This window comes from Paenibacillus sp. N22P23, from assembly GCF_059383735.1.
In genome coordinates, this window is sequence record NZ_JBXENT010000004.1 from 461,369 (window position 1) to 519,039 (window position 57,671).

At 51.0% G+C, this 57,671-nt stretch carries 41 protein-coding genes and 1 pseudogene (2 of these 42 running past the window's edge); 10 read left to right on the forward strand and 32 right to left on the reverse strand.

Features of this window, described 5'->3' with window-relative positions; all coding sequences use genetic code 11:
- Window positions 1-532: the 3' portion of a glycosyltransferase family 4 protein gene (locus AC506A_RS20115; RefSeq protein WP_495462842.1), read on the forward strand. It extends 557 nt beyond the left edge of the window; 532 of the gene's 1,089 nt are visible here — the last part of the coding sequence; its start codon lies off the left edge, out of view; the stop codon is at window positions 530-532.
- Between the two features lie 98 nt (window positions 533-630).
- On the forward strand, window positions 631-1,347 hold the full coding sequence (locus AC506A_RS20120) for a glycosyltransferase (protein ID WP_495462784.1): 717 nt from the start codon (window positions 631-633) through the stop codon (window positions 1,345-1,347).
- A 79-nt stretch (window positions 1,348-1,426) separates the two neighbouring features.
- On the opposite strand, the gene AC506A_RS20125 is transcribed toward AC506A_RS20120, so the two are convergent.
- The gene (locus AC506A_RS20125; protein WP_495462785.1) at window positions 1,427-2,395 is read right to left on the reverse strand and encodes a phosphotransferase enzyme family protein; all 969 of its coding nucleotides are present in this window, start codon (window positions 2,393-2,395) and stop codon (window positions 1,427-1,429) included.
- Between the two features lie 15 nt (window positions 2,396-2,410).
- A complete protein-coding gene (locus tag AC506A_RS20130; RefSeq protein WP_495462786.1) occupies window positions 2,411-3,142 on the reverse strand; it encodes a Stf0 family sulfotransferase in 732 nt (243 codons plus the stop codon).
- A gap of 462 nt (window positions 3,143-3,604) precedes the next feature.
- Here AC506A_RS20130 and AC506A_RS20135 point away from each other — a divergent pair, with 462 nt between their 5' ends.
- A complete protein-coding gene (locus AC506A_RS20135; protein ID WP_495462787.1) occupies window positions 3,605-4,492 on the forward strand; it encodes a helix-turn-helix domain-containing protein in 888 nt (295 codons plus the stop codon).
- A 191-nt stretch (window positions 4,493-4,683) separates the two neighbouring features.
- Here AC506A_RS20135 and AC506A_RS20140 read toward each other — a convergent pair whose 3' ends face one another.
- Complete coding sequence (locus AC506A_RS20140; RefSeq protein ID WP_495462788.1) at window positions 4,684-7,314, reverse strand: GH116 family glycosyl-hydrolase; 2,631 nt, start codon at window positions 7,312-7,314, stop codon at window positions 4,684-4,686.
- 186 nt (window positions 7,315-7,500) lie between these two features.
- Between AC506A_RS20140 and AC506A_RS20145 the strand changes: the two genes are divergently transcribed.
- Window positions 7,501-7,950 carry a hypothetical protein gene (locus tag AC506A_RS20145; protein ID WP_495462789.1) on the forward strand — a complete coding sequence of 150 codons (450 nt, stop codon included), beginning with the start codon at window positions 7,501-7,503 and terminating at the stop codon, window positions 7,948-7,950.
- Window positions 7,951-8,028: 78 nt separating this feature from the next.
- Here AC506A_RS20145 and AC506A_RS20150 read toward each other — a convergent pair whose 3' ends face one another.
- The 12 genes from AC506A_RS20150 to AC506A_RS20205 all read right to left on the reverse strand — a co-directional run bounded on the left by AC506A_RS20150 (window position 8,029) and on the right by AC506A_RS20205 (window position 29,652).
- Complete coding sequence (locus AC506A_RS20150; RefSeq protein WP_495462790.1) at window positions 8,029-10,023, reverse strand: D-apionate lactonase family protein; 1,995 nt, start codon at window positions 10,021-10,023, stop codon at window positions 8,029-8,031.
- A gap of 20 nt (window positions 10,024-10,043) precedes the next feature.
- On the reverse strand, window positions 10,044-11,675 hold the full coding sequence (locus AC506A_RS20155) for an apiosidase-like domain-containing protein (RefSeq protein WP_495462791.1): 1,632 nt from the start codon (window positions 11,673-11,675) through the stop codon (window positions 10,044-10,046).
- A gap of 94 nt (window positions 11,676-11,769) precedes the next feature.
- Window positions 11,770-13,341 (reverse strand): ABC transporter substrate-binding protein, encoded by a 1,572-nt coding sequence (locus tag AC506A_RS20160; RefSeq protein ID WP_495462792.1) that lies wholly within the window; start codon window positions 13,339-13,341, stop codon window positions 11,770-11,772.
- A 13-nt stretch (window positions 13,342-13,354) separates the two neighbouring features.
- Window positions 13,355-14,296, reverse strand: coding sequence for a carbohydrate ABC transporter permease (locus AC506A_RS20165; RefSeq protein WP_495462793.1), 942 nt, complete (start codon window positions 14,294-14,296; stop codon window positions 13,355-13,357).
- A 13-nt stretch (window positions 14,297-14,309) separates the two neighbouring features.
- Window positions 14,310-15,260 (reverse strand): ABC transporter permease, encoded by a 951-nt coding sequence (locus AC506A_RS20170; protein ID WP_495462794.1) that lies wholly within the window; start codon window positions 15,258-15,260, stop codon window positions 14,310-14,312.
- Window positions 15,261-15,534: 274 nt separating this feature from the next.
- Complete coding sequence (locus AC506A_RS20175) at window positions 15,535-17,130, reverse strand: response regulator (protein WP_495462795.1); 1,596 nt, start codon at window positions 17,128-17,130, stop codon at window positions 15,535-15,537.
- Window position 17,131: 1 nt separating this feature from the next.
- Window positions 17,132-18,847, reverse strand: a complete 1,716-nt coding sequence (locus tag AC506A_RS20180; protein ID WP_495462796.1) for a sensor histidine kinase — start codon at window positions 18,845-18,847, stop codon at window positions 17,132-17,134.
- A gap of 99 nt (window positions 18,848-18,946) precedes the next feature.
- Window positions 18,947-24,670 carry an S-layer homology domain-containing protein gene (locus AC506A_RS20185; protein WP_495462797.1) on the reverse strand — a complete coding sequence of 1,908 codons (5,724 nt, stop codon included), beginning with the start codon at window positions 24,668-24,670 and terminating at the stop codon, window positions 18,947-18,949.
- A gap of 123 nt (window positions 24,671-24,793) precedes the next feature.
- Complete coding sequence (locus AC506A_RS20190; protein ID WP_495462798.1) at window positions 24,794-25,945, reverse strand: SurA N-terminal domain-containing protein; 1,152 nt, start codon at window positions 25,943-25,945, stop codon at window positions 24,794-24,796.
- A 117-nt stretch (window positions 25,946-26,062) separates the two neighbouring features.
- Entirely contained in the window at window positions 26,063-28,510 is a 2,448-nt protein-coding gene (locus AC506A_RS20195; protein WP_495462799.1) for a beta strand repeat-containing protein, read from the reverse strand.
- A 176-nt stretch (window positions 28,511-28,686) separates the two neighbouring features.
- Complete coding sequence (gene pcp / locus AC506A_RS20200) at window positions 28,687-29,334, reverse strand: pyroglutamyl-peptidase I (RefSeq protein ID WP_495462800.1); 648 nt, start codon at window positions 29,332-29,334, stop codon at window positions 28,687-28,689.
- A gap of 18 nt (window positions 29,335-29,352) precedes the next feature.
- Window positions 29,353-29,652: a hypothetical protein gene (locus AC506A_RS20205; RefSeq protein WP_495462801.1), complete on the reverse strand. Its 300-nt coding sequence runs from the start codon at window positions 29,650-29,652 to the stop codon at window positions 29,353-29,355.
- 192 nt (window positions 29,653-29,844) lie between these two features.
- On the opposite strand from AC506A_RS20205, the gene AC506A_RS20210 reads away from it, so the two are divergent.
- A complete protein-coding gene (locus AC506A_RS20210; protein ID WP_495462802.1) occupies window positions 29,845-30,327 on the forward strand; it encodes a hypothetical protein in 483 nt (160 codons plus the stop codon).
- Window positions 30,328-31,262: 935 nt separating this feature from the next.
- On the opposite strand, the gene AC506A_RS20215 is transcribed toward AC506A_RS20210, so the two are convergent.
- From AC506A_RS20215 to AC506A_RS20245, 7 genes are all read right to left on the reverse strand, one after another.
- Window positions 31,263-32,774: an ABC transporter substrate-binding protein gene (locus tag AC506A_RS20215; RefSeq protein ID WP_495462803.1), complete on the reverse strand. Its 1,512-nt coding sequence runs from the start codon at window positions 32,772-32,774 to the stop codon at window positions 31,263-31,265.
- 160 nt (window positions 32,775-32,934) lie between these two features.
- Entirely contained in the window at window positions 32,935-33,864 is a 930-nt protein-coding gene (locus AC506A_RS20220) for a carbohydrate ABC transporter permease (RefSeq protein WP_495462804.1), read from the reverse strand.
- A 15-nt stretch (window positions 33,865-33,879) separates the two neighbouring features.
- Window positions 33,880-34,872 carry an ABC transporter permease gene (locus AC506A_RS20225; RefSeq protein WP_495462805.1) on the reverse strand — a complete coding sequence of 331 codons (993 nt, stop codon included), beginning with the start codon at window positions 34,870-34,872 and terminating at the stop codon, window positions 33,880-33,882.
- A 126-nt stretch (window positions 34,873-34,998) separates the two neighbouring features.
- Window positions 34,999-36,615 carry a response regulator gene (locus AC506A_RS20230; protein WP_495462806.1) on the reverse strand — a complete coding sequence of 539 codons (1,617 nt, stop codon included), beginning with the start codon at window positions 36,613-36,615 and terminating at the stop codon, window positions 34,999-35,001.
- A gap of 30 nt (window positions 36,616-36,645) precedes the next feature.
- Window positions 36,646-38,418: a cache domain-containing sensor histidine kinase gene (locus tag AC506A_RS20235; RefSeq protein WP_495462807.1), complete on the reverse strand. Its 1,773-nt coding sequence runs from the start codon at window positions 38,416-38,418 to the stop codon at window positions 36,646-36,648.
- 132 nt (window positions 38,419-38,550) lie between these two features.
- Window positions 38,551-38,952: an NUDIX hydrolase gene (locus AC506A_RS20240; RefSeq protein ID WP_495462808.1), complete on the reverse strand. Its 402-nt coding sequence runs from the start codon at window positions 38,950-38,952 to the stop codon at window positions 38,551-38,553.
- 16 nt (window positions 38,953-38,968) lie between these two features.
- Entirely contained in the window at window positions 38,969-39,466 is a 498-nt protein-coding gene (locus AC506A_RS20245) for a YfiT family bacillithiol transferase (RefSeq protein WP_495462809.1), read from the reverse strand.
- Window positions 39,467-39,635: 169 nt separating this feature from the next.
- On the opposite strand from AC506A_RS20245, the gene AC506A_RS20250 reads away from it, so the two are divergent.
- Together AC506A_RS20250 and AC506A_RS20255 are read left to right on the forward strand one after the other, a co-directional pair.
- Entirely contained in the window at window positions 39,636-40,064 is a 429-nt protein-coding gene (locus AC506A_RS20250) for a hypothetical protein (protein WP_495462810.1), read from the forward strand.
- A gap of 307 nt (window positions 40,065-40,371) precedes the next feature.
- Window positions 40,372-40,584 (forward strand): annotated as a pseudogene (locus AC506A_RS20255) (transposase); the annotation flags it as partial.
- Window positions 40,585-40,695: 111 nt separating this feature from the next.
- On the opposite strand, the gene AC506A_RS20260 reads toward AC506A_RS20255, so the two are convergent.
- Window positions 40,696-43,176 (reverse strand): carbohydrate-binding protein, encoded by a 2,481-nt coding sequence (locus AC506A_RS20260; protein ID WP_495462811.1) that lies wholly within the window; start codon window positions 43,174-43,176, stop codon window positions 40,696-40,698.
- Between the two features lie 409 nt (window positions 43,177-43,585).
- Here AC506A_RS20260 and AC506A_RS20265 point away from each other — a divergent pair, with 409 nt between their 5' ends.
- From AC506A_RS20265 to AC506A_RS20275, 3 genes are read left to right on the forward strand one after another with little or no spacing between them, the layout of a single operon-like run.
- On the forward strand, window positions 43,586-45,655 hold the full coding sequence (locus tag AC506A_RS20265; RefSeq protein ID WP_495462812.1) for a cell division protein FtsA: 2,070 nt from the start codon (window positions 43,586-43,588) through the stop codon (window positions 45,653-45,655).
- Entirely contained in the window at window positions 45,627-46,442 is an 816-nt protein-coding gene (locus AC506A_RS20270; RefSeq protein ID WP_495462813.1) for an alpha/beta fold hydrolase, read from the forward strand. Before AC506A_RS20265 ends, AC506A_RS20270 begins: the two co-directional genes overlap by 29 nt.
- 15 nt (window positions 46,443-46,457) lie before the next feature.
- The gene (locus AC506A_RS20275; RefSeq protein ID WP_495462814.1) at window positions 46,458-47,447 is read left to right on the forward strand and encodes a sensor domain-containing diguanylate cyclase; all 990 of its coding nucleotides are present in this window, start codon (window positions 46,458-46,460) and stop codon (window positions 47,445-47,447) included.
- 68 nt (window positions 47,448-47,515) lie between these two features.
- Here AC506A_RS20275 and AC506A_RS20280 read toward each other — a convergent pair whose 3' ends face one another.
- The 9 genes from AC506A_RS20280 to AC506A_RS20320 all read right to left on the reverse strand — a co-directional run.
- Complete coding sequence (locus AC506A_RS20280) at window positions 47,516-49,087, reverse strand: ABC-F family ATP-binding cassette domain-containing protein (RefSeq protein WP_495462815.1); 1,572 nt, start codon at window positions 49,085-49,087, stop codon at window positions 47,516-47,518.
- 360 nt (window positions 49,088-49,447) lie between these two features.
- Window positions 49,448-50,257 carry a glycosyltransferase family 2 protein gene (locus tag AC506A_RS20285; RefSeq protein WP_495462816.1) on the reverse strand — a complete coding sequence of 270 codons (810 nt, stop codon included), beginning with the start codon at window positions 50,255-50,257 and terminating at the stop codon, window positions 49,448-49,450.
- A 36-nt stretch (window positions 50,258-50,293) separates the two neighbouring features.
- Complete coding sequence (locus AC506A_RS20290; protein ID WP_495462817.1) at window positions 50,294-51,247, reverse strand: NAD-dependent epimerase/dehydratase family protein; 954 nt, start codon at window positions 51,245-51,247, stop codon at window positions 50,294-50,296.
- Complete coding sequence (locus tag AC506A_RS20295; RefSeq protein WP_495462818.1) at window positions 51,244-52,086, reverse strand: dTDP-4-dehydrorhamnose reductase family protein; 843 nt, start codon at window positions 52,084-52,086, stop codon at window positions 51,244-51,246. The genes AC506A_RS20290 and AC506A_RS20295 overlap by 4 nt, the downstream gene beginning before the upstream one ends.
- Window positions 52,083-53,066, reverse strand: coding sequence for a polysaccharide biosynthesis protein (locus tag AC506A_RS20300; protein WP_495462819.1), 984 nt, complete (start codon window positions 53,064-53,066; stop codon window positions 52,083-52,085). The genes AC506A_RS20295 and AC506A_RS20300 overlap by 4 nt, the downstream gene beginning before the upstream one ends.
- Window positions 53,056-54,153: a non-hydrolyzing UDP-N-acetylglucosamine 2-epimerase gene (gene wecB, locus AC506A_RS20305; protein ID WP_495462820.1), complete on the reverse strand. Its 1,098-nt coding sequence runs from the start codon at window positions 54,151-54,153 to the stop codon at window positions 53,056-53,058. The genes AC506A_RS20300 and wecB overlap by 11 nt, the downstream gene beginning before the upstream one ends.
- Window positions 54,154-54,193: 40 nt before the next feature.
- Window positions 54,194-55,717 (reverse strand): glycosyltransferase family 4 protein, encoded by a 1,524-nt coding sequence (locus tag AC506A_RS20310; protein WP_495462821.1) that lies wholly within the window; start codon window positions 55,715-55,717, stop codon window positions 54,194-54,196.
- A gap of 164 nt (window positions 55,718-55,881) precedes the next feature.
- Complete coding sequence (locus AC506A_RS20315) at window positions 55,882-57,021, reverse strand: CgeB family protein (RefSeq protein ID WP_495462822.1); 1,140 nt, start codon at window positions 57,019-57,021, stop codon at window positions 55,882-55,884.
- Window positions 57,022-57,065: 44 nt separating this feature from the next.
- A protein-coding gene (locus tag AC506A_RS20320) for a CgeB family protein (protein WP_495462823.1) crosses the window boundary here: on the reverse strand, window positions 57,066-57,671 show its 3' portion. The gene runs 489 nt beyond the window's last position; 606 of the gene's 1,095 nt are visible here — the last part of the coding sequence; its start codon lies off the right edge, out of view; its stop codon occupies window positions 57,066-57,068.

The following is a 57,671-nucleotide window of genomic DNA, read 5'->3' on the forward strand; positions in this document are numbered from 1 at the left end:
GCTCTACCTGTCGATCTGCGGTCAATTGGTCAAGGAACGCCCGAATGTACAGCTATGGATGTTTGAGGATGCCACGATTTCGGAGCCCGGCGAGCGGGATAAATTCTATGCCAAACTGTATGAGCACGGTCTTCAGAACAATATTACGATACGCTCCAACATGCCGCACAGCCATATGCCCCATTACTTATCCGCAATCGGAGATTCCGGCGGCATGCTGCTTTCCACCTCGACTACCGAGGGTTTTGGTTATGCTGTCGCAGAGGCAATGAGCTGCCGCTGTCCGGTGCTTTCCACCGATTCCGATGGTGTGCGCTGCTTCATCATGCACAATCAGACCGGGAAATTTTTCACAAGTCACACGGCTGAAGAAGCTGTTCGCGAAGCAAGGGATTTGATGGACAATCGGCCGCTTAGAGAGCTAATCATTCGAAATGCTAAGGGACACATTCAAACCGCCTTCTCCCCAAGCAGATATGCCGCGGATATGATCAACATCTTCGTCGCACTTCGGTTAATGCTGCATGCCTGATTCAAAAATGGTCCTCTACCTAAGAACAACTGCTGTGTCTGCATTTGCCCTGTCCCCATATAGTAAGGATAGATATGAAACTATAGAGGTGAAAGACCATGCTGCCAAAAGTGTCGATCGTCATCCCTTTCTATAACGATCCTTATGTTGATCAAGCCATCGTCAGTGCGCTCTATCAAACCTATCCAAATATTGAAATCATCGTCGTCGATGACGGCTCGACTCGGCATCAGAACATGATAGCCCCGTATCGCAGCCGCATTCATTATCTTGGCAAAGGAAACGGCGGAACAGGCAGCGCGCTGAACCACGGCATTACGATGGCCACCGGCAAATATGTCGCCTGGCTCAGTTCTGACGATCGGTTCACACCTGATAAGGTGGAGCGGCAAGTCACCTATATGGAACAAACGCAGGCGCGCATCTGCCATACGGATTACCATGTCATCAATGAACATGGGGCCATTACGGAATATACGGCAGCAGCCAAATATGGATCAGCAAAGGCCTTCATTAACGGCATTCGGCACGGCTGTCCGGTAAACGGATGCACCATTATGATGACCAAGGAGCTGTTTCACGGCCTCGGAGGCTTCAACGAGTCGCTGCCTTATACGCATGACTACGACATGTGGATCCGCGTGCTGCTCTCCCGCGTTGATTTTCATTATTTGAATGAGCCGCTTACGTTGTATCGCCGCCATTCCCAGATGGGAACGGTCCGAAACTTCAACACGGTCATGCATGAAGCCAATGGCGTCAATGCCAGATATGCCCACCTGCTTGATCAACTGCTCGCCACACTGCCTGGATAACCGAATGCTGCTATCACCAAAGAGAATGCCTGCTGAAAACACTTCAGCGGGCATTCTCTTTTTCTGTCTTATCATCCTGCTAGATTGCCTCAAGCACTTCGTTCCCGGCAAGAAAATCGCTGCATAGCGTGTCGCAAACTCTAGCCGCATGCGCTTTGATCCAACCGTTACGCTCTGCATCACGAATGAAGAAAGCGTAACTGATAAAGGTATCATAGAAGATTTGACCTTCGATAAAACGGATATCCTCCTTGGGAAGGTTGGATTTCGATGCATAGCCTTGCAGGAACGTTCTGCGCCCCTCGCCTTTAAACAGTGTGACCGCACTGCCTACATCAAATAGGAAGTAGCCATTCCCCGATAAACAGAAATCAATGAATACCGGGTTCCCTTCTGCAAGAATGACGTTATTCCGCTGAAAATCAGCATGGATAAGCCCCCGCGCATCGCCTCTCTCGTCAAGCTCTTCCATTTGCTTCTTGACTACTTGCAGTACCTTCTTGATGATCTCAAAATGCTCACTGCTGTACACGCCTGCCTCGACACCAAAATGCAGTTCAACTAATATAGCATCCAGCCTCTCCGAACCATAACTTGGACGAGTGTCCGCAGGAACGTGATACTGCCGCGTGAAATGATGGAAATCTGCCAATTGTTCACCCATTCGGAATTCGAGTTGACCGATATTCGTATCATCCAAAATCGAGCCTTCAATCCAAGCCAGCAATGTCGCATATACGGTACCAAGTTCGTCGGATCGATACGTCGTAACCCATTCACCTTTCGTATTTGCAATAGGCTTCTGCACACGCATGACCTCTTGCCGATCCAGCTCGTGAAGCAGCTCCATCTCGGTTTGCAGCCCTGCCGGTGAATGCTGAATCCCTGACAGCCCTTCAGTAACGGACGTATGAATGCGCAGCAGATAACTCATACCGCTAGCTGAATCTGTTACTTGATAGGTCATATTTTCGTTATGTCTGATGAAGTCGACGACCGGTTCGTGAAGCGGATAATGCGTTAATACTTCTTCAGCGTGTTTGTACACTGTACTTCCCCCTCATTACCAAGCTCGATTCGTCCAGTCAACCTGTCTTTCCTCTCGGAAGCGCTGCACCCATTGCTCGGCAATGTCGTCTGCAATCTTATCAAACTGTGGCGCCGCTACAACAACACCTTCTGTCTCAATGCCCAAATAGGTCAATATAGCCAGCACCGTTTCCTCGTAATTCCGGATAAAATCCTCATAGACGATAGTCATCGGCGTGATTCCGCCTTCTTCGAAGAACGCTTCCATCGCAGCCTCGCGCAATACCGATTCCGCCATCAAATGATTGATCGCATCGAAGGAGTACTGATCTGAAATATCGACATCACTTGGCTTCTGCCCATGCCCACGGTGCCATTCATCCGAAACGATCGCGCGCCACCAGGAAACGGCAAGACGCACTTTGTTCCGCCTGGTCATGAAGATGTATTTGCAGTTTGGAAAAGCAGTCTCCCAAACTGCCGGCCGCGGGACATCGTCTGCCAGATCATAGGCCCTCCTGATCGACGCTATCCACTTGTCCATGTAAGTGGCGTTCAACGAATCTTTGAGTCCGAAAACACCGTTCGAGGTGGTCCCTTCCTTCAATATCTGCTCGATCTCTCGTAATCCGGTTGTTTCGGGATCGTTATGCTGCAGCCATTCTCTTGGAGCTCCCGCTACACCGGTCGATTCTAACGCAAGTGCGAGCAACGTGCTTCCGGTTCGTTGTGAGAAAAAGATCGTATACGACTGAGATGGTTTCATAAAAGTTTCCTGCTTTCGTGATGAAATTTTTGTAGGGAGGGAGTAAAATGAACGCAAAAAAGCCGTAGATGAACAAATGTCCATCTACGGCTTCAGGCAGCACGATTACGCAGCATAAGCTGCGTGACCGATTAGGCCTAACGTTAGTGATGAATGTTCATGACAGTGTGCATGGTAGCCGGCAACGCAAACAGACCGCTTCTGAGCAGCTGTTCTTTCGCGCAATGGTGCTATCATGCCTATTCAGATATCGATTAACCGATAACTGCTGTCAAGAACTGGTTCATCTTTGCACGCTCCATCCTCTTCCAAATTTACCCTAGTGTAATCGCTTCCACGTACGATCGTCAAGTATAATTTTACTTATCATGAAATCTCATCCAACTTAGGGACTCCCCGTGCTAGACCTGTTATGATAGAGCAGACGGACTATTTTACACTATGCAGGTAGGCAGGTTACCTATGAATCATACTCAGCTTGATCTTGTTCCTTATATACGCTCCGCAGCGAATGCCATTCGCAAACCCTTCCTCATCAGCGAGCGCACCTTACTCGATTACGTGGTTCTTTATGTGCAAGAAGGAACGATGCGCGTGACACTTACTCGTGAGAACAAGGTATATACCCTAACCAAGGGTCAATTTTGCATGCTGCAGCCCGGTGATCTTCACATTCTGGAAGGGACGACGGATACCATTTCCCCCTACGTCCATATGGATCTGTTCTATAACCCGCATCGCGAGCGCAGTTTTGTAACGCTGCCCGGACAAATTCAGCTGGCTGGGCAAGAGGAACTCATCCAACCTCGGATTTCGGAATTGGAAGGCTTTCAACAGGTACCGACCCTTTTCACTCCCAAAAATAAATCGGCGTTTGTCGAAACGCTACTCGCTCTCATTCAAGCGTGGAATGACGGAGCATGCGGCTTGCACAACAGGATGAAGGCGCACGGTGCTGCCCTTCAATTGATTTTCCAGCTGCTTGATCCTTATGTCGAGGAGGAGAAGACGCCGAACAAGAGCCATTCGCTGCTCGGGTGGGTGACGTCATACTTTGCTTTGCACATTTCAGAGCCGCTGCGAGTAGCCGATATGGCAAAGAGGGCGAACCTGTCCGTGCCGCGCTTCAACGTTGTGTTCCGCGAGACATTCGGCGTTTCGCCCTATCAGTATTTTCTAACGCTTCGGCTCAAGCATGCGAAGGAGCTGCTTCGCACCAGCCTATTGACCATAAACGAAATCGCCGATTATTGCGGCTTTACGGACAATCATCATTTTGCCAATACATTCAAGCGCGTAACGGGCATAACTCCCGGCCAATACCGGGCTGGGGTGAACGAAAGCGAGTGAAGCAGTGTGGCCCCATTTGAAGTAAATAGTACCTCTCTTGGGGTCACGCTAACTCAATCTGCAACTCAAAGTAGATCACTGGGGGATCTTCTTTTGCGTTTTCCGCCGAATTTCCGCTCATGTAGATCACTGGGGGATCTTCTTTTGCCGAATCCACCCGTTTCCCACCAATGTGTTGCTCCAGGGACTACTCATTCCACCTTGCTCAATACCACCCGGATCGAGTGATCTGGCGAGAGAACTGCGCTGCCGCTTAGCAAGCTAAGCTGATTACCACTTCGCTCGATTTGCAGCTCATCGTCGCCGAGGCGAACGGTTTGAACTCGGCCTATGAGCGCCTCGCCGAGCTGAAGGCGCTGCAGCGCAAATTCCCCGTAGAGTACATCTATCTCAAGCGCATCATAGCCGAGTTTTACTGTTCCCCATGCGCCGTCGAGCGCCCAGAATGCTTGATAGCTCTCCGCGCCTGTTCCCGCTCCCGCTTCAAGCTTCGGCTCAAAACCGAGCAGTCCCTGCCCTTTATGATACTGGAATCCGCTGTACGCATGGAGCAGCGAGTAGCTGGCCATCGAGCGGGCGTAGTTGCTGCCGCATTCGATTTCGTTCCACGGATTACGGCGATTCCCATCATAACGGCGGCGAATGGATTCCACAATCGTTAAACCTTCCTCGTACAAGCCCTCCTGAATCATGTGCACCGCAGCTTGATATTCGAAGCCGGTCATCGTCTCCGAATTATAAGTAAGCGGAACGGCTGGCTTCGTCCGACCTTCCGGCCAGGTGCAAATGAGCAGTCCTCCTTCATCGCCCAGCGAATACAGCCGCCACGGATTGGCTTCCTTTCTCATCTCGCTTTTGAAATTATAGCGATAGAGCGATTGCAGCGCTGTTCGTGTCTGCGCCACATCAAAGATCTCGCCTAACCCGCACAAATTAGCGTGCCATTGCGCGACGACCTGATCGATGCTGCAGCCTTCGCCGATTTGGTATTTGATCTCGCCCGCTTCCGCATTCCAGTACGCATTCTCTACGGCATCGCCGAACAGCGATTTCCCCTCCGAATAGCGGGTAAGCAGCGACAAATCTTGTAATTGAACTTGCTGCGTATAATATTCCCCGTTGAACAGCTCACGGTCGGTATACGCTTTTCCACGTTCGAACAGCCCGCGGTAGAGCTCCGCCGTTTCGGACTCGCCTAGATAATCCGCGATCTCCGCTCCCGCCTTCAAAGCGGCGAGATAGAATCCATTTAGCCATGAATTCGGTCCGAACAGCTCCATATCGAGCGTATGATGCTGCCGTCCTTCGAGTACGCCATCTTGATTCGCATCCCATTTGTCCTCATTGGTCTCGGCCCAGGCATAGGAAATCATCGATTTTGCCGCTTCCCAATGCCCCTTCAGCCACTCGTCATCCCCACTAATCCGCCAATCCCGGTACAGCTTAATGATCCCGCCGAATTGACCATCCGCACAGGCATGAAAATTCGAACGTTCACGGCCCACCGGCAGTGCGAGTCGGAACTGCATCCGGCCGTCTTCGCGGCGATTATACATAAAATCCAGATCGCGCATGCTTCGCTCCAGCTGCGGGAACAAATACGGCAACGCATAGGCATAATTCCAAACATGCGTGCAGGATCCTTCGCAGCAGCCGACATCCTCGATGCAGCCCTCGAAACCGTAGAAAGAACCGTCCTCAAGCCGCAGGCAGGTCGGAGATTTCAGTACGGATAAATTAGCGGCGACCGCATCAAGCACAGCAGCCGGCAGCGTCGATCCATATAGCGCATCACGGAATAGCCGCGTTTCCCGCTCCAGTCGATCCCACTCCGCGAACGCGTAAGCGCTGCTGGCCAGCGAGTCTTCGAATCGAACCGCATAGTGATTTTTCCAAATGGTGCGTTTATCGTCTTTCTCCGGATTCCAGTGGTTGTACATGAACGGGCTGCTCCAAGCGAGCATGAACCTGACACTGCGAGACTCGCCCGGGGGAACGATGATTGAAGCTGCCAGCGAAGCCATATCTTGATTGCGGAATTTTGCATCCGGCTCATATTCACGATTATTCAATGGTCCAAAGGCAGTGAAATCCCGCCAATACATCTCCAGCGAGTCGCACCAGCCGCCGCGGTACCAGTAGGTTTGATAACTTCCGTCCGCCTGATCCGTCGCCAGCGTCAACTCGCCGTATTCTGGATTATCGCTCTGCTCCGTTTGCGTTGCCATATGGATACGTCTCAGCCCGTTATCGTTCACATAGCGATGTCGACTTGGAGAAGTCTTCATCATATTGGCTGAAGATAAGTTGACGGTATAGGTTAATGACTGCTCAGTCGTATTCTTCACGGTAATCGTAAAGAACGCTGCAGGCAGACTAGAATCATCTTCATTCGAGGGAATGAACGGATTAAACGCGCTCATTCGCACCTGTCCCGGGAAAGCAGCATCTTGAAACTCGATATCAGCCATCGGAAACGTCCCTGTGAAGACCGTCTTCTCAAAATGGGGCATTCCCCCCAGCGTCCCAGCATGTGGACCAAATCCATATCCGGAATGCAGCGCGCCTCCTCGGACTGGTTCACCCATATAGGGAGGGTGCAGCTCTCCTTGTAAAATCCGAGCGTCAAGTACACGCTCGCCATCCTCCGCTTTGATTGCAAAATGGCTAAGCGCATTCATACTCCGCTTATTCGGACGGTTCAAAATCTCCCAATCCATTAATCTCCCATTACCTGCTAAGCCGATGCAGCCTGTGCCAATGCCACCTATCGGAAACGAGATCGCATGTAATCGCTCGTCCTCATATACAAATTGATTCACTGTTATCGCTCCCTTCTACTCCACATTGTAGTACGAAGCCGGAGAGGAAGCATTGTAAAAGGGCTTTCTTTTGTTGTAAATTCCGATTGTTTATTTGTATATCAAAACGACTCATCAACCAACAAGTCAATGATATAATGGTTATAACTGGAAACAAAGGGAGTGAGGGAGATCGCACGATGGTTCATGAGCGCACTCATCATTGTATGCAGCATCGTTGTGCTTAGCGGATGTACGAAGCCTTCAGATGTTTATGGCGGCATTAGCAAAACAGACTTCCCCGAATTCACCGATTCCAATATCGAATACGTCTATGAATATCGAGGGCATGCCGATCATTGGAGTGCTGTTCTGTTCGTTTACAAGCTGAAAGGCGCAGATAAATTCAGGATGAAAGAAGTTCTCGTGTACAGTGGAGAGGATCCGAAGCCTACCGGCCAGCTTTCTACTGAATATACATTCGGTGACGCTGTTGGCGGTTCTGGGACAATAATTGCCGAAGCACCAGAGAAGGGAATTTATGTGATGATTCCATCCATGGGGACAACGGAGCCAGCCCTTCAATCATCCGTGAAACTGATGGTCAAATGGAGCACTCATTCCGAGTACTTCGAACTAAAGCCTGTGCCCGAGTAGCACGCGAGCATTCATCCACATAACATAACAAAAACAAGGATGCGGGGCGAGGACCGCATCCTTGTTCACGTTCCAATCTTATCGCACTGCTACTACTGCGAAAGGAAGCAGCTCAAGCTCAAATGAGCCGTCATCCTGCACCAACGGTGCCGGATACGCAACCGGAGCAAGCGGCTGGTTAGCTCGCTCATCCAGCGCGAGCAGCTCCGCCGGCTGAAACGCTGCCGACTGCGACTGAACACGTACGCGTATAAGTTCGTTCGTGTAATTCGCTGCGAGCAACGTCACAGCGCCGTCGTTACCTCTTACAGCAAGCACGTCGCAAGCCAATCGGTCGGAAACCGAGCAATCCAGCACTTCTGCACCTTGCAGCTTGGCCACAGCCGACAATGCGTGATAGAGCGGATACTTCTCTTCCCCGCCATCACGCATAACACCAAGCTGGCCTGCCGTCTCTAAGTAGCAGACCCGCTCCGCTCCTGCCTCCGATAAGCTTCGCAAACTGCCGAGCGTCCACGCTGCGCCGAACAACGACCATTGGCGCGCATCGGTATGATTAGCGCGGTCCTCGGACTTGCGCCTGCCTTCTTCACTAGTCGTGTTTGGATTCAAACGCGGCTTGAACGTAATTGGGCCGATGCTTAGCGGCAAATCGGGTACGATGTTTCGCGCACTGCGAACCGTATCCGCCTGCGCGGAAACCGTTTCGACGAGCGATGCAATATCAAAGGCATGCACCTGCGGATTAATGGTGTACATGGCTGCCTCCATCGGAGCGAGCGGCAGCGCCGCACGATTAAGCTCCGTGAAGTAAGCACGAGTGCCTCCGCCCACGCGGAAGGAAAGCTGTGCCGTATCTCGCAGCTGTATAAGCTCGGACGAAAGCTCATGAATGCTCACGAAGCCGTCTTCCGGGAATACAAACACCGTCTCCAAGACAGCTTCCGCTTCGGCGATAACTTGAACAAGCGTCTCAAGCAAACGCTGCCCTTGGCTTTGGCTTTGGCCTTCGCCCTTCACTTCCCTTTCCTCCGGGACAATCACTTCAAGCTCTATACCTGCACCGAGCGCACTTGCGGCAGCAGCCGTATTCGCAAACTCCTGCTCCCAGCCCAAGTCAGCCAATCGAATAACCGCTCGTAGGAAAGTAAGCGCTAGTGGACGAAGCGCTTCAATCTCGGACATCGCAAGCGGTCGGCCCGGCGTCATCCCTAATCCAATACCTGGGATCTTCCCGGCCACTTGGTCACGTAACTCAACTCTAATCACTTGTATGCCAGAGAAGTCCGCCGAGACCTCCACCACGTCTCCGCCAACCTCGCCTAAACCCGAACCCGCATCCACGATCTCGTCAACTTCGCCAATCAGCCTAAGCGTCACAGATTGCTTAACTCGCTCCCCGCTCGAAACTTTCACCGGGTAAGGAATGCTGAGCGGCGTACAATATGTTTTGTAGGAGGCATCCGTCCAATTGCGCTGGTCCTCCATCTCGAACAAATCACCGCTAAATTGCAGTTCTGCAACCAGCTTCGACGTTATCTCATGGCGGATAGCAGTCATGCCGAAGAATGGCTGATGCGGCGAAATCCGATCAGGGAATACGCCCGCAATTGCCCGGTTCTCCGTCCCCTCCTCGGTCTCTACCTCCACCTTACAGCCCGCCAACTCGGAAGGGTGCAAGATACAGAAGCCAATCCGATTGCGAAGAAAGTCCGAACGCGCTTCCCCGTCGAACGTAAAGCTAATGGTTCCATCCTCCGAGCCGGTGATGGCCCCTTCCCACACAAAATCGATCTCGCCCTGCCGATGCTCAGCTACAAAACGCACCTCAAACTCATTCCTGCGCTCCATTACATGAAACTCCCGAAATACCGGTTTAATCGTTCCCCAGTTCTGATCCCGGACAGCGGCATAAATGCCCCGTACAACCTCCTGCCCGCCATAGCGAATATATCGAAGTCCGCCTTCTTCAAGGACCGCTGTCAGCGGACCTGCCGTCAGCAGCAGCCGCTCCGGAAGCGGCTCGGCAGAGCCGTACCGCAATGTTGATATCTCCCCTGCCTGACTTACCATAACATGCGCTCTCCCCTTTGTTAGGCTTGCTTCTTCAGACACAGCACCCAATCACTATCATGCACATCACTCTCATGCTCCGTATCCACAACAGCAGGCGTTGCAAAATGAAATGATACACAGCTCGCCCGCTCCGAGCGTTCACCTGTGCGAGGATTTAACCAGTAGAAGCTGTAGCGGCTTGGTTCATCAAGCGCCAGCTCACAGCTGCCCGCCACCGGAAAGTAAACGGCAGCTACAGAATGCTCCCGATTGACCATGCTGAGCGGTGCTGTACCCAGATTGTCATCACCTGAACAACTCCGCAGCAGCTCCGGCGTCCGAACCATATCCGTAAACCGGACATCCTCCGTCATAAACGTACGATAAATCGGCAAGTATGCCGAACCGATCGAATCCGTCTCCAGCGTCATATTAGGACCCCATGTGTTGTTGAAGCCATGCACAACCGGGAAGCCGCTGAACCCGGCCCTCCATTGCCCGCGCCGCGTATGATGGTGGTCGAACAGCTCATGAACGTCAATCGTGAATGCGCTTCCTGATTTCTCATAGCCAAACTCGCTGCACATGACCGCCTTCTTCGACGAGCCGGCGTGGAATCGAACCTGTTGATCGATCCACATGCAGAGGGCCGGATTGTGATTGAATTTCTGTACTTCCAAGATCCAATCTGACTGAACAAGATACACATCCAGCTCATCGCAATCGCCAAGCCGCTCATGGAGTGCAACCTTCTGGTACCATTGATGCGCACCGATCGGATGCTTATAGGGGTCACATGATTTGATCAGCTTCGCCAGCCTTTTGAACCAGCGATCCGCTTCTTTGTGATAAGCGGCTTTGCCCGGATAGAACTCATATTCATTGGACGGACACCATACATAGAGCGACGGATATGCCGCATAGCGGGCGATGAGATATCTTACCCACAGCTCCTCGTGCTCCGGCAGAAACTGCCCGCGGTTGTTAAACGGAAACTCCAGCATCCACGCTTCCAGAATAAACTCAGCACCCATTTCCCGCTCTGCAAGCATCGCCATGACCTCATCGACCGCTTGAAAATAGTCCACATTGAGCTTAGTAAAATCCGGCCACTGCGAACTGCCGCCCCAAGGCCAGCAGTCTCGTGTCTGCCACGTATTGCGAATATCGGGATGATGAGGGCTGACCTGCGCACGTGCGCGAATATAGTTCACGCCCTGCGCTTGTCTGTGATCCAATATCGCCGCCACATCGACACCGTTATAATGGGCACCGAACAAGTTATATTGGGTATCCCCAAGAAGGAAGGCAGGCTCGTCGTTGTCGTATACAAACTTCCAGTCGCGTTCCGGCGCCGTACGCAGAAATCCGCGACCTGTCTCCGAAGATGCTTCGATTTGCACATCGAACTTCTGATTCAGTCCTTCTAACCGAGGGTGCGAGCTTGCCTCACATGTCCATATACCGGCAAGCTGCGGCATCCATCGAACCTTGTAACGCATCTGCCCTTGATCACTACGTCCATCATAGAAGCCTTCCACGATTTGCTCCGATTGCCCGCTTTCATGTACGAAACGGGCAGAAACACTGCAATCCCAGAATGGATTGCCGATGCTCTCCCCGGTTTCGAAGCTAATCTCGAATAACTGCCCTGCCTGACCTGTCCTCATCGCGACTACCTGCCTTCTCTAGTATTCTACGATTTTCCAATCGTGCATGTATTCGTGTTTCATTCCAATAATCCTGCTGCGCGCCTGCCTCTCCCTACTTCCCCTGCGCCACCCACACATTAAGCTGCCTCTGCTTCTCGGCTATAATTTTGTCCAACCCGTTCGCTTTGAGCTTCTTCACGAGCTCCGGTACATATTTGTCCGGATCCAGCGAACCAGAGCTAAGGCCGATAAAATATTGGTTCATCGTCGTCAGACAAGCGCTGATCTCGTTCTGCACCGGCGTCGGATCGAAGCTGAAGCCAAGCGCTTTGGAGATAATTGCACTGTCGTTAAACCGCATCAGCTTATTCCATTTATCCGGATCCTCCGATTGGAACAGGTAGCTGTTGAACTGATTGCCGAAGATCCACTGATCGCCCTGCGCGCTGTAACCGACCGTTGTTGCATCCACGCCTTGCGGAAAATCGATGACATTATCGGATACCTTCACATAATGCTTGCCTTCCACACCCCAGTCGATCAAGTTCAACAAATACTTGTCAGAGTACAGCAGATTGAGAAACATCATGACGCGCTCAGGATTGGTCGAAGTATTGGGGATGGTAAGCAATGCACCTGTTACATCACCGGTTGACGTGTATGGTTTACTGAAATCAATTTGAACGAGATCACGGCCTGTCATAATGGTTTTCTCTTTGTCGATGCCGGGCTTAGCCCCATTCATCATCGTCGCCACTTTGCCGTTCTTCATCAGCTCTTCCCGTGTCACTTGTGTTGTTGCCGCATCCTTCACGATATAGCCGGCGGTGTACCATTCACGGGCCTGCTTGACGATCTCGATGTATTTCGGACTTTCGAACATGTCGATTACCTTCAAATCATTCACTTCTTTATCCAGCACGCCAAAGTAGTTTCCGATCGGCTCAAATTTCGATAGAATGGCCCATTCCATATCGTTAATGCCGGCGAAAGGGACAAGCTCGCTCTCATTGTCCTTAATGGTTTTGAACCAGCTGCCAAAATCATGATAGGTATGAATTTGCTGCGGATCAAATCCGTATTTGTCCATAATATCCTTGCGGATAAGCAGCGCTTGATTCGATGCATATTCCTTGTTCGAAGGGACCCCGTAAAGCTTGCCGTTTACTTTGGCCCCTGTTTGATACACCTTGTTTAAATTCGGCTTGATCGCTTGCCCGTATTTCTCGATCAAATCATCAACCGGCAGCAGCATCCCCTTCACGGCAGCATCCGGATATCCAAGCCAATTCGCCATATAGAAGAGGTCGAATTTCTCACCGGACGTAATCATAAGGTTGGTTTTATTCTGGTAATTGTTCCAGTCGATGAAGTTCAGTTTGACGGTCGCGTTGATTTTGTCCTTCAAGTAGGCATTGATCGCTTCCTCCACAACCGGAATATCCTGCGTTGTCGCACCCGGCACATAGATACTGATCTCGTAGGGATCAAGCTCGGTCGCGCTCGACTCTACCCTCTCCACTTCAGCCGCAGTGCTGGATGAACTGTTTTTGGCTATATCGCTCGCACCTGCCGACGAGTTGCCGCTCCCGCCATCGCCACTTGTACAAGCGGATAACAACAAGAAAGACGCCACGAACACCGAAAGGACAACGGTTGATTTTCTCCATACATTTCCTATCATGACGAAGCCCTCCTTAACCTTTCACTGCACCAACCGTGAGCCCTTTCACGAGGTACTTCTGGAAGAATGGGTAAGCAAACACGATCGGTCCGATACCGGCTATGGCCATCGCCATCCGAACGGATTCGCCGGGAAAGTCGCCTTGAGCCTGAGCAGCGGCCTGGTTGTTCTGAAGTAAATACTGCAAATTGAGCAAGGTACGGTTCATGACATACTGCAGGCTGATAAACTGATCCCGGCTCTGAAAGATCATGCTGTTATACCAATCATTCCAATAGGCCAGCGTATAAAATAATCCGATTGTCGTCAGCACTGGCAGCGAAAGTGGAAGTACAATTTGGACGAACACACGAATATCGTTCGCACCGTCAATCTGCGCGGATTCATAGATTTCAGCCGGAATCGAAGACTGATAGAAGGTTCGGATGAGCAGCACATAGAACGCGTTCATGAGCAGTCCCGGCAGAATGAGCGCCCAGATTGTATTGCCAAGCTTAAGGTATTTGGAGAATACGATGTACCACGGCACCAAACCTCCATTAAACAACAGCGTGAAGAAAGCATAGAATGCGAAAATATTGCGGTACTTAAAATCATTCTTAGACAGCGGGAATGCGAAGCTAGCCGTCATAAGCAGTCCCACAGTTGTCCCAAGCACCGTTGCCGTTATCGTCGCACCGTATGCGTTCACAATCGCAAGCCCATCGCGGAACAAATAAAGATAGGCTTCCGTGCTCCATCTGTCGGGAAATAGCGAATAGCCATGCAGCGTGATGGAATGCTCATCCGAGAAGGATACGATAAGCACCAGCAGAACAGGTATCAGGCAAAGCAGAGAGTAGCAGGCGAAGAAAGTAACGATAAGCAGGTTCGTCCACTGGGAAACGCTGTTTGCGTGATAGGATTTCCATTTCCCTGGAATCGCATGGACAGCTGCCGATGCTGCGACCTTCATAGTTCACTCTCCCCTAGAATAAGGCGTTCTCTTTGCTCACCTTGCGGATAATTGCATTCGAAAGGAGCACAAGCACGAAACCGACGACTGCTTGGTAGACCCCAACGGCTGTTGCCATGCCGATATCGTTGTGCAGCCTCAGCACATTGTAAACCTGCGTATCAATGACGAGAGTCGTCTTGTAAAGCGGGCCTGATGCAAGTGGGACTAGATAGAATAGACCGAAGTCTGCGAAGAAGATTTTGCCGATACCCAGCACCGTTAAGACGACGATTACAGGTTTAAGTAGAGGCAGTGTGATGAATTTGAATTGCTGCCATTTGCTTGCGCCTTCCATAACCGCAGCCTCGTAATAGCTCGTTTCAATGCCGATGATGGCGGCCATGTAGATGATCGTGCTGTAGCCGAGATTTTTCCAGAGGTAGACGAGGGTTAATAGATAAGGCCAATATCGAGGGTCGTTATACCATTCGATCGCATCGAAGCCAAGCGGTTTCAATAGCTGATTGTTGATGAAACCGTGCTCGATGCTGAGGAAGGCAAATCCCAGATAGCTGACCACGACAAACGAGAGCACATAAGGGAAGAACATGATGCTTTGGAACAGCATGGTGAGAAACCTTCGCCGAAGCTCACCTAATAATGCAGCAAAAGCGATGGCGATGATCGTACCGAGTACGATAAAAAGCAGATTATACAGCACTGTATTTCTCGTGATGAGGAAGGTATCGGTGGAGCTGAACAAATACTCGAAATTGTGGAAGCCGTTCCAAGGGCTGTTCCAGATGCCTTTCGTGAAATTGACCTGTTTGAATGCGATTAGGATACCGAACATGGGGATGTAATTGTTGATGAACAGATAGAGTGTTCCGGGCAGCAGCAGCAGGAAGAGCAGCTTGTTACGACGCCACTCATGCCAGAAAGAACGTCTGCGACTGCTCCACTTGGCACCGCGTCCACTCATCGCATTAGCCCCCATTCCCTTGTCCTTTCTATTAATTATAGTCACGTACAGAGGAGCAACAATGGAATAAACCGATTGAAATTACAGTATGACGACTAGGTGGTCACACCCATCACCGTGCCGCGAGATTAGCTGCTTTCGAAGCTGAGAGTTCGATTTTCGAACTCTCAGCTTCATTTCGGCTCTGTTTAGCTTCTGAGAGTCTCATTTTCGTACTCTCAGCCTTCGCCAAACCGACGAATTGGTCTCTTTCGATGCTGAGAGTCCGATTTCCTCACACCTGATATTTCTTCCGAAATTCTTGCGGCGATAAGCCGACCACCCGCTTGAATAAGCTCGTGAAATAGGGAATGTTCGAATAGCCCACCTTGTAGCCGACATCGCTGATCTTCGTGTTCGTGGATACGAGCAGGCTGCGGGCATGCCCGATTTTCTGCTGGATGATGTAGTCCTGCAGCGACTGGCCGGTTTCCTTGCGGAACATCCGAGAGACATAGTCGGAATTGAGATACACATATGTGGCAATGTCCTCGCGCATAAACTCCTTATCGACATTGTCAGCTACGAACTGCTTCACCTTCTCGATGACCGCCGAATGATCGCCGCCATGGTTTCGCACCGCGCGGACTGCTTCCGGAATGACGCGGTTGATCCATGCTCGGAACTGCGCCAATGTCCTGGTCGCCTGCGGCAGGTCAAGCCCTTGCTGCCACTCGAACGCGTTATGTACGGACAAGCCGAGCTTATGAAAGAGATGGTAGATCATATTCACGACCGAATGATAGATAGCATGCAGCATTTCCGCCGACAGTCGTTTCTCTGCTCCAAGCCCGATCAGATAGTGCTCTACCCGCTGCAGCAGTTCCTCCGACTTGCCGGTTTCGAGCAGTACGCGCCAGGAGTCAATCGGCGGCGGGGGATTTTTGCCGAAATCCTCGAAAGGCTCTTCCCGTACGCGCAAGCATGCGCGCGATTGTGTTACATTGCTGCGGAACGCCCGCATCAGTGTCAAATAAAGGGAAGGCAGCGCAGTGAGCGTCGTTGGTCTTCCGATATAACAGGATAAACTGCAGAACAAATAATGATCACATGCCTCAATGAAGCTGCGGCTTCGTTCCTCCAATGGTTCAAGATCATGCTCTGATCCATAAAACAGCACCAGCGTATTCCGATGGCGGTCCCGAAATACGATGCCGTTCCGATCCGTCAACAGCATTTCCTCGGCCGCATTACGCAGCGCGTAGTTCATAATTTCTTCATCTTTCCCGCTTAACTCCTTGTACCATTCCTCCACACCAATTAGCAGCGGCAGTACCTGATTGCCCGGCTTCAACGGAATGTCATAGGCGCTCATTAGCTCCTGCACTTCATCGACTGAGGGGTAGAACCGTTCCTCAACGAGATTTTGCCAGAACCGCTCAACCAGAACCGGCTTCTGCTCTTCCCATAATCGGTAATATTTCTTGTAGGCTTCGTTATAGCGTTTGGTCTCCAAATCGAGGGTCAACTTCTCTACCAGCTTCTGTATCACTTGATGGAGCTCTTCATAATCGACTGGCTTCAGCAAATATTGGGCCAGCCCATAGTGCAAGCCTTGTCTGACATACTGAAAATCCGAGTGGCAGGTCAGGAAAACCGTCTCAATCTCCGGATGAGCGTTTCTTACCCATTCAAGCAGGTCGATACCCGAAGCGCCAGGCATTTCAATATCGCTGATCAGCACCTTCACATGCTGCGACTCGATGATCCGCTTGGCCTCCGACACGGAGTACGCCTCATAAACACCGCTGAACCCAAGCTCCGCCCACGCAAGATTGGATACAAGCGCTTTGACCGCATACATTTCGTCATCCACGATAAGTACATCCATGTCACTTGGCCTCCTTAAGCATCAGTTCAGCAACCGGAAGCAGCAGCCGCACCAGCGCGCCGCCTTCCGCCGCATTCTCGAACGCAACCTCCGCGCCAGTACCATACTTAATGGCGATGCGCTCCATCATATTGCGAATGCCGATGTGCGCTCCCGGGAGCTCCTCTCCCCTTTGCCAGCTGTCAACCTGCACGGCTGTGAAGCCAATCCCGTTATCCTGTACCGTAATCTCAAGCCGCTGATCATCTCGCATCGCAACTCTAATCCGAATGAGAAACATGCCCGACTCCATCTTGAAGCCGTGAATAACCGCATTCTCTACCACAGGCTGCACGATCAAAGGAGGAATGAGCATCATGCCGCAGCGTTCGTCGATGATGTACTCGTAATCTAGTCGGTTCGGAAAGCGCAGCTTCTGAATTTCCAAATAGTGACGGATATGACCAAGTTCCTGATCAATGGTCACCAGCTCCCCGTTATTACGCGTAATGAATCGCAGGAAATCAACGATGTGCGCGAGCAGCTTCTGCACGAGCTGGTACTCCCGAAGCCCCGCCAAGCTGTACGAGATATTAAGGGCATTCATGAAGAAATGCGGGTTAATCTGTGCCTGCAAATGTTTGAACCGTGCTTCCTGCGCCTGCAGCTGCTTCTCGTAGGCCTCCATCTTCAGCGCATGTATTTCCTCTGCCATCTGATTAAACGTAAGGTTAAGCGTAGCAAATTCACGGGTCCTCGGATCTTCCGGCAGCCGAATTGCCCAGTCGCCCTTCTTGATCTTGTGCATGCCTTTAATGAGCTGCCTCATCGGCTTAAGCAGAATTTGTTGAATGAATAGTACGTAGAAGACGGTGATAAGCACGGTTGCCCACGGAATCAAGTTAATAAGCCGCTGAAAATTAGGCAAGTTCGCGAGCAGATGTTTCTCTGGAATCGTATAAACGACCGACAAATCCGCCTGATTCAGATGCTTCCCTACCAGCTGAAAGGAGGAGCTGCCACGCTGCGCCGGATGAACCGTTTGGAACATATTACTCTGAATGCCGACATCTCGGATCGCATGAAGATCGTCCTGCGCAAAGCCCGTCTCGACCAGCAAGCCCCAATCATCGGTAAGCAAATTGATCCCTTGCTTCTGCTCCTCATTCCATACCGGCATATTCTCCACCAAGTTGTCAGAACTCATCGCCGCGCCAACGGTCACCTGCGAATTGTATTTGACGTAACGGAACATGTAGTGCTCCTGCCCGACCTCATAGGGGAACCACTTCCTCATATCCGGTACCCCGGTCTGCGCGAGCTTCACAATCGTATCGTTGATTTGCGATTGCGGCCTGCCTTGCGCGGCAATGCAAATTAATCCTTGATCAGCCGCCGAATAAACGAACAGCGCATCAACACCATGCATGATGTTAAGCTGAACCTTCAATTTGGTAATAATCCGTTGTTTTGCAAAATAAGTCTCATCCGTCTCGTTCCTAAGCGAGAGCACCTGGATATCCGGGTCTTGTAAGACCAGGCCATATAAGTAATTGTTTGCTTCCTCAAACTGGTTCTCGAGATCGGCCACATATTTCGTCAGTAGATTTCGGTTGGCGTCCGCAATCTGAGAGCGAACAACATTGATGGCATAGTTATTATTGGTGATGAGCAGCAACGTCAGCAGCATCGCCACGACGACAAATCCGGATAAAATTTGGAAACTGAGCGACTTCACCAACGTTACTCACTCCCTTGACTAGCGATGGGTTAATGATCGGCAAAACTCGCCCGCCCTCCGAATCAGAGGACGGGCGAGCCCAATTACGCCGCCATTCTAATGCTGCATACTTAGCAGCAAATTATAGATTGCTTTCGCCGCCTCCGCCCGCTTCGTCAGCAGCTCCGGTGCGAATTTCCCTGCTCCAATCCCTGTCATCAGGCCCTCTTGGATGGCAACTTTTACTGCATCTAGTGCCCAAGGCGAGATAGATGCCTCATCCGTCAAATCGGTATCGCCGCTTACCAGTTCATCGCCAGACAGATATTGCAATGCACGGACAAGCATCATGGCTAATTCTTCTCTGGAAATCGCTGCATTCGGCGCAAACATGTCGCTTGTTCGGCCATTAACAAGTCCTGCATCGTAGGCTGCTGCTACAACCTCTGCATACCATGCATCGGCCAACACATCGCTGAACGGTGCTGATTCCGCTGCTGCCTTGAGACCGATCGCACGAACGAGCATGCCTGCGAATTCCGCTCTTGTTACCTGCTTATTCGGCGCGAAGCTCGTGTCCGTTACCCCATTCACGATATGCTTCGCCGCCAATTGCTGAATGGCTTCGAACGCCCAGTGGCTGTCTGCCACATCGCTGAACGTTTTGCTATATTCCAGTACCGCGTAGGTACTGAAATGAGGCAGTTCGACAAGAATCTGTTTGCCTTGTTTGTCAACCTGACCGCCAACATAGTCCCATGCCTTCGTCTCTGTATTGTAGAAGTAAACGCCCAGTAGATTAGCATCTACGCCATCGTTATAAGGAATCGTAACTTGGATAGGCGTATCGAATGCGCTAAGCGTATGCGATTTACCATCTTTCGTCACCAAAGCAAGCTCGAAGCGAACCAGTTCACCGGCAACCTTCAACATGCCGGAAACGTTGTTTCCGCTAGTAAGCAGTGCTTTGCTGTCTTCCTCGGATACAGGTTGGATGGTCAAGGAAATATGCGCATCCTTAAGCGCGTCCGCATCAACAACAGCTGACAGCTGCTTCAGCACATCCGGGCTAATCGTCATGGATACATCCCCGGCATGCAGCTCCAGCTCATTACCGTCCAGCAGCTCTACCGCATTCCCCGGAAGCTGTACCTCGCTCTTACCCTCAGGAAGCTTCACTTCAACAAGACCCTTGTCATCCGCTTTAAGCGAAGCAGCATCAAGCTTAAACACCTCGTCTTGAGTAACCGCTCCTGAGCCTGGTCCTGCGCCTGGTCCCGGAGCCGGCGGTGGTGACTGCTCTGACAGCACATAAAGTAAATGTCTGTTGCCTGCCAGCGCAAGATCCTCGCTTGCCGGTGTCGTCATGCCGATCAGCTCCGTCTTAGGTGTAACTACCGCACCATGAACCTTGATATAGACGGTTTTGTCCTCATTGCTGTAGTTGACGATGCTTAACAGCTTCTTGCCGCTGAGTGTCGCCGTTCTCCATTCCACATCAGTTGCAGGTTGATTCGTCGCTGCGTCATAGACGATCACATCTGAGAGACCAAGCCCGCTCTGCAGCTCGAAGAATTTGCTGCGCAAGTCCTCCAGCTTCGGATTCGCGGCGATCTTAGTCGTATTGCTGCTGCTGAGTACCGCATTGCGGTCATCCGCTGGCAGCGGCTGGTTGTGCTCATCGCCTTTAATCAAATTGCTTTCGTCTCCGATTAAGACAACACGGCCGCCGCTTGCTTCCCAGCTCTTAATGTTGGCAAGCGTCTCTGCCGAGAGATTATTTACTTCAGGCAGCACAAGCAGCTTGTAGCCATCCAGTCCGCCCATTGCGCCTGTATTGATTTGATTCTCCGTCACATAGCCGACCTTCTGTCCGTTATAGCTCAGCCCTGTGTAAGCTTTCGTCAGATTGCTATAGTAGTCACCGTTGTACAGCCTTGGCGTCATGGAGTAGAACACGCCAACCTTCGCTTCCTCGTTCTGGAATGCTGTTACTTCATTGACCAGTCGGTTGAGGTCTAGTGAGGCATGACCGACCTCAGCAATGGCATCCGGACGATTCAAGATGCTGCCTTGCAGATAATCCGTCGTATAGCTGCGCTGCCATACCCAAATTACGGAAGCGCCTGTTCCGTGAAGGCCGCCATCCCAAATCCAGTTCGATACCCATGTGGCCAGATCCGCATCGTATTTCGATTCGCCGTCACTAATGATATGGTTCTCGGAGTTGAAGGTCGGCTGCTTCTTCATCGACGTAATCATATCGAGCATACCCGTTGCTTCGGCAAATTTGCCAGGGCCCGTACCGTATTCCGCTCCGCCGTCGATCCCCGTATAGCCGGAGAACTGAGCCATTTGCTCGAGATCTTTACCTCCGCGCAGCATGAGATCGTTGTTCATGACGCCGAAGCCCATCAGCTTCACATGAACAGGCAGGTCCGGCGCGAATTTGTGAACTTCATCCGCAAGCATTTGATGGAATGCCGTCAATCGCCCTGTTTTGTACGTTAAGTAATCGTAGTAGAGCGCATTGCCTATCACACTGTTCATGTCCGGCACCGGTACGTCCTCGAAGCTGGCGTAGTCCGTTCCATAGCTCGCGTTCAATGCCGCAATCGTGGCATAGATCGTTGGCAGATACTCACGCCACTTCGCTAAGTTATAAGTTCCGTTGTTCGTAATATACTCCGACTCATTCGAGAGATTAATCGCTTGAAGCGCCGGTGAATCCTTGATTTTGCTCATGAGAATGTCGACATGCGCCTTGTAGAGCTCTTGCACACGCGGGTTCTCGATGTCGGCTTTCAAGAATCCATAGTTATCCGGGATCTTCGTATCCGGATAATCGGTATAGATCCACTCCGGGAAGCCTTGAAGACCAAGCTCCACGTTTACAGCAATGTTATGATCGGCCGCTCTTTGCAGTGCCGGCAATACTGTATTATCGAGATACGTCTCATCGACAATGTAATAGTTGTCGCCTTGTACCCCTTCTTCAAGACTATTATTTACCATCAAATTCGTGTCGGTCCCGTCTTTGACAAGGGTGTAGTCGTCGATCCATACCGTACCCGGAGAATGAGCGAATACACCGACCTGCAATTGCGTTTCATTCTCCCCGGTTGTGAAGCTGAATTCTTTCAATGTCCAATCTTCCGTATTTGGAATGGATGATGTCGTCCAGCCGCCATGATTGGAATACACGTAGGCATCCGGTGCTCCAGAAGTCTTCACCCAGGCTGAGATATTGTACTTCGTGTTCGGCTCCAAAATCGGATTCTGGAAGACGATGCTCCCAGCCTCTGATCCGATCTCCATTTTGATCGATTTGCTTCCGTTGTGGGCGGTTGTGCTTTCAGGCGCAAATGTGGTTTGATTGCCAGCATCGGCATAGGTAGACCAGCCAAACAAACCAGGCTTCTTGAATATTTCGAGCGGATAAACGTTAAAATCGATCATGTTCGTGCCAAGATCCTGGAAGATCGGCACATCCTCTACCGCCTGCTCGAACATCCCATATCCGCTGAAGATAAGCGGCTTGTTCGCGCCTTGCGTCGTGTTGCCGAGAATGGAGTAGCCGTCGATTGTTGTACGGCCCGTTTGATAACGGGATACCGGCCCTTTCGGCGCTGCCGTACCCGCAATATAAGCATCTAAGCTGCTCTCTGCCTGAGCATCCAGCGCATAAAGGGTATCCGCGATATATTCCGCTCTTGCCAGACTATCATTGTCCAGATCTTCAATCCCGTAGGCTACCGTCTTCTCGATCGTCGCCATATTCACTTTCTCATAATCCGTTAAAATGCCCAGCTGTTCTGCTTGCGCCAGCTTCGCTTTCAGTCTTGGAATGACCACACTTTCAATGTCCGCTAACATAGCTCTTACTTGTTCTTCCGACTTCAAAGCTTTAATGCTTAGCTTCGGCGTTTGAGTTAAATTGTCGTCATGAAGAGTGGCGGCAATATCAATGGAATTATCTACGGTTACCGTGAAGGTTTTCTTATACAGATTGTGAGCCGGAATGCGAACGGCTTGGCCGCTGATACCTGCCGCAGGCAGATCCAGAGTTAGTGCACGCTCCGTATTGCCTGTGTTCATCGCATAGAGCGTGTATTGTGCGGCTTCACCTGAAATCACCTTCGTATTACCGGAAAGCCAGGACGTCCACGTTTGACTTTGCGGCAGCAGTTCCAGCTTCCCGAACTGCGTGACGTCTTTGCCTGAGCCTATGCCTCCCGTCCATTCCAGGTAGCCGTCACGTCCTCCCAGATCTCGATCGTTAACGAGCATCGTGAACGGAACTTGTTTGCCGGCAGCTGGTGGACCCGAGAGAACAGCCCCCCATGGGATGGCAAACTCATAGTAGGTATGATTCTCGTTTCTCTCTATATCTTCATCTACCACTCGACTGAACTGCATTTGAATCGAGCTTGCCGGAAGTATGGCCGAGCCATCCGAGTAGCGCTGGATATCTGCCACGCCGTCCGTTCCAAGTGCTGCACCATATTCGACACGCGACGAACCTTCGCCGAACGCGAACTGCACGCCATCGGCATCCCAGTTACTTCCACCCGGCAGCGGGCTGTGTATATCATCCGTTACATCTACTGCCAGATAAAAGGTTGTTTCATTGTAGGCATAATAGGCTTTGGCCGACACATCTTTATTGTCCACCCAGCCTTTCACTTTGTTCTGAGCAGCATTGCTCGGTAACGAAATGCCTGTGAAGCTTTTCCATTTGTTGAAATCACCGTCAAGCGTTGGCCTAGCCGCATATTGGACCGGAATGTACTTGCCATCGGAGAGTGCACGCGTGAGCTCATCTCCAGAGAGCGTAGCCTCCGTATCCGGTTTCGGCACCTGGAAGCCTTCGCTTACAACAGGCGTACCTTGCGCCGTACCGGCAGCCGCTACAGGTGTAACCTCGAAGAATACATAGCTTCCGCTGTCCGAAGCTATCGGTGTATACGTCTTTGCTGCTGCTCCCTCGATCACCGTTTTATCCGTTCCATCCGCTGCTGCGCCTCGATACCACTTGAAGGTAGAAGTACCCTCGGCATCCAGCTCTGGATCTGCATAGGCTGTCAGCACCTGCGTACCGCTAACGCTAACGCTAACGCCGGTAGCAGTCGGGGCCAAATTCTCCGGTGTGCTGACGGTAACATTATCAATGTGGAACGTACCTGCTTCCCATTTGTACGTTTCGCTCTGCAGCTCCTTGATGTCCGAAGCCGGGGCCAAGAATGCGGCATCCGTCCCCTTCTCTACGCTTGCGCCGTCCACCGTGACCGTAAATTTCTGCGTCAATAGGTTGACCAATACATGAATGTCGTACCATTGTCCGGCCTCGTATTCCTGCAGATTATTCCATCCTCCGTCTGAACGAACCGCGAGGAATTTGCTTCCGTTGTTCTCCCAATCATCAGCAAACAACAGCCCAAGCAGTTGTGCGCCGTTACTATCTTTCAATACTAGAAAGTCGGATGGCTTGCCCGCTTGCTCGGCCATCACTTTCATGTCGATCGAAATCACTCCGGTAAGCGGTGTTTCGAACGTATACGAAGCCGTCTGATCCTCCTCACCGCTTCCTTCTTGCGTGAGTGTTAAGCTTTTGCCCGAATCACCTTCTTTTACGCCAATCGTACTGCCTAAATCAACGCCTGACAGAGACCAACCTGAGGGAGCGCCGTCAACAGCCGTGCTTTCAAAATCCTCTGTGTACACCACTTTATCCGCTGCATATGCAACCGGAGCCAGCATTGGAGGAAGCATCGCGAAAAGCATGGCCGACAACGTAATCATCGTGAAGCTCTTTCTTAACTTGCCAGATCGAATGTTCACTAGCGTTATACCTCTCCTCAAAAACGTATTTGATTTCATTGTAGAGTGGCTGTCCACGCTTCCTCTATATGTAAAACCGACCTTATTTATGGAAAAGCCGACTTCACGAGGCGAATCGCCTAATTAATTCATCGTGACCTGCTTCATATTGTCTTCGTTGATGTCGATCTGAGCCGATTGCAGCCAGTTTGTCATCCAGTCATCATAGTGCTGCTCCATCAAGCTGTTCATGACTTGCTCTTTCACCTCTGCAAGGGGTGCATAACCGAGCGACTTCAACTCGGTACATTCGTAAATTCCCACCGATGGCTCATCATCAATGATGCCGGTCACATCCCCGCTGCCAAGCCGATTAATGGTTTCGAACAATTTGGGATGGAGTATGCTGTCGGTTCTCGGTGTTCTGTAGTCATACACGGATTCCGAAACGACAAGGATATCGTCTTTTGCTGCCGCAACCTCGTTGTAGATGGTATCGAAGTCGGTACCGGAGTCGAGCCTTTTCTGGATGTCCTTAAGCTTCGTGAGTGCGGCTTCGCCGTTCTTCTCCCGTTCTTCTTGATTGGTAAAATGGGCCTCGATCGCTCTGACTGTCCTCGAATCATACAGCGAAAACAGCGCTTTGTTCTGCTCGTAATAGACTTCCGCATCCTGATCGGTAAGCTTAAATTCCGCTTGCAGCTTCTCTTTCAAATCTCTTCTCAGCACTTGTGACCGCTCATCGATATAACGCTGCTCGTCATACGTGATTGGCCCGTATATTACCTCGTTCTTCTTCACCTTCTCTTGCCGCTCCGCATTCGTTTCGTCCATTTCACGCAGTACTCCCAGGTAGCTGGTCTCTTTCAGAAGTCCGTATTGCACCGCCGCCAGCTCTTGTGCTTTCCGTTTGATGCTTCCCTCCAGCGCCTGTTTCTTCAGCTTCTCAATCGGCACCTCCCCGCCATAATTTGTCGTCCAGAAGTTCTCACTGTCCTCGGCACCATACTTATCCTGAAAATAGTTATGAATCACGCTGCGCCCGGCTTCCAGATCATGCTTCAACTCGCCGTATGCGATCGGTTCGCCATTAACCGTTGCAATCGGATCATAGAGACCAAGTCCACTATTCGCCAGAGAGACTTTCCAGATCATTGCCGCTGCCAAAATCACAACCGCGACGATGACTGCAACCACCAGGATAGGCGTTCTCTTGGAGCTTTGTTGAGGCGGCATCGGTTTCCGCGCAGATGCGGGGATAGGAGCAGGTATAGGTTTGCGCATGGGCTTTGACATGGTTGTCCTCCATTCACATCAAGATGAAGCGTAAAGAATAAGAGGCCGTTGGCGGCAGCCTCTTATTCTGATGTCTTGATACTAAAGCCATTCGATCGTACAAGCCAATCGATCGTACTAAGGCTGAACGATCGTGTACGGACCTGACAGCGTCCATGTTGTGCTGCCGCTCTCAAATCCGGCATTGCCTGCTTTGTTCGTTCCGCCCGAAATCCCGAGGAATGCATCATCGATATACGTCGTACCGGCAACCGTGCCTAAATCAATAAACTGCACGATCAGGGAGGTGTTCGTACCCGTATTAAACGAAGGCGTGCTTATTTCCGTCCACGTGCCGCTGGAGACGTATTCGGAGGATTCGGCAAGCACGGTCCACGAGCTGTTGTAGACGACGATTTTGCCATGCTGTCCAGCGCCTTTTACCCATGCTTTAAACACATACGAGCTGCTGGTGGCAACGCCCGTTACGGTCTGATAAGCACCTGTTCCGGCTTGCGTTCCTGTATTCAGCTGCTTCATCGCCCATGTTCCGGCATGTGTATTGCCGGGAGCGGATGAAGAGCCTTGTACGATTGTGTATGGATTAGACATCGTCCATGTTGTATTGCCGCTCTCAAATCCGGCGTTGACGATCTTGTTCGTCCCGCCCGATATACCGAGGAACGTATCATCGATATAAGTGGTTCCCGCGACCGAGCCTAGATCAATGAACTGCACGATTAGGGAAGTGTTCGTTCCCGTATTGAACGAAGGCGTGCTAATTTCCGTCCATGTTCCGCTCGATACATATTCCGAAGACTCTGCGACAACCGTCCAGGAGCTGTTATAGACAACCAGCTTGCCGTGCTGCCCAGCGCCTTTTACCCACGCTTTTGCCACATAGGTGCTGCTTGTTGCCACGCCGGTCACGGTTTGGTAAGCACCGGTTCCCGATTGCGTACCCGTATTTTGCTGCTTCAGTGCCCACGTTCCGCTGCGAGTGTCTCCTCCGGTAGGTGGTTGCGTTGTCGTCGGTGACTCGTATGCCCCAATATCCGGCGCTCCGTTATAGAGGGTGTTACCCCAATAGTCCTTGCCGCCATTGTTCGAGATGACGGTCCCGGCATTGATAAGCGGTGAAGTGGCTTGCAGCTTGAAGCCATCAACCGACGTAATCGTTGTACCTGCGCTGCCCGGATTCACGAAGAGCGGATCACCCGTGACGGAATTCGTCCCTTTATTGAGCGCATTTTGCGTACCGCCGTAGCTGTTATTGCTGAATGTAAGTCCGGTTGTTTGGTAGTTGGTGTAGCTTGTATTCGAGGCGTTGGTGTAGAAGACATTATTCTTGAAGGAACCGCTCGTCAGCTTCGATTTGCTAAAGCCTGCGCCGTTGGTTTGATAGAAAATGTTGTTGTAGTAATCGGAGTTGGCATTGAAAAATCCTTGATCAGCGTATGCCTGGTTGCCGCCGTCGTTGTAGCTGATGTTGTACCGGAGTGTTTGACCTGAGGTGCCGCCGAGCACGAAGCCGCCTTCATTATCTCGGCTGTAATTGTATTGATAGACGCCGCCGACCGTTTGATTATCGAAATCCCAAGGCTGGCCGTCCCATGTAATTCGGTTCGTGTTCGCCGCGTAGTTGTACTGTACAACCTGATTGGTATCCACGATCCCCCAAATCGCGCAAACTGCCAAGCCATGATACCCGAGTACGCCTGTGCCTCTCGTTGCTGCGCCGCTGTTGTTGCCGATGTTCGTAACGGAGTTGTATTCAATCAGCGGCGAAGTCGCGTTCCAATACTCAATACCATCGGTGCCGATATTATTGACACTGTTGTTGCGGATGACGAGATTATTACCGACCTGCGTAGTGAGAATACCGTTGACGGTACTGTCGTGGATGTAGTTGTTCTCAATCGTCACATTGTTTGAAGGTGTGCCAGTTTGATAGATTGCACCTACCCCATACTGGTTGTTCGCCGCAGCATCGAGTGAGGTCCCCCTTGGCGATCCGACATTCTGATGATTACTAAACCCTTCGATGTAGTAAATTTCGTTGTTCTTGATGTTAATGTTGCTGGAGGAACCCGTCAGCTTAATGCCATCCCGATTGCCTTCAACCCCGTCAAAAATAGTCGATCCATCGTAATTCGTAATCGCGAGTCCGTCGATCGTTACATAGTTGGAGCCGTTAATGAGCAGCGTGGCATCGATTCCGCCGCCGTTAATGAGTGGTTTGCTGCCCGTTCCGTAAGCGCCGAACTTGATTGGATTGCCACTAGCTCCGGAGTTGTGAGCGAGCAGTTGGCCAGACCATGTATCGCCTGATTTGAACAGGATCTGATCGCCGGCTCCGAAGTTGGTGCCGTTTACTTTGCCTAACGTTTTCCATGGGGTAGTGCTGCTCGTGCCGTTGTTGGAGTCACTGCCTGACGAGCTGACATAATACGTCGTATTGGCAGCGCTTACAATGGTGGCGGCACCAAACATGCCAAAGGTGAGTGAGGAGAATAGGGTGAGGGATGCGATAGTAGAGATGAACCTCTTACTTCTGCTGCTCGGCGGGGTAGTCAATTTGGACATTGTTACCTTCCTCTCGAATGGTAGTCGACTTGGAACACGAATCGTGCGGCCGCCTCACCTCTTTCACGCTATGTTGTTTTTCCCTTTCGTCTGTATTCTAGGCTTTTGAGCATGCGTGGACAATATAAAAAAACGACCGATTTTTCGATTTTGCTATAGAAATCTTGATCATTCCGTCAATGCAGCTGACCCTCAGAAGCGATGATATCGTGATCATGCTGAACACTTGTAGTTACAGCGATTTCGATCGCTTTTACCATATCTTCCAGGCTCATGCTAGGCATCTGAGGATTCTGATTCGTTTGCATCGGTAAGTAAGGAATATGAATGAAGCCGCCTCTTATAGCGGGAAACTCCGTCGCAATCATATGCTGAAGACCATAGAAGAGATGATTGCATACAAACGTTCCCGCGGTATGGGAAACGCTGGCCGGTATACCTGCTTTGCGCAGCTGCGCGGTGATTGCCTTAATCGGCAGCGAGGACCAATACGCTACCGGACCATTTTCAATAATAGGCTCATCGATCGGCTGCATTCCCTCATTATCCGGAATACGAGCATCGTTCATGTTGATCGCCACTCGTTCTATGGCGATATCGCTGCGGCCGCCGGCTTGCCCGACGCAGATGACTACATCCGGCTGCACCTCCAGGATGGCCTGCCTTAGTACATCTATGGATTTGATGAACACCGTCGGGACTTGTCTGACCTCCACCTCGAACCCTTCAAATGATTTATCGCACAAATGGCTGACCGCCTCCCAAGCGGGATTGATCGTTTCTCCACCGAACGGATCAAAGCCGGTTAACAATACTTTGTTCATGAGCTTTCTCCTCCCTTTCTAATCCTTCAGTCTCAAGCCGCAGCTTGGACATTCCGGTTCATGCTGAATGACCTTCTCGCCGCAGGCGGGACATTCCTCGTAAAGGTCCTCAGGTGCTCCCGGTTGATTCGATAGAAGCAGTTCAGCAGCATTGTGTCTGCTTGATTTGCCTTCCTTCTTCGCATCATATAAGTAATCCCTTATGTCCTGAATGTTCTTAGCCATTTTCGACGAATCCAGTGCGGACTGAATGACCGAGAACAGGATAAAGAAGAAAACGGCCATTATGATCAACCATAATACAATCGCTCCACCCATTGTGAATCTCCTTTTCGCTTCTTCTAGCGTTGATCGTTATTTTCCTCTTCTTCTGCGTATCCGGTTTGAATCCCTTCCTGACTTTCCCAGTTCCCGCGAAAGATAGGACTTGCGAACGTAATAAATGCGCCAGAGACTAGTCCATTTTTGCAGCATTTTCATAGAATGATAGTATTGAATGGAGGTGATTATATGCCCAATCAATTTCTGGATACACGTATTTCCGTGCATCGTAACGACTTTGGTGGAGATGAGCCATTAGACAATTTGGCAATCTTGATCGGAGACATCGGCTTGCAAGTTGGAGCAGCAGTCCCCTTAAACACGAACAATGTCCGCGTTTCATTGACCGGGACAGCTGTTATTGATTTTGCATCATCCGTGGAGCCGACTTTGGAGATCCCCCTGGAACCAACCGTTGTTTCTCTCTTCGTCGAACGCGGCGGCGATGGCACTCCGGGAACAGGAGTCACTATCCTAAGTGAGCAATTTGAAATCCACTTCTGGAGCGCTTTGTTTCCAATCAGCATCACTGCCGGCGACTTCCCACCTGCGGCTGATGTGCTAACCGGACAGATTCGTTACACGCTATTCATCGCAAGAGACGGTTTCTTCGACCTCGTCCTGATCGGCCCTGCCGTCTTCAACGGCATCGCTTCGGCTGGATCGACTTAGCGGTCATTTTAACGAAAGGCCAATGAATGGAAGCGTTGCTTCCGATCATTGGCCCTTTTTTTGGAGCGCGGTCTACATTTCCGCCTGAGACTGAGAGTTTCATATTCGAACTCTCAGACGCGAATACGCGCAATATTGATGCTGAGAGTTCGAAAATCGTACTAGCTAACCTTCTCCCTCATTTCCGCCAACGCCTGTGGCTGAGAGTTTCATATTCGAACTCTCAGACGCGAAAACGCGCAATATTGATGCTGAGAGTTCGAAAATCGTACTCTCAGCTAACCTTCTCCCTCATTTCCGCCGACCTCTGTGGCTGAGAGTTTCATATTCGAACTCTCAGACGCAAAAACGCGCAATATTGATGCTGAGAGTTCGAAAATCGTACTCTCAGCTAACCTTCTCCCTCATTTCCGCCAACGCCTGTGGCTGAGAGTTTCATATTCGAACTCTCAGACGCAAAAACGCAAAATATTGATGCTGAGTGTTCGAAAATCGTACTCTCAGCTAACCTTCTCCCTCATTTCCGCCGACCTCTGTGGCTGAGAGTTTCATATTCGAACTCTCAGACGCAAAAACGCAAAATATTGATGCTGAGAGTTCGAAAATCGTACTCTCAGCTTCCAGAACGAGCTAGTTTAGTGGGTTTTCGGCGAATGTTCCACCTTGAGAGCGGCATATCCGCTTTCGATGCAACTATTCGAACGCTTTTTGCGGCTGATAGCGGCATATCCGCTTACAGCTTCCAGAACGAGCTAGTTTACTGGGTTCTCGACGATTGTTCCACCTTGAGAGCGGTATATCCGCTTTCGCCACAACAATCGACCTCGTTTTGCGGCTGATAGCGGCATATCCGCTATCAGTTCCCAGACAGGGCGAAGGTCGAGAGCTACAAAAAACCCGCCAGGCCGACGGCCCAGCGGGTTTTCATAGTAGTTCTATTTCTTTGCCGCAAGGAAGGCATTTAATTGCTTTTGCTTCTCTTTGAGCACTTTATCGAGCCCGTTCGCTTTCTCTTTCTTCTGGAACTCGGCCGCTTTCGAAGGATCGATTGCGCCAGTCTCCAGGCCGGCGATGTATTTGCTGCGTACCGTAACGAGCGCGGCTACTTGCGATTTCACCGGCTGCGCATTAAACGTGAATCCAAGCGCCGGCGACAACTTCGCGCCTTTGTTGAACTTTTTGAACTGTGCCCATTTATCCGGCGCTTCCGTATTCCAGACGTAGTTCAAGAATTGGTTACCGAACATCCAAGTCGCGCCTGGATTGTAGTTCGCTGCATCCGGACCTGGTTTAATAATTTCGCCCGATACCTTCTCGTAGTGCACGCCTTGAATACCGAAGTTGAGCAGGTTATTCAAGTATTTATCGGAGTGAAGCAGGTTGATGAACATCATCGCACGCGCCGGGTTCTTCGAAGTAGTGGAGATTCCCAGCATGGAACCTGCGGTTTCGCCCGTCGATACGGTACGTTCCGTCATGTTAATCTGCTGCAGCTTGCCTGCAAGATTCGCGGCAATTGCCATTTCAGCGTCTTTGCCCGGCTTCAAGGAGGCCACGATCATGAACACATTGCCTTTCTTCAAGGCATCCTGCCCAGATAATTGCGTCGTCGACGCATCTTTGTTAATGTAGCCTTTCTTATAGAAGCTGCGGGTCATTTTCAACTGGTCCATGTACTTCTTATCGTCGAAGCGCGTAATGACCTTCGTGCTCGTGCCGTCTTTGCGGATCAGGCCTTCAATCGACGTATCGCCAAGGAAATCCTGCTGCATGAAATAGTGTGAGTTGAACGTTTCGCCGTCACGCAGGAAGAGCGGCGTCATGCTTGGCATTTTCGCTTTAACCTTTGCCAGAATCGGTGCAAGATCATTGACCGTTTTCACTGCATTCAGCTGAGCGGTCAAGCCGAGCTTGCTGGCAATATCCTTACGGTAGATTACACCGCCTTGTGCTGCCAATTCTTTGTTCGTCGGTACACCGTAATTATGCCCGTTCACTTTAGCACCCGCCAAGAATGCCGGATCGAGCGACTTCGTAATGTCTTTGCCGTATTTGCTAAGCAGATTGCCAGCCGGACCTTTCGCATCGTCAAGCGCAAGGAACACTTTCTTCGCTACATCGTTGGCATGGCCGTTCCATTGTGCCGTGAAGATGACGTCCATCGGCTCGCGGCTTGCTTTCAGCAAGTTCATCTTGCTGTCCCATTGGCCCCAATCGATCGGGATGAGATCAATCGTCGCATTGATTTTGTCTGTCAGATATCTGCTCATTTTTGTTTCGATCTGGACTTCATCCTTTGCAGGCGAGCCAGGATAATACAAGGTAAGCTTGTAAGGAGCCAGCGTGCTGCTACCAGCGGCGCTGGCAACCGGTAACGCGGATAAAACAAGGCTTCCGCCCAAAATCAGAGAGATGCTTTTTCCCAGCTTGCTTTTTTCTTTGAACATGCGGTAGTGCCTCCCTTATAAGATTAAGTGCGCTGTATACTCAACCGGCAGAACCGGAACGAGCCAAGTTAATTAAACCGCCTACATGTATCCCTGTATTTCTGCTCACCTGCCTTCTCACCTACGCCTGCTTACCTGCCTTCTCGCCTGCTTCCACTCCTTATCCCTTAATCGCGCCAACGGTCAGTCCCTTGATAAAGTACCGCTGGAAGAAGGGGTAGGCAAACACGATAGGGCCAATTCCGACGACCGCCATAGCCATGGTCACCGTTTCCGTTGGCAGCTGGTAATCCGGATTCTGAGCAAGAATAGCCGAGTAAGCCGACGAGTTGGCGCTTAGGAATGTAATATCAAGCAGCGCCTGATACATGCGATACTGGATGGTGTACAAGCTGTCCTGATTGATGAACAATAAGCTAAAGTACCAATCGTTCCAGTAGCTCAGTGTACAAAACAAGCCTACCGTCGCGAGCACAGGCAAGGAGAGCGGCAGTACGATTTGGGCAAAAATCCGCCATTCGCCTGAGCCGTCAATCTTCGCAGATTCCAGCAGCGCAGGTGGAACCGAGTTCGTAAAGAAGGTGCGCAATACCAGTACGAAGAAGGGCTGAACGAACATCGGAATCATGAGCGCCCATACGTTATCCCGCAAGTGAAACCCTTGTGTATACAGCAAGTAGAAGGGAACCAGGCCACTGTTATAGAGGAGCGTGAAGAACATGATGAAGGAAAACACCTTACGATGCTTGAAATCAGGCCTCGATATCGGATAGGCATACAGCGACATCGTAATGAGCGCAATGAGTGTTCCGATCAGTGTTACGAAGATGGAGGTCCCGTACGATCTTGCGATGCTCTCCCAATCACTGAGAAGAAAATCATAGGCCGAGACACTGAATTTCTCAGGCCAGAGCTTATACCCATCTACCAGAACCGAATTCTCATCAGAGAAGGAAACGGCAAAGACGAGCAGCAGCGGCAAGACACATAATAAAGTGTAAATCCAGAAAAAACCGTTGATCAGGAAGTTAGAAAGGTTTGAAATTTCATGGAGGCCCTTTTTCCGTTTGGTCATCACTGTCGTCGCCATTCGTTTATGTCCCCCTTAGAACAAGGCATCGTCTCTGCTGACCCGACGAATGACCAGATTTGACAGCAGCACTAGGACGAATCCGACAACCGCTTGGTACAAGCCAGCTGCAGAAGACATGCCAATATCTCCGCTTACAATAAATCCTTGGTACACGTAAGTATCAATGACGAGTGTGGTGTCGTAGAGAATGCCTGAATTACGAGTGACTTGGAAGAATAATCCGAAATCCGAGTAGAAAATACGTCCAATCTGGAGCAAAGTTAGGATAATAATGACAGGGCGTATCAAGGGGAGTGTGATGCTGCCGATCTGACGCCATTTGGACGCACCATCGATCGTTGCCGCTTCATAATACTCGTTATCGATCCCAATAATTGCCGCAAGGAAGATGACCGCGTAATAGCCGATCCCTTTCCAGGTATTAATGATGGGCAGAATGATCGGCCACCATTTTGACTCTGTGTACCAATCAATAGGCTCAATACCAAGAGCAGGAAACACGACCTTATTCAGAATGCCGATATCCGGATTCAAGAAAGCGTATACAAGATAGGAGATCACAACCATCGAGAGAAAGTAAGGCAGGAACATGGCCGTCTGATGGATCTTCGCCAACCGACGGTTGCGCATGGCATTGAAGAGGAGTGCGAGTATGAAACCTATTACCAGGTTCAAGACGATAAAGACCGCGTTATAGGCAATGGTATTTCGGGTAATGGTCCAAGCGTCTGTTGTGCTGAACAGGTAATTGAAGTTTTCCAAGCCAACCCATTTGCTCTCCAGAAAACTTCGAATGAAACTCGTTGACGTATACTCAATTTGTTTGAACGCGATCAAAGAGCCGATCATCGGAAGATAATTGTTCATTAACAACACGATAAGCGCAGGAGCCATCATGATATAGAAAGCTCCGTACTTCGTCCAGTAGCCAACATTTTGCTTGGTTCGTGTTTTAGGCGCCTTCGCCTTCGCTACGACTTCCGCGGCTTCCGTTGAAGGAGTCATCCCCATAACCATCCTTTCGTTCTCTTGTACATTCATTGTAAAGGCTGGGAACCGACTCCATCTATCTACTGAGGTGACGCACATAGCACTCTAGTGACATTGGGGAATGAAGTACACGGTACTATTTTAGCGGAGGTTTTGATGCTTCTTGCGATACTCTTGGGGGGATAATCCGGTCATCTTCTTGAATAACTTGGCAAAATAAGAAAAATGGACATAACCGACTTCCTCTGCAATGTTGCTTACTTTATCGTTCGTTTCGATCAGGAAACGTTTCGCGCGTTCGATGCGCAGTTCCGTCATGTAGTCCGACAAGGAGAGTCCTGTTTCTTTGCGAAATAAGCGTGATAAATACGCCGGATTGCGATAGACATGCGCAGCGATGTCGTCACGCGTCAATTCGGTATGAACATGGTCCTGAATGAATGACTTCACCTTCGCAATGACGGCAGACGCATCTCGTGGTCGTCTCTCAAGGGCTTGTCCTATCTTGGTTACCATCCTCCCCGCCAAAACCATCAGCTGGAGCGAATTACGGGCAGCTTGGATTTCTTTCAACTCAGCAGCAGTAAACACATCGTAGATCGAGAAGCCTTTGCTATAAGCCGCGCGATACAGCATATTCAGGAAGCCATAGTGAAACAGCTCAAGTGCTTCACGGCTTGCTTGCTCAACCTGCCAGCGCTTTAACGTATCTTCCAACTGGATGACGAGTTGTTCATGTCCGCCATGATCGAGGAGTGCTCCCCAATCTGTAAAAGAAGGAATAGGTATGCCCGTATCCATACCGCCTGCTTCATATCCCATTGCTGTCGCATCCTGTACGGACTGCGGCGCAGATACATTGGCTCGTTCCAATTGCTGCAAACGTTCGAGTGAGCGGGTTAGTTCAGCGATAGCGGACGGCTCCCCCACATAACAGGAGACTCTGCAGTGGAAATATTCCTGGCAAGCTTGCACGTATTCGGCGCATCTTCTAAGTAATACTTCCCGATCGGCGATATCGCTGCCATTCAGATAAAGCAGCGCCACATTGAGCTCATTTCGATCCTGCAGCACCGTGCCTGGCAAGCTCTCCAGAATGATCTCTGCAGCAGACTTGCGCAGCGCATATTCCATGATGCTCTCATCTCGCGCATCCAGTTCAATGTCCCATTGCTCGATACTAAGCAGAATAGGAAGAACCTTGCTGCTCGCTGACAGCGGTATATTGTAGGATTCCAATTGACGATGGAGTCGTTCCGGAGACAATCTCACGCGGCCTGATAGAACCTCCTGCCAGAACCGCTCTACCAGGATCGGAAGCTGGCTCGTCCATTGTCTGCGGTTCGCATCCACCAACTCTTCGATTTGCAGCCGCTCTCTACGCATCCCGATCTCGGTGATCGCGCGTTTAACGATCGACTTCAAATCATCATGATCGACCGGTTTCAAGATGTAGTCAAAGCAGCCATTATGCATGGCCTCCTGCGCATAATCGAACCTCGCATGCCCCGTGAGGAATATCGTCAGTGTCTGCGGCTTGTGATCCCGAATCCAGCGGAGAAGCTCGAGCCCATTCATGCCTGGCATTTCGATATCGGAAATCACCAGATCTACGGGATGCTCCTCCAGCACCCGGATCGCTTGAGACACATCCTCGGCCTCCCAGACAGATTGGATCGGTAAATCACTCCAGTCGATACCTTGCGCGATTCCCTTCAGTGCATAAATCTCATCATCCACAACGAGCATGCTCAACATCGTTCTCGCCCTCCTTCGTATGCCAGTCCGTTATTCATTGCCTTCGAACGTAGTAGGCCGCTCTATGGGGAGACGCATCTGCACAATAGCCCCACCGGGCTTCCCATTCATGAACGTCATTCCGCCTTCATTGCCGTACAACATTCGAAATCGGCGCAAAATATTCCAGATTCCCAGATGATGTTCCTCCGAACTCTCAAGCTCAACACCGTTTCGCAGCCCTTCCAGTACGGACTCCGGGAATCCCGGACCGTTGTCGATGATCGTCAGCTTAATGAACTTTCCAGCGTCCTCTTCATCGTGTTCCGAGTAAATGCCGATTCGAAAAGGCAGTCCGTCCTGAACCTTCTTATTAAATCCGTGAATGACCGAATTCTCGACAAAAGGCTGCAGCAATAATGGCGAAATCGGCACCAGTGCATGCTCGGGCATCATTTGGATTTCATATTCCAGCTTCGTCACATACCGGATTTTCTGGATTTCCAGATAATGCTCGATATGCCGAATTTCATCCTCAAGTGAAACTACGGCGCGATGTCCAAGCATCACGAAACGGAAATAGTCCGCCAAGTGCAGACTCATTTTCTGAACCAGCTTATAGTCCTTCAAGGCAGCCAGATTATAAATGATATTCAAGCTGTTCATATAGAAATGAGGATTGATCTGGATCTGCAAATGCTTGTACTCCGCCTTCTGAACACGAATCTGCTCCTCGTATACGTCGATCTTAAGCTTCTCGATTTGCTCCGCCATTTGGTTGAACGTTCCTGACATGAAGGCGAATTCGCTATTATCGGTGTTCACCGGCATCCTTATGTTGAACTGGCCTTGACCTAGCTTCCGCATGCCGCGCACGAGTCCAACAAGCGGTTTGAACATGACTCTCTGCAGGAATAGAAGATAGAAGGATAGAACGATTGCGACGATGAGCGGTATCCAGATGTAGAGCATCTTTTGGAAATAGGGGAGGTTTTTCAAAATATACGTTTCAGGAATAACGATCATATAGTGGATATCCGAAATGGCGGAAGGCTGTGTGATCACGAGGAAATGATTCTGGTTCCAAGTCGTTCTGTCTTCTTTGGTCATCTCCACAATATCCGTCTGCACGATGGATTCCTGTACGACAGGCAATGGGGAGTTCGTTAAAGGATTGCCCGCCGGATCGACAACGAATGCCGCGCCATCGGGTCCAACGTCAAATTTGCTTAAGACCTCGTTTAATCGATCGACCTGCACTAGTGCGCCGATGTAGACGCCTGAGCCCAGATCAACCGTTTTAATGAGATAATTGGTATCGTTCGGGATGGAGAAACGCTCCCAGCGCTGCGTCTCTTCCGGTAGATCCTTGGAGGCCAGTTTCGTCGTGTAGTCCTGGAGGGCGGATTGCACTTCCGCGAAGTGGAAGCTGTACTGCGTGGCGAAGAACATATCGTCGTCCTTGCGAGAATAGACGAAGAAGGTATCCACTTTATTGTAGTAGCCGGTATCGAGCAGGAATCGCCTTGTCAGCTCCATCTTCACCATCGTATAGTCCGAGTCTTCTTCGGCCAGAGATAGCTGCTGCAGCGATTGAATGTTCGGGTCTCCTTGCATCCGGTACAAATAACGCATCGTTTCCTGCAAGATCGCGTCGTTATTTTGCACCTGCTGCTCCATCAGATTGTTATAGTGCAGCGAGATTTGTTCACGCACGACTTTAGTCGCATAGATGTTATTGTAGACAAGGAAGAGCACCATAGGTGCGGTCATGAGGAGAAAGCCGAATACGATCTTGAAACGAACGGACTGCCAAAATGGCATATAACTCCACCCTCGCTTGATAGCATTCCATGCATTTCCAGCATACCTTACACGAATGAAAGCGGCAACAAAATATCCCGGCCGCTCGCGGCGCCTCCCCTTCTATCTACCTAGATATACGGAGACAAGTTGCTAGTTCTCGTTTCCTACCTTAATCCGTTCTTCTATTAAACTTATAAGCAGCTCACGATCTTCTTCAAAAGATAACGCCAACTCCCTAACCTCGTCAGCTGACTTCCATGCGATATCATAGATAAGGCCGTCCGGATCTTGGATACAACGCTCGCCTCCAACAATGTCTCCACGGAAATAAGCGATTCTCTCCTTCTTCATCATGAGCTGTTCAGCCAACTGGATGCGATAGCCCGTTTCCTCGAAAACTTCGCGGATGCAGCAGTCCTCATAGGATTCGTTCGCCTCCCGTCCGCCTGACGGAATAGACCACCTTTTCTCTTCATGCGGTTTCCCCTGCAGCACCATCAAGAGTTGGCCGGAGGCATTGAAACAGATCGCGGCTGACCCGCTCCAGCTCATGCGATACCAAAGCGATTCAATCTGCGCCCGTATGATGGCGGTTATGCCACACAAACCGCTGCAGCGCTGTATCCAGCGTGATGCTGCCGAGCGCCAGCGTTCGTAACTTTCTGCTGAATTGCTCTGGGTTCAACCCTTGGAGCAAAGTCAAAAAACGCCGATGTAGAATCTCTAGTAAATCTAGCGCATCCTCGATCGGAACTTCTCGATAATCATGCAGCTCCGCCCACAGATCTTCCCTATACGTCGCGCCGAGCGGCTCTTCCTCTGTTAGTGCCCGCTTAAATCTCAAGTACGCGTTCATATCATTGTCGGCCAGATGATGCACAATCTGCCTTGCAGACCAACCTCCATCGCGGTATGGAGCGTCTAGCTGCTCCGAACCGAGGCTGCGAACCAGCTTCCTGAGCGCCAGGGTAATGCTGGGAATCTCCTTGATGAGAGCTGCTCTTTCTTCATGTGTAGTAATCGGCGCCGCTTGAAACTGTCCTATCGGGAAACGAACGTCGTTCATGGGATTGGTTACCGCCTTTCCTCAGCTTCAAAAATCTATCACCGCCATAATCATCTCAACTATATTCGAGAAACGACAAAATGAATCCTTTTATTGCTCCTGCAGGCAGGAATCTCGACCCTTTTCTAGCGATGCTGCATAACTTAGTATAAAAGGAGTAGGTGCTGCTATGGGACAACTTATCGATGCACGAACATCCAGCAATATTCCCGTTGTTCTCACGGAGTTTGATATATTCCCGCTCGATACCCCTGTCATCGTTGGAGAGGTAGGACTGAACATTCCACACGATACCCCGGGAATTATCCGGGTTCAATTGACGGGAATGGCAGGCGTCGCACTTCCTACGGATTTTCCGAAAGGTTTCCTACTAGAGCTTTACATGGTAAGAGGTCTTACGATCGACGATTCGCTTATCTACAAATCGCAGCATTCGTTTGAATCCGGGATACACACGGTTGGATTCTCTGCATCCGATTATAATATCCCTGCACCGGCATCAGGGCTTCAGCCCTACACGTTATTCGCAATCGCTCGCTCAGAAGGAATCGCTCGTGTCGGTCCGGAGAACTTGAACGCTTCCGCTTATTTCGGATAATGGAAGGCAAAGTACAGGGTCTGTCCCAAAAGTCATCGATGATGACGAAGGGATAGCCAGCTTCTCTCCAACCTTCGCCGCTCTAACGAATCGTGGAGGTCTTATTTTGGAGAATTGAGCACCTCTAAAATTCTAACGAACCACAGAGGCCTTATTTAGCGGAATTAAGCAGAAATGCACGGGTTTCGGAGCCAATAAGGCCTGTAGGATTCGTTAGAATTTCAAAACGGTTTTTTTGTAGCAAATAAGCCCCCTACGATTCGTTAGCGAGAAAATCTATTGAGCAGGGGGGCGCGTTCGTCTTATTGAAAAAGGCTGCGGACTGTCCGTTCGGCGGATGTATGAACCGGAAAGCGTATTTGGCCAAATCAAAAACAACCGAGGATTTCGAAGGTTCCTGCTTCGAGGCTTACAAAAAGTAAGCTTACAGGTCGGGTGGCTTATGCTTGCCCATAATTTGCTGAAGAAAGCCGCAGTTGACCGAAGACGAGAAATGGCGCCACAGGTAGGAGACCTATGACGCCATTTTTTCATCTGAAAATTGCCACTGAGGGCTTCAATACCTATCTGAAGCCCTCTTTTGAGACAGCCTCTTCATTACATTACATACCACTGCAATAGCATCAGATTGCTAAAATCCCGTATTCCCGTTCAACACCGGCACGACCAACGGATTCACATTCGTATAATTCGGCAGCGCATTGCCGGATGCGACGTTGAAATTAAACTGCGTCCGTCCGCCGCTGTCCCCGTAAGACGTGTTGTCGATATGAATGCCTTCCGTTTCTCCGTTCGTAATATTGTTGAGCTCGATGCGGACATTGAGCATCGGGTTCACATAGAGCCAGAACTGAATACCAGCATGGTTGTGGCCGGTATGTCCTGCTTTGTTAATCGTGTTTCGTTGGAACTTGAGGCCGCTGATCGTATACGAAGGTTTCGTTGGCTCGACCGGCTCCGTCGTGACGATCATACCCGCATTATATGTGCTGTCGATGTAGTTATCGCGGTAGATGAGGCTGTTGCCGCCAACGTCAGACATGCCGCGTCCCCAGTAGCTGGCGATAATCGTATTGAATTGGGCCAAATTGTTCTGCGCAACCCCTGGGAAGTTCATGAGATTAACCTGGGCAACCCCGTCATCGCCAAGTCCACGCATGAAATTGTTCTGCGCCACATTGCCGGAGTTCCCATCATCTCCCCAGTGAATGCCGTCAAAATACGTATTGTAAAGCCGTACATTCTGAATGGTAGAGTTTGACCAATCCGTCCAGCCTTCCAAACAGCCCATATGCTCCGCCCATAGATTTTGCAGTACATTGTTAGCGCCGGTGCCGGGATTGGTAAGCACGATGATGCCATAATGCGCATCCCGCTGCGTATCCACGCTGCTAATGCGAAGATCTGAGATCGTCGTGTTGTTGTTCAGCGTGAACCCTACTTCGCCACCCCAGATTCCATTGGTAATCGTGCTGTGCAGATGGGAGTACCAAATACCTGCGCCTTTCAAGCTTACACCTGAAGGAACGGCGATTTTATCGCTTTGGTTGTAGGTCCCCGGCGGGAACCAGACGTTCTTGCCAGTCGAAGCCGCGGCATTAACCGCACTTTGAATCGCTGCTGTATCGTCCGCGACGCCATTGCCGACCGCATTGTAAGGCGCCGATTTGACCGAGATATAGTTAGCCGGCATGGCAATCGGAGCAGCCGCCGTCTCCAGATCAATCAGATCAATCCCATACCAAGCAAGGCCGTTGCCGGAATCCTTCTGCAGCTTAATCGTATCTCCGGCATTAATATCGATCGCGAAATCCTTATCATCAAAGCTGCGTACATACGAATTTCCCGGCGCTGTATCGTAATTGAAGGTAGAGGTGAGCGATAAGTCTTGACGCTTCACGCCGTTGACATAGAGCGCCAGCGTCCCGCTCGTATTCTTAGGGATGCTGTACCGCAGAATGATACGGTTCGCATCGCGCACATTCGTCCATTGTACAGACTCGCCTGTTGCATCGAGATGCACATAACTCTTGCCGGAAGATGCTTCCTTCTTCATCGTCGTATCATTATTCGTGGTCGCGCCGCCGCCAAGTGTACCGTTCTCCGCTTCATAGGTTGTGAATGGCATCGTGGCACCACGTGAATTGTTGTTCGTCAGCCGGAACCAGTTGATATTCGCAATGCCTGAACCCGAGATCCCTTTCACATACAGATTGTGCGTGCCCGTTGCGGAGCCTGTGATCGGCCACGTTTGCGTCTCGAACGTATTCCAGCTATCCGTATTGGCCACTGTAAACGTGCTGATAACCGGACCTGTCAGGCTGTCGAGCCGAACCTCGAACTTACTGCCCGTAGCGGTGGCTGCAACGCGAGCTTCAAGCGTCTTATAGCCACCGCTTAAATTAACACTGTTGAAGACCATATAATCATTGGTATCAAAGCTGCCAACCTGCTGGCCGCCTCCTGTATCCGGTGTCGTCGCTGTTGTAACCCCAGACATTGAGTTGTAGCTCTCCGCTTCGATCTTGATTGCCGTTGTCATTGTCACAATCGGCGACCAATTCGTTTCATCAAAGTTCATATTGCCATTGGCATTGATGACAAAATAGAGCGCATCCCCAGCCTCAACATGAATATTCGATACACCGCTTGGTGTTACATCGGCTGCCGGCGTAACGGTAGCGCTCCATAGCTGCGTCGTATTTTTGAAAATTTTCGCCACGACTCCGTTACTGCTGGCATTGACCTTGATCACATTGCCCGTGATGTCGACATTGCCTGCCTGCGGCGCAACCCATTTCTTCACCGCATCATAGGTCGTCTCGGGGTGGAAGAAGGAGTCCCTCACATAAGGAAAACCGGAGGTTTCTTTCCACTTAGCCGGAGCAGTCGCATCGTAGACACTAAGATACGAATACGTACTTCCAGTCTTCTTCATATTGAACCAATTGCCCACACCTTGCGCCGTACCGAAAGACGATAGTGCGCTGTACGTCACCGTTTCCGGAATCGGCGCCGCTTCGGATTTCCCCACGTCCACGAGCAAACCGCTGGCAATGAGCGTAAATGCCATCACACCATAGAGGCCTTGCTTTACCTTTCTTCTGAACATCGCTGCATGTCTCCTTTTCGCATGTTTTAATTAGCCAACGTTTCGTTGCAAAGCCGATCACATTTCTCTGCACCACCTCCATCACGAACGGATTAGGTAAGATGAATCTGGATGTCGATGACTTCAATACTGAAGCGCTTTCATAAAACGAGGAGAGGAATTCAGAAGCATTTGCTGCCCAGCATCCTAACGGTAACATAGGGAAATAAGCAATTATTCAACATGTTACTAGCAAAATATTAACTATTTTGAGATCGCTTCGTGACCCGCTTGAATACCCGACATTCCTATTTGCCAACCCGCTGAATTTCGACATTTTATGATATACTAGAAAGCAATTATCCTTTTATTGGGTCAACCTAGGACAAACACCACGAAAGCAACCAACATGAAGGTAGGGAACTCTCGAATGGTACGGAGCGAAGCGGCAGCAAGCTATATGCAGCGTGTATTTGCAGTTGATATTGGAACCAGAAGCGTCATAGGCTTAACAGGTTATTACGAGGATGGAAGCCTGATCATCGAGCATGGCGAGGTAGAGTACCATAAAGACCGCGTGATGATAGACGGACAAATTCATGATATTGAAGGCGTTACGGAATCGATCAAGGTGATTAAAGAAAAGCTGGAAGCAAAATGCGGGCAACGGCTGACCGAAGTCGCGATTGCTGCCGCAGGCCGCTCCCTCATTACAGGCCGTGCTGAGCTAGAGCAAGAAGTCGATCATAACAAACCGATCGAGAAACATGTCGTGGACTCTCTCGAAACCGAATGCTTGAATCTCATCTATAATCAGCTGCTAGAGCATTCACAGGACATCAAAGATTATTTCTGCATTGGCCATACAGTCGTCAATTACTATATTAACGATGCCATGATGCTCAGCCTGATCGGACACCGGGGCAGAACCATCAAGGTTGATCTCATCGCCACCTTCTTGCCTCGCACCGTCGTGGAAAGCCTTTATGCGTCAGTTAGTAACATCGGATTGAATGTCAGCTACTTGACGCTCGAGCCAATCGCAGCGATTGAAGCTGCCGTCCCTGCCAACATGCGCCTGCTGAACATCGCACTCGTAGACATCGGGGCCGGCACCTCAGACATTGCCATTACCAAGGATGGAACCGTCTTCGCTTATGCGATGACCGCAACCGCAGGCGACGAAGTAACAGAAGCCATTGCCAAAGCCTACTTGCTCGATTTCGATAGTGCGGAGGCGTTAAAATGTAAGCTTTACCTGGATACGGAGCAGACCTTCACCGATATTATCGGCCTTCAGCATACGATCACCTCCGAAGAAATTTTGGACATGATTCAAGAAGTGACTGACCTTATTGCCAGAAATATAGCCGATAACATTATGGAGAAAAACAGCAAAGCGCCGAGCGCCGTATTCTTGACCGGCGGAGGGAGCAAGCTGCCTCGATTGAGCAAAGCCATAGCGGACTATTTGCAAATACCGGTTGGCAGAGTGGCCACTCGTGATCTTGCCACGATTCCCAAAATGACCATTCAGCACTTTGAGATGACCGGTCCTGAGGTGATAACGCCGATTGGCATCTTAATCAAAGCTGCCGCTCACTTGGGCAAGGATTTTGTAGAGGTGTCCGTTAACGGGGATCGTGTGAAATTGATCAATACGAAGGCGCTGCAGGTGATTGACGCACTCATGCTGATCGGCTTTAATCCTCAGCAATTAATCGCACGAGCCGGCCAATCGATGGAAATTACGATTAACGGACGTGCACGAACGATATTCGGCGAGCCAGGGCAGCCCGGCGAAATCTATGTCAACAACCAATTAGCCAGTATCAGCACGCCCATAAGGCTTCACGATGAAATTACGATCACGCCTGCTACACCGGGTAAACCAAAAGAACTGACAGTAGACAAGCTGTTCGATAGGAACGCCGGATTCTATTGGAATGAGCACTGGACTCCGATAACACAGGCTATAACAATCAATGGTATTCCAGCTGCCGATGATCGACTCCTCGTCGCTAACGACGCCGTCACGGCCACGCAACTCACAACATTAGCGGATGTCTATCAACATTTTGATATTCCGCCGACTGTAGGTATCCATGTTAATGGTCAGCCTGTGGAGACGCAATATCGGATTCAACATCGTGACTCGATTTCAATTGCACGCGAGACCGAGGTTGTGGCTGCTGCTCAGGAACCAGAGGAGATTCTTCTCAAAGATCAACAACATCTGTCGCCTTCTGCTGAACCATTCATCCACATTACCTATAATGGTTCCCCGCTCTCGTTACCTTATCGAGCAGGGTTCGCTTTCATTCATCTATTTGATTACATTGAATTCGACCGCACACAAGTTAAGGGCTCATTACGGATGATGCTCAATGGCCAGCCTGCCATCTACAAGGAGACGATTCAGAATGGCGATGCCGTCATTATTGAATGGACTGTGAAAAAGGAGGTTGAAGATGACAATCGATATCTTGGCTCGCAATAACATCAACATATCCGGCAAGGGCAAACAGCCGATTATTTTCGCACATGGCTTCGGCTGTGATCAAGTGATGTGGCGCCATATCGCCCCTCATTTTGAGGAAAACTATCGCGTCATCTTGTTTGATTATGTAGGATCAGGCAACTCTCAAATTGATTGCTATAATCCGGATCGATACAGCCATTTGCAAGGGTATGCCGAGGATGTTCTCGAGATCATGGAATCGCTGGATGTACGAGATGCGATTTTCGTCGGTCATTCCATTAGCAGTATGATCGGCATGCTGGCTTCCATACAGAATCCAACTTATTTTGAACGGATCATTATGATCGGGCCATCTCCTTGCTATATGAATGATCTTCCTGATTATTACGGCGGTTTCCATAAGGATGAGATTGATGAACTGCTCCAAATGATGCAATTAAACTTTCTTGGTTGGGCGCGCACGCTTGCTCCCATTGCGATGCAAAATCCCGATCGACAGGAATTAGCCGAAGAGCTTGAGCAAAGCTTCTGCTCCAGGGATCCTCATATTGCACGGCAATTTGCCGAGGTCACCTTCTTCTCCGATTGCCGAAATGATCTCAAGCATGCGTCAATCCCATCGCTGATCCTGCAGTCTTCGGACGATAGCATCGCTCCAATTGAGGTCGGCGAATACTTATATGCTCATCTGAAGAACAGTACGATCCAATACATGCGTGCAAAAGGGCATTACCCGCATTTAAGTCATCCCGAAGAAACGACCGCGATGATTAAAGATTATTTAGCCGTAAAGCAATACCCATAGAGAGGCGGATGCCCCGTGGATACGCAATTAAATGCAGCCCCTTGCGGCTATTTCTCAATCTCAAGCGCAGGGCAGATCCTGTCGGTCAATCAAACCCTGCTAAACATGCTGGGCTATGAGCGGGATGCATTAATCGATCAACATGTAGAATCCATGATGACCGTTACGAACAAATTGTTCTTTCATACGTATTTCTATCCGTTCATCCAGCTCTACGGACATGTCAATGAGATGTACTTCTCGCTACGAACGAGCACTCGTCAAGAGGTGCCTGTTCTGCTGAATGGGATTCGGCAGGAACGTGACGGCGAGCTTGTGATCGACTGCGTGGTGGTTGAAATGCGGAAGCGGATTGAGCATGAGAAAGATATTCTGCAAACCAAAACGAAGCTGGAAGAGCTGTATCAAGCTACGAATAAAGCGAACCAAGAGCTTGAGCGGCTGCATGCGGAATATGAAATTAAGCAAAAGGAGCTGCTGCGTCTCAACCATCAGCTCGAAACCTTAGCCTCCACCGACCCGTTAACCGGTCTTCGGAACAGACGGTTCTTTCAAGACAGCTTAGCTGCAAATCTCGCATTCTATCACCAGTCGGGTCAGCAATTTTCTCTCCTCATCATCGATATCGATCATTTCAAATCGATCAACGATACGTATGGGCATCCTGTTGGAGACTTAGTTCTCGTCGGTCTGGCACATTTGCTTCAATCCCTGTCGCGGACAGACGACATCGTAGCGCGATATGGCGGGGAAGAATTTGTCATTATTCTTCCGAATACAACCCAAGAAGATGCCATCCTTGCTGCGGAGCGATACTGCTCCACAGCTGCGGTCACGCCTCAACATGAATATAGGATCACGGTAAGTATCGGAGCAGCGACGATCTCGCTGGAAGATACGGAACAAACCGTACTTCATCATGCTGACCAGGCGCTGTATCACTCGAAGCAAACCGGTAGAAATCGGGTTACGCATGCCGCCGATTTGGTGCAGAGCAAGCGATAGTGTACTGGCATATTGAAATGACAAAAGACCGGGTACTCCTCTAGAGGGATACTCGGTCTTCTGGTTACCTATAGATTCTGCACGCTAATTCCCGTTTCCGGTTCGAAGGTCAGCATCTTCGTTCCGATCTTATCGATAAAGAATCGATCGTGGCTGACTGTTATGACGGCCCCCGGAAAATGGATCAATGCCTGTTCCATGACCTGAATGCTCGTCAGGTCCAGGTGATTGGTAGGCTCATCCAAGATGATGACAGCCGCTCCCGACAGCAGACATTTTGCCAACGCAACCCGTGCCTTCTGTCCACCTGACAGATTGCCGATGAACTTGCTTAGATCCATCTCAGAGAACTGCAGCATGGCTAGAAACTTGTTCACTTTCTTGCGCGGCGCATCGAGTCCGAGGCCGTATGTGTTCACTGCGTGGCTAACCGTATCCTTAGGATTAAGCTCCTCCCACATCCGGTTGAAGTACGCGTAACTGACGCCTTTCTCCCACGTCACTTCGCCGGATTCGGGCTTCTCCTGTCCGGTGAGCACCTTAATCAGCGTCGACTTCCCGCTTCCGTTAGGGCCTACGATGACCAGTCGATCTTCCTTTTGAATATCGAAGCTGACATTTTGGAAAATCTGCCGGCCTTCATAAGATTGTCCGATACTCTTCACTTCGCACAGCTTGTCCGGAAAACGCAGCTTCTCGTAAATATCCGTAATCAGCACGTTCACAGGATGCGGCTCGATCCGCTTCTTGTTATCCGCCAGTTGACGGGAGAGTCGATCCTTCGACGACTTGCGGCTGGCACGGCTGTCGATCGCTTCCGATTCCATCAGGAGCAGCTCTTCCTCCCACTCGAACTGGCGGTCGAGCTCCTTCTTGCGCATCTTCTTCTTGCGGATGTAATCCGTGTAATTGCCTTCGTATTCCTGAAAATGATAGTTCTCAATTTCAATCGTACGCGTCACAACTTTATCGATAAATTGCCTGTCATGCGATACGAGGATCATGGCGCCCTTGAAGCGATACAGCCACTGCTCCAGCCATGCAATTCCTTCCATATCCAAGTAATTCGTCGGTTCGTCAAGCAGTACGACATCAGGCAGCTCAATGAGCATTTTGGCGAGTGCCGCACGGTTTCGCCAGCCTCCGGACAGCTCATCGACCGGCTGATGGCGTGACCTGTCGTTAAATCCAAGCTTCGTCAGAACCGTGTTAATTTCAACCGACACGTTCCAGCCATCCAGATGCTCCATTTGTTCGAAGAGCTCGGCCTGTCTCGCAAGCAGCCGCTCCATTTCGCCGTCATCCGTGACGAAACCGAGCTTTTCCCCGACTTCCTGCAGCTCACGTTCGATGAGCGCGACCTGCTCGAAGCAATTTTCCAGCTCCTGCTGAACCGACAAGCTGCCGTGCATTTCAGAGAATTGCGAGAAGTACCCGATTCTCACCTGAGGATCTATTTCCACGTTTCCGGTTGTTGGTTCTTCTTGCCCCATAATGAGTTTGAATACCGTCGATTTCCCGGCACCATTACGCCCGATCAGGCCAATTCGTTCGCCTTGCGTTACTTTAAAATAAATATTGCGAAAGATCAGCGTCTCTTCATATTTCTTCGTTACATCTTCCAATCGTATTATGCTCATGACTATCACCCTTCTGATTCCGTTAGTCTTAGGTGATTATAACACTAGTTGGCGCAGAATTAACTCGAAACCCTCATAACTGACGCGCCTGCATGACCTACCCGCTGGCAGCAACAATAAAAACAGCGGCGAAGTCACGCTTCGGACTTCATCGCTGTTTTCGACTAAATACGCTAACGAATCGTAGAGCCCTTATTAAGCGGTAAATTGCCCAAGATTTATTCTAACGAATCGTAGAGACGCTATTGAGGGTAATTGGAGCGAATGAGGGCACGAAAACATGAAATAAGACCTGTAGGATTCGTTAGATTTTCAAATCGTCTCATTTCGCTCAAATAAGACCTCTGGGATTCGTTAGAGCTAGCCGCGAGTCGACTTCCGCTTCGTATTCGACCTTGTGCGGTCGACCGCTGCCGGCGACTTGACCTTCCGCGGAGGGCCGAAGCCGAGCTGCGTAATATACGCGCGCCAACGTTTCTCGTATTGGGCAAATGTTGACCTCACCTCTATCGCGATTGCATCACGGTGGCGCACTGTCCCCATCTCTTCGTGGCGGCGATAAGCGCTGAGCGGCTCTGGGATGAGCAGAAACGGAATACCGGTCAGCAGTACGCGGTACCAGTAATCCAGATCATGCGTATACTTTAGCCCTTCATGAAATGGGCCGGTAATCCGATAGAGCGCCTTGCTCATCATCACCGTGCATCCGTTGATCGGGTTGCTCGTTTGAAGCGCGCGATAGAACTCGCCGTTCTCGTAGCCCGGCGGGATGAGGTCGAGCTCGGTCATTTTGCCGCGGCCGTCGATGATATCGAATCCGGTATGACTGATGAGCGCTTCCTGCTCCTCCATCGCTTCGACTTGGCGTTTGATTTTGTCCGGATAGAAACGGTCGTCGGAGCTGAGCCATGCTACATATTTGCCGCTCGCAAGGCGGAATCCTGCGTTCAGCGCGCTCGCTGTGCCGCCGTTCACTTTACCTGCGTAATGAATTCGTCCCTCATACGGACGCAGCTTCTCTGCATGCATCGTTGAGCCGTCATCCACGACAATAATTTCAATATTGTCATACGTCTGCGCGAGTGCACTCTCGATGGCTTCCGTCACATAGGGGTCGTTATAAAAGGGGATGACGATACTCACCCTCGGGTTCGCAGTCCCGTTTCCCATTCTACCTGCCTCCTGCTGCTTCTCTATTGTCGTACTTTAGTGCTGCCGCGCTGCCTCCAGCGTTTCGCGCAGCGATTGCTCAAGCGTTATAAGCGGCATCCAGCCAAGGGCGATGACGCCTTCGCAATTCACCGGTGCCGGCGAGGCGGCTTGCGACTCGCCAACCTCCCATTGCAGCAGACCTGGCTGCACCAGCGCATCGAAGGCATCTGCGATCTCGCCGAGCGTGCGCATCACGCCGGAGGCGACCGGATAGATGCGGCCGCTCTCTCCGGCGCGCAGAAGCAGTTCATATGCGCGAATCGCATCGCGCACATCAAGCAAATCGCGCTGCTCGCTGCGTGAAGACAGCCGGAACGGCGCCGGCGCAGCAGTGCCGCTCGCTGCAGCCTGCTCCGCCTTGGCTGCGTAGCGAGCGAGCAGTGCGCACAAGCCGCCGGATCGGCCGGGGCCAATCAGATTCGACGGCTCAGCGATCACAACCTCCATGCCGTAGAGCGTTGTCCAGCTCTGTGCAATCAGCACCTGCATCGTCTTGCTCAAGCTGTAGGGATGCTGCGGCTGCGGCCGCACACCGCCGCCATGATCAGCTGCAGCGAGCGGGAAACGCAGCATCGAACCGGCAACGACGACTCGGCACGGCGTCCCTAATCGCCGCACGCCTTCCAGCACATGTACCGTTCCCATCACATTACTTTGCAGCACAGCCGCAGGGTCGCTCCATGAGGCTCCAACTGCATTGGCACCTGCCAAATGCAGCACATATTCCGGCTTGGCACGCTCGATAAGCGCCAGCACCTCGGATTGCGCAGCCAGATCGCAAGCCAGAGCCGCATGAACGTCGTTCAGCCATGCCCACTCTTCTGCATCTGGCGACGGCAGTCGGCGAACGACCGCCGTCACCTCCCAGCCCGCCGTACTAAAGTACCGGCAGGCATGCTCGCCGCAGAAGCCGCCGGCCCCTGTTACTAGCAGGCGCGGGCGGCTCAACCTTCATTCATCCAGTTCGCAAGCTCCTCCAGCATCGGTACATAGCCTGGTGCAAGATAACCCCAGTCGCTGCGCGTGGAAACAAGCGTCCGATCAATGTACAGCCGCTCATCCGGTACGATCTTGACCCCGCTCACCTGGAAGACGGATTGAAACAAGTGCAGCAGCGTAAGCTTGCTTACCGTTTCGGCAGCTGTCAAATGGACCAATCCTCCGATCTGCGGATTTGCAATCGCATAATCTACAGCCTTGGCCAGCTCAAGCGTGGTGACCCCGTTCCACCACACTCTCGCATAGCCGCTGACGGTTCCCGTTTGCGCCAGAAACCATTTCATCAGTCCAATCCCTTGCGGCCTGATTTCAGGACCAATAATGGAAGTGCGAATCGTGAGATGGCGGGAGCCTGGCGCTTCGCCAAGCGCCTTGGACCTCGCATATACGGAGGTGCCATCCGGCAAATCCTGCTCCGTATATCCCCCATTCATCCCGCTGAATACGCAGTCTGAGCTAATATGAATGACTCGTGCAGGTGTATCCAGATGGTCTGCCAGATGCCGCAGCCAGTGAGGCAGAAACCCATTCACCTGATAAGCGGCAAGCGGATGCTGCTCAGCATCCTGATTCAGCACGCCAACCGCGTTAACAATGACATCCGGCTGTACCGCACGCACAAGTGCAGCTACAGCCTCACTGTCAGAAGCATCAAGGCGTTGCCCGCTCGCTCCCTCCTCCGTGGATCGAGTCGTGTACACAACATCCATTTCGGGATGCAGCTGTTCAAAATACCGGATCAGAACATGACCTGCCATGCCGCTTCCTCCGATAATGAGCAGCTTCATGATAGAAACCCGCCCCGGTTCAGCATCGAACGAATTTCTTCCTTCGTCAGCAGCGACTGACTGGAGCTGTAGCTTTCGAAATCCACGCTTGGATAGCTGCTGTAATGCTGACGAAGCCCCGGAATATCTAGGGTTGGCAGGATAACCAAATACTCCTCATCATACACAACCGTAGTCATGCTTTCATGGTCTGTCAGCAGAATCTCATGTATTTTCTCCCCTGGGCGAATCCCCGTTACCACCATATTCGCGGGAATACCCAAATCCTCGATTAATACGGCAGCCAAGTCCACTATACGGCAGGTCGGCATCGTCATGACGAAGATTTCCCCGCCTATGCTTTCCTCCGATGCTTTGAACAACAGCGTAATGGCATCCTGCAGCGTTAAGAAGAAGCGCGTCATGTTCATATCCGTAATCCGCACTTGCCCTTTCTCCCTGATCTGATTCATAAACAGATGCACGACGCTTCCGTTCGTGCCAAGTACATTTCCACCGCGCACGCAGACAAATGTCGTATTGGAATGCAGCAGATTCGCGTACACGATCAGCTTCTCGCCGATCGCTTTTGTCATGCCATAGAAATTCGACGGGTTCGCCGCCTTGTCGGTAGAGATGTAGACCACTCGTTTTACCCCGTTTGCGATGGCGGCTTCGATGACGTTTTGCGTTCCGATGACGTTTGTTTTGAGCGCTTCATATGGCTGATCCTCACAAACGGGCACATGCTTCAGCGCTGCCAAATGAAACACGTAATCGACTCGCTCGCACGCACGCATCAATGCTTCTTTATCCCGAATATCTCCGATGCAGAAGGACAGACGCGGATCCTCGAACGTGCGGCTCATCGCCACCTGGCTGGACTCGTTACGGGAAAACACAATAATTTGTTTGGGCTGCTGAGGCAGCAGCTGGCGGATCAGTTCGTAGCCCCAGGACCCTGTTCCCCCGGTGACCAGTATGCGCTGATTAGTAAACATTCCATTTCCCTCCAAGCACAAATTTAACCACTTTATCCGACACATCTTTTGCCAAATACCCGTCCGGACACTCCCACTTCGCAGGCAACGCCGTCATAATGACCGCAGCCTCTTCAATCCGCTCCGCCTTCAAGCCGCATACGACGTTGCTGCCGCAGTCAATGGTCTCCGGACGCTCCGTCGTCTGCCGAATCGTGACGGTTGGAACGCCGAACAAACAGCATTCTTCCTGCACAGTGCCGCTGTCGGTGATGGCGCAGTACGCATGCTGCTCCAGCCGGACAAAGTCGAAGAATCCCAGCGGCTCATAGAAAACCACCCGATCATCCATCTCCACGCTCACCGAACCACTGTCGATCCGCGATCTCGTCCTTGGATGAACACTGCAGATCACACGCTTGTCAAAACGCGCCGCTACGCGATTAAGTCCCTCAAGAATGCCGGTCAGCCGCTCCGGCACATCGACGTTCTCCGCGCGGTGCGCTGTCACGAGCACGTAACTGCCAGGCTGCAGACCGAAGCGTTCCAGCACATCGCTGGCATCAATCTGCGGCTTGTAATGCTCAATCACTTCATGGATGGGATTACCTGTCAGCACGATTCGATTGCTTGGGAAGCCCTCACGCAGCAAATTGTTCTTGCTGTATGACGTGTACGGCATGTTAATGCTTGCAATGGCGTCGATGATGCGGCGGTTCTTCTCCTCTGGCACCGATAGATCGTAGCAGCGATTGCCCGCCTCCATGTGCACGACCGGAATGCCCATCCGTTCGGCGATAATGGCGCAAAGTGCGCTGTTCGTATCGCCTAGAAGAAGCACCACATCCGGCTCATGGGCGATCAGAATTCGCTCTACCTCTGCGAACATGACGGACAATTGCCCGCCGAGCGTCTGCCTGGTTTCCGTGAACAAATAGTCCGGCTGACGAAGCCCCATCTCCCGAAAGAACACATCGCTAAGCGACGGAGAAAAGTTCTGTCTTGTATGCACGAGCACATGCTTCTCGGCCAGCGCATCCAGCTTCTGAATGATAAGACTCAGTCGTATAATTTCCGGGCGCGTGCCCAAAATCGTTACAACGCGCATGAAACGTCCCTCCTTCGTCGTTCAACTCACTTGCGAGCTGCTAACGCTTCTTCTTAGCTCCTCTGGCCCGGTTCCTCTGGCGCCCCGGCTGCCTTCGGCGCTTCAAGCTGCCTTGCTTTCGAAGCCCGCGGCGGCCTCGCCCGTTCTTCCCTAGTCGGCCTGTCAGCCGTCTGCGACCCTTTTTTCTACTTCTGTATGCCGTGCCAACCGGCGCGCCTTTCGGCCATGCGGCAATGTAAACATCCGGAACCTCGCGAATCTCTTCCATCCGATGTCCCGCTCTGTGGAAGGAGCGCATCGATCGGAACGGCCGGAGAACGCCATTGTCAAACTTGTAGATCGTCGGCGCGCTTCCCTTAAGCACTGTCGGCGGGTAATATCCGCGAACGATCAGCATAGCTATGAACCTGCGCAGCCGATCACGGTAAGCACTAATCCCATACACTTCATGCGCCAGCTGTGCGTTGCGATTCCCAATCGATTGAAGTGCGGCCTCATCCGCGAGCAGTGATGACACACGGTGCGTGAGCCCTTCCGTATCCCCCATCGGAACAACATAGGCTTCATTTCCGGTAGCTCGGCCTATTTCAGAGAGTCCGCCTGAGCCGTACACGACGACTGGCTTCCCGAACACCATGCCCTCGAGTGCCGTCATGCCGAAGCCTTCCACCGTTAGACTAGGGACAACGAGTACATCCATCGCCGGATAAACCGTCTCCACCTGCTCCTCGAACCGAACCCAGCGGAATCGCTCCATCAGCCCGCGGTCCCTTGCAATACCGATGCATTTTTCAAAATAGCCCTGATCCACGGGATTGCCAACGATGAGATACATCGCATGGGGATGCTGCTCAGCCGTGTTGACGGCCATTTGCATAAAATGCTCGAGCCCCTTCAACTCGAAGATCGACGACGAAATGTACCCGACCAGCCGCTGATCATCGGAAATCGCGAGCTGCCTGCGCCGATTGATGCGGTGCTGCTGCCAGCTCTCCGGATTCAGTTCACTTTGATGCCAAGAGGGTGGAATCAGCGTCGATTTGGGAATCATGCCTGGCGTGCGAAGCGGTGCAAGTGTCGTCTCTGAGATGCCGACGATGTAATCGGAGTACTGCTCGATTATGGAAGCTGCAAGCGCAGTGTGAGGCGTTTCCCGGATCGCTTCCATGACGGTCCAGACGACAGGGATACCGAGCATCTTGCCGGCGATAGCAGGCATCGGATGAACGCAGGTGTTGGCAATGATGATACTCGGCCGTTCATAGTGAATGAGCTGGATCAACTGCAGCCATAGCGGGTCCTGCTGATGAGCGCCTATCTCATCGGTCATATGAGAGAGTCCTAGATACAGAGGCACGACCAGTGGAATTTGATGGACGATGACCGTAATTCCCAACTTGCGAGCATTTGCGGCAATAATGCCCTCATTGGGGACGACGAGCGTGCAAGCGAAGGAGGGCAACAGCTCCCTGACCATAAATAGCAGCAGTTTCTCAGCGCCGGTCACATATTGAGGGCTGCAAATATGCGAGAATACTAGCATTTTTGGTTTACTAAGCTTCAATTGGTTGACTCCCCTCCACCTGTTTCATCGCAGCTATCAAAACCCTAGTTGTACAATATATTGACGCGGCTACTGAAGTGGCACGACATTTGAACCTTTCCAAACGCACAAAATACCGCCAACTCTATCTCCGCTGCTCACTGTGATGGACAACTGTACCCCTCTTAACCGGGAAACAAGATCGCAAGCAATATCTCAATCCGTTTGCCATACGTATGCTCACGCATCGTCCGGTACATGCCGCGCATCGCGATTGCCTTCCGTTCTTCTTCGTGCGCCAGATAATACTGAATTTTGTCTATCATCTCTTGCGGCGAAGAATAGGTAACGATGTCCACATCCGGGGTATAGAACGACACAAGATCGCTGCGAATATCCGTCAACTGCAGCGCTGCGCAAGCCGAAATTTCAAACGTCCGCGGGTTCGGTGAAATCGCTCCGATGCCTGCACTGTTGTTGTTGAAGGTTTCATCATCATGGGCGCGGTGCATGTTGATGACGATTTTGGCGCCGTTGTACATATTCGCGGTCTCATCCGGCCCCATCCAGCGGCCAAGCTCAATCTTGTGCTTCATCAGTTGAAAATCTTTCAGCCGCTCCCACCAGATGCCGGAAATATGCGTATCCTTCGTAGCGAGAAATTTCGTCACTTCATTAAAAAACTCGACGCGCCGCCAATAAGCCGAGCCGATGAAACAAATATCATGCCGCTGTGATCGAAGCGGATTACGCGGTCTGAACGATGCCGGATCCGCTCCGAGCGGCAAGTAATACACATTCGGACAGCCAAGGCGGCGGTAATAATCGACACAGACCAGCTCCAGCGTGAACACTTCATCATAATGAGGCGCAATACCTGAGGTGATGTCCGTGTAGTAAGGATCATCTGTGAACCAAATGGCGGTACGAATTCCGGCTGCCCGCATGGCATCGACTTGGGCGACATTGAATTGAAGGCCGTCCAGCACGATTACAATATCCGGTCTAATGCGCATCGCAATTTCTGCTACCGGCTGCAAGGTGTCCGTAATCGTCAGTTGGGTTACCTGTGCGCGAAGCGCATTGGCAATCGCCTCATCGAGCGGCGAATACGGAAAACCTTTGCCTGTCGCGACAAACAGCACATGCGCCTGCCTCACTGCGAAAATCTGCGTCTGTGCCGTACTTTGCAAGACCGACTCGCATTGACCGAACCAATGGCCATGCTGCCAGCCAAGCCGGAACCCGTCTGCTCTTCCCCGCGCTTCACCTCGAAGCCCCCGAACCACTTTACGGACTCGGCGTCTTCGTATTTTGGTCGCCATCTTATTCACTCCTCCCTGCCTGAACCTTTTTCTTCTGCTCCGTATCACCACTTCAACACCTCAGCAACCAGCTGCAAACGCTGGACGAAGGTATGATCTTTCAATGTTCGATGCAGCCCCCGTACTGCAATCTGCCGGCGCTGCTCTTCATGATTTAAGTAATAGTCCAGCTTCATGACCAGCTCTTCCGGTGAGTTGAAGGTCTCCAGCTCTACGCCAGGCACGTAGTATTGCGGTAAATCTTCACGCATATCGGTCAGTTGCAGCGTACCGCAAGCCGCAATCTCATACGTACGCGGATTGATGGATCTTCCCGGCAGGTTCAGCTCGTTCTTATTGTCCTTGCCACGCTCCGTAGTCCGGTGCATATTAATCACAATTTTGGCGCCGTTGTAGTAACGGATCGATTCATCGACCGGCAGCCAGCCCATCCGAATGAATTTCTGCAGCTGCTTATAATGGCGCAGCCGATCCCACAGGCCGCCTGCAATAAAAACCTTGCGCCCCTTCAGATAGGGAGCGATCGCATCGAACAGCTCCACTCGGTTCCAGAACGCTTGCCCGATAAAACAAATATCGCTGCGATGCCCCGCCTCCACTTTCATAGGCTTAAACCAATTGGGATCGACAGCCAGCGGCATGTAGGCAAC

Coding starts and splice junctions, on each gene's coding strand:
- AC506A_RS20315 (WP_495462822.1), bottom strand. CDS start 57,021: ATGGCGACCAAAATACGAAGACGCCGAGTCCGTAAAGTGGTTCGGGGG.
- AC506A_RS20195 (WP_495462799.1), bottom strand. CDS start 28,510: ATGTCCAAATTGACTACCCCGCCGAGCAGCAGAAGTAAGAGGTTCATC.
- AC506A_RS20145 (WP_495462789.1), top strand. CDS start 7,501: ATGAGCGCACTCATCATTGTATGCAGCATCGTTGTGCTTAGCGGATGT.
- AC506A_RS20210 (WP_495462802.1), top strand. CDS start 29,845: ATGCCCAATCAATTTCTGGATACACGTATTTCCGTGCATCGTAACGAC.
- AC506A_RS20220 (WP_495462804.1), bottom strand. CDS start 33,864: ATGGCGACGACAGTGATGACCAAACGGAAAAAGGGCCTCCATGAAATT.
- AC506A_RS20215 (WP_495462803.1), bottom strand. CDS start 32,774: ATGTTCAAAGAAAAAAGCAAGCTGGGAAAAAGCATCTCTCTGATTTTG.
- AC506A_RS20280 (WP_495462815.1), bottom strand. CDS start 49,087: ATGAGCATAATACGATTGGAAGATGTAACGAAGAAATATGAAGAGACG.
- AC506A_RS20150 (WP_495462790.1), bottom strand. CDS start 10,023: ATGGTAAGTCAGGCAGGGGAGATATCAACATTGCGGTACGGCTCTGCC.
- AC506A_RS20295 (WP_495462818.1), bottom strand. CDS start 52,086: ATGAAGCTGCTCATTATCGGAGGAAGCGGCATGGCAGGTCATGTTCTG.
- AC506A_RS20225 (WP_495462805.1), bottom strand. CDS start 34,872: ATGACTCCTTCAACGGAAGCCGCGGAAGTCGTAGCGAAGGCGAAGGCG.
- wecB (WP_495462820.1), bottom strand. CDS start 54,153: ATGCGCGTTGTAACGATTTTGGGCACGCGCCCGGAAATTATACGACTG.
- pcp (WP_495462800.1), bottom strand. CDS start 29,334: ATGAACAAAGTATTGTTAACCGGCTTTGATCCGTTCGGTGGAGAAACG.
- AC506A_RS20165 (WP_495462793.1), bottom strand. CDS start 14,296: ATGAAGGTCGCAGCATCGGCAGCTGTCCATGCGATTCCAGGGAAATGG.
- AC506A_RS20265 (WP_495462812.1), top strand. CDS start 43,586: ATGGTACGGAGCGAAGCGGCAGCAAGCTATATGCAGCGTGTATTTGCA.
- AC506A_RS20260 (WP_495462811.1), bottom strand. CDS start 43,176: ATGTTCAGAAGAAAGGTAAAGCAAGGCCTCTATGGTGTGATGGCATTT.
- AC506A_RS20270 (WP_495462813.1), top strand. CDS start 45,627: ATGACAATCGATATCTTGGCTCGCAATAACATCAACATATCCGGCAAG.
- AC506A_RS20285 (WP_495462816.1), bottom strand. CDS start 50,257: ATGGGAAACGGGACTGCGAACCCGAGGGTGAGTATCGTCATCCCCTTT.
- AC506A_RS20160 (WP_495462792.1), bottom strand. CDS start 13,341: ATGATAGGAAATGTATGGAGAAAATCAACCGTTGTCCTTTCGGTGTTC.
- AC506A_RS20120 (WP_495462784.1), top strand. CDS start 631: ATGCTGCCAAAAGTGTCGATCGTCATCCCTTTCTATAACGATCCTTAT.
- AC506A_RS20175 (WP_495462795.1), bottom strand. CDS start 17,130: ATGGATGTACTTATCGTGGATGACGAAATGTATGCGGTCAAAGCGCTT.
- AC506A_RS20205 (WP_495462801.1), bottom strand. CDS start 29,652: ATGGGTGGAGCGATTGTATTATGGTTGATCATAATGGCCGTTTTCTTC.
- AC506A_RS20245 (WP_495462809.1), bottom strand. CDS start 39,466: ATGAACGACGTTCGTTTCCCGATAGGACAGTTTCAAGCGGCGCCGATT.
- AC506A_RS20155 (WP_495462791.1), bottom strand. CDS start 11,675: ATGAGGACAGGTCAGGCAGGGCAGTTATTCGAGATTAGCTTCGAAACC.
- AC506A_RS20170 (WP_495462794.1), bottom strand. CDS start 15,260: ATGAGTGGACGCGGTGCCAAGTGGAGCAGTCGCAGACGTTCTTTCTGG.
- AC506A_RS20130 (WP_495462786.1), bottom strand. CDS start 3,142: ATGAAACCATCTCAGTCGTATACGATCTTTTTCTCACAACGAACCGGA.
- AC506A_RS20135 (WP_495462787.1), top strand. CDS start 3,605: ATGAATCATACTCAGCTTGATCTTGTTCCTTATATACGCTCCGCAGCG.
- AC506A_RS20250 (WP_495462810.1), top strand. CDS start 39,636: ATGGGACAACTTATCGATGCACGAACATCCAGCAATATTCCCGTTGTT.
- AC506A_RS20300 (WP_495462819.1), bottom strand. CDS start 53,066: ATGTTTACTAATCAGCGCATACTGGTCACCGGGGGAACAGGGTCCTGG.
- AC506A_RS20190 (WP_495462798.1), bottom strand. CDS start 25,945: ATGTCAAAGCCCATGCGCAAACCTATACCTGCTCCTATCCCCGCATCT.
- AC506A_RS20230 (WP_495462806.1), bottom strand. CDS start 36,615: ATGTTGAGCATGCTCGTTGTGGATGATGAGATTTATGCACTGAAGGGA.
- AC506A_RS20235 (WP_495462807.1), bottom strand. CDS start 38,418: ATGCCATTTTGGCAGTCCGTTCGTTTCAAGATCGTATTCGGCTTTCTC.
- AC506A_RS20240 (WP_495462808.1), bottom strand. CDS start 38,952: ATGAGCTGGAGCGGGTCAGCCGCGATCTGTTTCAATGCCTCCGGCCAA.